At 66.6% G+C, this 55081-nt stretch carries 59 protein-coding genes and 1 riboswitch (2 of these 60 running past the window's edge); of the genes, 35 read left to right on the forward strand and 24 right to left on the reverse strand.

What is annotated here, in order from left to right:
- From ACFC0O_RS29605 to ACFC0O_RS29615, 3 genes are all read left to right on the forward strand, one after another.
- Window positions 1–1766: the 3' portion of an error-prone DNA polymerase gene (locus tag ACFC0O_RS29605; protein ID WP_375963362.1), read on the forward strand. Its footprint begins 1681 nt before the window's first position; only the last 1766 of its 3447 coding nucleotides appear in the window; the start codon falls outside the window, past its left edge; its stop codon occupies window positions 1764–1766.
- 78 nt (window positions 1767–1844) lie between these two features.
- Window positions 1845–2237, forward strand: coding sequence for a RidA family protein (locus tag ACFC0O_RS29610; protein ID WP_375963365.1), 393 nt, complete (start codon window positions 1845–1847; stop codon window positions 2235–2237).
- Window positions 2238–2246: 9 nt separating this feature from the next.
- On the forward strand, window positions 2247–2477 hold the full coding sequence (locus ACFC0O_RS29615; RefSeq protein WP_375963368.1) for a DUF167 domain-containing protein: 231 nt from the start codon (window positions 2247–2249) through the stop codon (window positions 2475–2477).
- Between the two features lie 6 nt (window positions 2478–2483).
- Here ACFC0O_RS29615 and ACFC0O_RS29620 read toward each other — a convergent pair whose 3' ends face one another.
- Both ACFC0O_RS29620 and ACFC0O_RS29625 read right to left on the reverse strand, forming a co-directional pair.
- Window positions 2484–3095, reverse strand: a complete 612-nt coding sequence (locus ACFC0O_RS29620; RefSeq protein WP_375963937.1) for a Uma2 family endonuclease — start codon at window positions 3093–3095, stop codon at window positions 2484–2486.
- 133 nt (window positions 3096–3228) lie between these two features.
- Window positions 3229–3693, reverse strand: coding sequence for a tRNA (cytidine(34)-2'-O)-methyltransferase (locus tag ACFC0O_RS29625; RefSeq protein WP_375963371.1), 465 nt, complete (start codon window positions 3691–3693; stop codon window positions 3229–3231).
- Between the two features lie 108 nt (window positions 3694–3801).
- On the opposite strand from ACFC0O_RS29625, the gene ACFC0O_RS29630 reads away from it, so the two are divergent.
- Together ACFC0O_RS29630 and ACFC0O_RS29635 are read left to right on the forward strand one after the other, a co-directional pair.
- Window positions 3802–4653: a hypothetical protein gene (locus ACFC0O_RS29630; protein ID WP_375963374.1), complete on the forward strand. Its 852-nt coding sequence runs from the start codon at window positions 3802–3804 to the stop codon at window positions 4651–4653.
- Window positions 4654–4749: 96 nt separating this feature from the next.
- Complete coding sequence (locus ACFC0O_RS29635; protein ID WP_364646513.1) at window positions 4750–4995, forward strand: DUF3017 domain-containing protein; 246 nt, start codon at window positions 4750–4752, stop codon at window positions 4993–4995.
- A 75-nt stretch (window positions 4996–5070) separates the two neighbouring features.
- On the opposite strand, the gene ACFC0O_RS29640 is transcribed toward ACFC0O_RS29635, so the two are convergent.
- From ACFC0O_RS29640 to ACFC0O_RS29655, 4 genes are all read right to left on the reverse strand, one after another.
- The gene (locus ACFC0O_RS29640; RefSeq protein WP_364646027.1) at window positions 5071–5232 is read right to left on the reverse strand and encodes a hypothetical protein; all 162 of its coding nucleotides are present in this window, start codon (window positions 5230–5232) and stop codon (window positions 5071–5073) included.
- Window positions 5233–5421: 189 nt separating this feature from the next.
- The gene (locus ACFC0O_RS29645) at window positions 5422–6576 is read right to left on the reverse strand and encodes a homoserine O-acetyltransferase (protein WP_375963376.1); all 1155 of its coding nucleotides are present in this window, start codon (window positions 6574–6576) and stop codon (window positions 5422–5424) included.
- The gene (locus ACFC0O_RS29650; protein ID WP_375963379.1) at window positions 6573–7922 is read right to left on the reverse strand and encodes a bifunctional o-acetylhomoserine/o-acetylserine sulfhydrylase; all 1350 of its coding nucleotides are present in this window, start codon (window positions 7920–7922) and stop codon (window positions 6573–6575) included. Before ACFC0O_RS29650 ends, ACFC0O_RS29645 begins: the two co-directional genes overlap by 4 nt.
- 95 nt (window positions 7923–8017) lie before the next feature.
- Window positions 8018–8128: riboswitch (SAM riboswitch) on the reverse strand.
- A gap of 12 nt (window positions 8129–8140) precedes the next feature.
- Window positions 8141–8860, reverse strand: coding sequence for a helix-turn-helix domain-containing protein (locus tag ACFC0O_RS29655; RefSeq protein ID WP_364646036.1), 720 nt, complete (start codon window positions 8858–8860; stop codon window positions 8141–8143).
- 137 nt (window positions 8861–8997) lie between these two features.
- On the opposite strand from ACFC0O_RS29655, the gene ACFC0O_RS29660 reads away from it, so the two are divergent.
- From ACFC0O_RS29660 to ACFC0O_RS29730, 15 genes are all read left to right on the forward strand, one after another.
- Window positions 8998–10491 carry an MFS transporter gene (locus tag ACFC0O_RS29660; RefSeq protein WP_364646039.1) on the forward strand — a complete coding sequence of 498 codons (1494 nt, stop codon included), beginning with the start codon at window positions 8998–9000 and terminating at the stop codon, window positions 10489–10491.
- 307 nt (window positions 10492–10798) lie between these two features.
- On the forward strand, window positions 10799–12016 hold the full coding sequence (locus ACFC0O_RS29665; RefSeq protein ID WP_375963383.1) for an NADP-dependent isocitrate dehydrogenase: 1218 nt from the start codon (window positions 10799–10801) through the stop codon (window positions 12014–12016).
- Window positions 12017–12381: 365 nt separating this feature from the next.
- Window positions 12382–13755 (forward strand): FAD-binding oxidoreductase, encoded by a 1374-nt coding sequence (locus tag ACFC0O_RS29670; RefSeq protein ID WP_375963386.1) that lies wholly within the window; start codon window positions 12382–12384, stop codon window positions 13753–13755.
- Between the two features lie 86 nt (window positions 13756–13841).
- Window positions 13842–15095: an MFS transporter gene (locus ACFC0O_RS29675; RefSeq protein WP_375963941.1), complete on the forward strand. Its 1254-nt coding sequence runs from the start codon at window positions 13842–13844 to the stop codon at window positions 15093–15095.
- 36 nt (window positions 15096–15131) lie between these two features.
- Window positions 15132–15776 (forward strand): TetR/AcrR family transcriptional regulator, encoded by a 645-nt coding sequence (locus ACFC0O_RS29680; protein ID WP_364646048.1) that lies wholly within the window; start codon window positions 15132–15134, stop codon window positions 15774–15776.
- 178 nt (window positions 15777–15954) lie between these two features.
- The gene (locus tag ACFC0O_RS29685; protein ID WP_375963389.1) at window positions 15955–17160 is read left to right on the forward strand and encodes a lipid-transfer protein; all 1206 of its coding nucleotides are present in this window, start codon (window positions 15955–15957) and stop codon (window positions 17158–17160) included.
- 54 nt (window positions 17161–17214) lie between these two features.
- On the forward strand, window positions 17215–17652 hold the full coding sequence (locus tag ACFC0O_RS29690; protein ID WP_364646054.1) for an SRPBCC family protein: 438 nt from the start codon (window positions 17215–17217) through the stop codon (window positions 17650–17652).
- Window position 17653: 1 nt separating this feature from the next.
- The gene (locus ACFC0O_RS29695) at window positions 17654–18517 is read left to right on the forward strand and encodes a MaoC/PaaZ C-terminal domain-containing protein (RefSeq protein WP_375963393.1); all 864 of its coding nucleotides are present in this window, start codon (window positions 17654–17656) and stop codon (window positions 18515–18517) included.
- Between the two features lie 41 nt (window positions 18518–18558).
- Window positions 18559–19437: an SDR family oxidoreductase gene (locus tag ACFC0O_RS29700; RefSeq protein WP_375963396.1), complete on the forward strand. Its 879-nt coding sequence runs from the start codon at window positions 18559–18561 to the stop codon at window positions 19435–19437.
- 19 nt (window positions 19438–19456) lie between these two features.
- On the forward strand, window positions 19457–20722 hold the full coding sequence (locus ACFC0O_RS29705; RefSeq protein ID WP_375963399.1) for an acyl-CoA dehydrogenase family protein: 1266 nt from the start codon (window positions 19457–19459) through the stop codon (window positions 20720–20722).
- Entirely contained in the window at window positions 20719–21597 is an 879-nt protein-coding gene (locus ACFC0O_RS29710; protein ID WP_375963401.1) for an alpha/beta fold hydrolase, read from the forward strand. Before ACFC0O_RS29705 ends, ACFC0O_RS29710 begins: the two co-directional genes overlap by 4 nt.
- Before the next feature lie 31 nt (window positions 21598–21628).
- Entirely contained in the window at window positions 21629–22465 is an 837-nt protein-coding gene (locus ACFC0O_RS29715) for an SDR family oxidoreductase (RefSeq protein ID WP_375963404.1), read from the forward strand.
- Window positions 22466–22580: 115 nt separating this feature from the next.
- Window positions 22581–24362 (forward strand): AMP-dependent synthetase/ligase, encoded by a 1782-nt coding sequence (locus ACFC0O_RS29720; RefSeq protein WP_375963407.1) that lies wholly within the window; start codon window positions 22581–22583, stop codon window positions 24360–24362.
- Between the two features lie 59 nt (window positions 24363–24421).
- Window positions 24422–25270, forward strand: coding sequence for a PTS sugar transporter subunit IIA (locus ACFC0O_RS29725; RefSeq protein ID WP_375963410.1), 849 nt, complete (start codon window positions 24422–24424; stop codon window positions 25268–25270).
- 15 nt (window positions 25271–25285) lie between these two features.
- Window positions 25286–26833, forward strand: coding sequence for a PTS ascorbate transporter subunit IIC (locus tag ACFC0O_RS29730; RefSeq protein ID WP_375963413.1), 1548 nt, complete (start codon window positions 25286–25288; stop codon window positions 26831–26833).
- A 4-nt stretch (window positions 26834–26837) separates the two neighbouring features.
- Here ACFC0O_RS29730 and ACFC0O_RS29735 read toward each other — a convergent pair whose 3' ends face one another.
- Window positions 26838–27656 (reverse strand): SAM-dependent methyltransferase, encoded by an 819-nt coding sequence (locus ACFC0O_RS29735; protein WP_375963415.1) that lies wholly within the window; start codon window positions 27654–27656, stop codon window positions 26838–26840.
- Between the two features lie 82 nt (window positions 27657–27738).
- Window positions 27739–28599, reverse strand: a complete 861-nt coding sequence (locus ACFC0O_RS29740) for an alpha/beta fold hydrolase (RefSeq protein WP_375963417.1) — start codon at window positions 28597–28599, stop codon at window positions 27739–27741.
- A 63-nt stretch (window positions 28600–28662) separates the two neighbouring features.
- On the opposite strand from ACFC0O_RS29740, the gene ACFC0O_RS29745 reads away from it, so the two are divergent.
- The 3 genes from ACFC0O_RS29745 to ACFC0O_RS29755 are packed head-to-tail and all read left to right on the forward strand — an operon-like array spanning window position 28663 to window position 30475.
- Window positions 28663–29469 (forward strand): exodeoxyribonuclease III, encoded by an 807-nt coding sequence (locus ACFC0O_RS29745; protein WP_375963419.1) that lies wholly within the window; start codon window positions 28663–28665, stop codon window positions 29467–29469.
- On the forward strand, window positions 29466–29969 hold the full coding sequence (locus ACFC0O_RS29750) for a ribonuclease domain-containing protein (protein WP_375963421.1): 504 nt from the start codon (window positions 29466–29468) through the stop codon (window positions 29967–29969). Before ACFC0O_RS29745 ends, ACFC0O_RS29750 begins: the two co-directional genes overlap by 4 nt.
- A complete protein-coding gene (locus tag ACFC0O_RS29755) occupies window positions 29969–30475 on the forward strand; it encodes a barstar family protein (RefSeq protein WP_375963423.1) in 507 nt (168 codons plus the stop codon). The genes ACFC0O_RS29750 and ACFC0O_RS29755 overlap by 1 nt, the downstream gene beginning before the upstream one ends.
- Window positions 30476–30487: 12 nt before the next feature.
- On the opposite strand, the gene ACFC0O_RS29760 is transcribed toward ACFC0O_RS29755, so the two are convergent.
- Entirely contained in the window at window positions 30488–31129 is a 642-nt protein-coding gene (locus tag ACFC0O_RS29760) for a TetR/AcrR family transcriptional regulator (RefSeq protein WP_375963425.1), read from the reverse strand.
- Window positions 31130–31243: 114 nt separating this feature from the next.
- Between ACFC0O_RS29760 and ACFC0O_RS29765 the strand changes: the two genes are divergently transcribed.
- The 3 genes from ACFC0O_RS29765 (at window position 31244) to yhjD (ending at window position 34538) form a co-directional block, all read left to right on the forward strand.
- On the forward strand, window positions 31244–32176 hold the full coding sequence (locus ACFC0O_RS29765; RefSeq protein ID WP_375963428.1) for an oxygenase MpaB family protein: 933 nt from the start codon (window positions 31244–31246) through the stop codon (window positions 32174–32176).
- A gap of 102 nt (window positions 32177–32278) precedes the next feature.
- Entirely contained in the window at window positions 32279–33307 is a 1029-nt protein-coding gene (trpS, locus tag ACFC0O_RS29770; protein ID WP_375963431.1) for a tryptophan--tRNA ligase, read from the forward strand.
- 211 nt (window positions 33308–33518) lie between these two features.
- Window positions 33519–34538 carry an inner membrane protein YhjD gene (yhjD, locus tag ACFC0O_RS29775; protein ID WP_375963944.1) on the forward strand — a complete coding sequence of 340 codons (1020 nt, stop codon included), beginning with the start codon at window positions 33519–33521 and terminating at the stop codon, window positions 34536–34538.
- A 2-nt stretch (window positions 34539–34540) separates the two neighbouring features.
- Here yhjD and ACFC0O_RS29780 read toward each other — a convergent pair whose 3' ends face one another.
- On the reverse strand, window positions 34541–35881 hold the full coding sequence (locus ACFC0O_RS29780; protein WP_375963433.1) for a D-alanyl-D-alanine carboxypeptidase family protein: 1341 nt from the start codon (window positions 35879–35881) through the stop codon (window positions 34541–34543).
- Between the two features lie 98 nt (window positions 35882–35979).
- On the opposite strand from ACFC0O_RS29780, the gene ACFC0O_RS29785 reads away from it, so the two are divergent.
- Both ACFC0O_RS29785 and ACFC0O_RS29790 read left to right on the forward strand, forming a co-directional pair.
- Entirely contained in the window at window positions 35980–37494 is a 1515-nt protein-coding gene (locus tag ACFC0O_RS29785; RefSeq protein WP_375963436.1) for an MFS transporter, read from the forward strand.
- Window positions 37484–38101, forward strand: a complete 618-nt coding sequence (locus ACFC0O_RS29790; protein ID WP_375963439.1) for a TetR family transcriptional regulator — start codon at window positions 37484–37486, stop codon at window positions 38099–38101. The genes ACFC0O_RS29785 and ACFC0O_RS29790 overlap by 11 nt, the downstream gene beginning before the upstream one ends.
- Here ACFC0O_RS29790 and ACFC0O_RS29795 read toward each other — a convergent pair.
- Window positions 38098–38985 carry a phenylalanine 4-monooxygenase gene (locus tag ACFC0O_RS29795; RefSeq protein WP_375963442.1) on the reverse strand — a complete coding sequence of 296 codons (888 nt, stop codon included), beginning with the start codon at window positions 38983–38985 and terminating at the stop codon, window positions 38098–38100. The genes ACFC0O_RS29790 and ACFC0O_RS29795 overlap by 4 nt on opposite strands.
- A 204-nt stretch (window positions 38986–39189) precedes the next feature.
- Window positions 39190–39645, reverse strand: coding sequence for a hypothetical protein (locus ACFC0O_RS29800; RefSeq protein WP_375963445.1), 456 nt, complete (start codon window positions 39643–39645; stop codon window positions 39190–39192).
- Window positions 39646–39770: 125 nt separating this feature from the next.
- On the opposite strand from ACFC0O_RS29800, the gene ACFC0O_RS29805 reads away from it, so the two are divergent.
- Together ACFC0O_RS29805 and ACFC0O_RS29810 are read left to right on the forward strand one after the other, a co-directional pair.
- Window positions 39771–40373, forward strand: coding sequence for a PadR family transcriptional regulator (locus ACFC0O_RS29805; protein ID WP_375963447.1), 603 nt, complete (start codon window positions 39771–39773; stop codon window positions 40371–40373).
- A gap of 112 nt (window positions 40374–40485) precedes the next feature.
- A complete protein-coding gene (locus tag ACFC0O_RS29810) occupies window positions 40486–40716 on the forward strand; it encodes a hypothetical protein (RefSeq protein ID WP_375963449.1) in 231 nt (76 codons plus the stop codon).
- Window positions 40717–40783: 67 nt separating this feature from the next.
- On the opposite strand, the gene ACFC0O_RS29815 is transcribed toward ACFC0O_RS29810, so the two are convergent.
- The 4 genes from ACFC0O_RS29815 to sdhC are packed head-to-tail and all read right to left on the reverse strand — an operon-like array spanning window position 40784 to window position 44159.
- The gene (locus tag ACFC0O_RS29815) at window positions 40784–41551 is read right to left on the reverse strand and encodes a succinate dehydrogenase iron-sulfur subunit (RefSeq protein ID WP_375963451.1); all 768 of its coding nucleotides are present in this window, start codon (window positions 41549–41551) and stop codon (window positions 40784–40786) included.
- A complete protein-coding gene (gene sdhA, locus ACFC0O_RS29820) occupies window positions 41551–43308 on the reverse strand; it encodes a succinate dehydrogenase flavoprotein subunit (RefSeq protein WP_375963454.1) in 1758 nt (585 codons plus the stop codon). The genes ACFC0O_RS29815 and sdhA overlap by 1 nt, the downstream gene beginning before the upstream one ends.
- 16 nt (window positions 43309–43324) lie before the next feature.
- A complete protein-coding gene (locus ACFC0O_RS29825) occupies window positions 43325–43756 on the reverse strand; it encodes a succinate dehydrogenase hydrophobic membrane anchor subunit (protein ID WP_375963456.1) in 432 nt (143 codons plus the stop codon).
- A gap of 10 nt (window positions 43757–43766) precedes the next feature.
- A complete protein-coding gene (gene sdhC / locus ACFC0O_RS29830) occupies window positions 43767–44159 on the reverse strand; it encodes a succinate dehydrogenase, cytochrome b556 subunit (protein WP_375963459.1) in 393 nt (130 codons plus the stop codon).
- Window positions 44160–44459: 300 nt separating this feature from the next.
- Between sdhC and ACFC0O_RS29835 the strand changes: the two genes are divergently transcribed.
- From ACFC0O_RS29835 to ACFC0O_RS29850, 4 genes are all read left to right on the forward strand, one after another.
- Window positions 44460–44861 (forward strand): cytidine deaminase, encoded by a 402-nt coding sequence (locus tag ACFC0O_RS29835; RefSeq protein ID WP_364646522.1) that lies wholly within the window; start codon window positions 44460–44462, stop codon window positions 44859–44861.
- Between the two features lie 37 nt (window positions 44862–44898).
- Window positions 44899–46191 (forward strand): thymidine phosphorylase, encoded by a 1293-nt coding sequence (locus ACFC0O_RS29840; protein WP_375963461.1) that lies wholly within the window; start codon window positions 44899–44901, stop codon window positions 46189–46191.
- A 64-nt stretch (window positions 46192–46255) separates the two neighbouring features.
- The gene (locus tag ACFC0O_RS29845; RefSeq protein ID WP_375963463.1) at window positions 46256–46519 is read left to right on the forward strand and encodes an excalibur calcium-binding domain-containing protein; all 264 of its coding nucleotides are present in this window, start codon (window positions 46256–46258) and stop codon (window positions 46517–46519) included.
- Between the two features lie 176 nt (window positions 46520–46695).
- Complete coding sequence (locus ACFC0O_RS29850; RefSeq protein ID WP_375963465.1) at window positions 46696–47787, forward strand: adenosine deaminase; 1092 nt, start codon at window positions 46696–46698, stop codon at window positions 47785–47787.
- Window positions 47788–47846: 59 nt separating this feature from the next.
- Here the strand turns inward: ACFC0O_RS29850 and ACFC0O_RS29855 are convergent, their stop codons facing one another.
- From ACFC0O_RS29855 to ACFC0O_RS29875, 5 genes are read right to left on the reverse strand one after another with little or no spacing between them, the layout of a single operon-like run.
- Complete coding sequence (locus tag ACFC0O_RS29855) at window positions 47847–49091, reverse strand: primosomal protein (protein ID WP_364646141.1); 1245 nt, start codon at window positions 49089–49091, stop codon at window positions 47847–47849.
- 14 nt (window positions 49092–49105) lie between these two features.
- Window positions 49106–49447, reverse strand: coding sequence for a YbaB/EbfC family DNA-binding protein (locus tag ACFC0O_RS29860; protein ID WP_375963467.1), 342 nt, complete (start codon window positions 49445–49447; stop codon window positions 49106–49108).
- Window positions 49444–49779 carry a hypothetical protein gene (locus tag ACFC0O_RS29865; RefSeq protein WP_364646147.1) on the reverse strand — a complete coding sequence of 112 codons (336 nt, stop codon included), beginning with the start codon at window positions 49777–49779 and terminating at the stop codon, window positions 49444–49446. The genes ACFC0O_RS29860 and ACFC0O_RS29865 overlap by 4 nt, the downstream gene beginning before the upstream one ends.
- Window positions 49776–50945 (reverse strand): NlpC/P60 family protein, encoded by a 1170-nt coding sequence (locus tag ACFC0O_RS29870; protein ID WP_375963471.1) that lies wholly within the window; start codon window positions 50943–50945, stop codon window positions 49776–49778. The genes ACFC0O_RS29865 and ACFC0O_RS29870 overlap by 4 nt, the downstream gene beginning before the upstream one ends.
- A 52-nt stretch (window positions 50946–50997) precedes the next feature.
- On the reverse strand, window positions 50998–51321 hold the full coding sequence (locus ACFC0O_RS29875; protein ID WP_375963473.1) for a type VII secretion target: 324 nt from the start codon (window positions 51319–51321) through the stop codon (window positions 50998–51000).
- Between the two features lie 138 nt (window positions 51322–51459).
- On the opposite strand from ACFC0O_RS29875, the gene upp reads away from it, so the two are divergent.
- Entirely contained in the window at window positions 51460–52083 is a 624-nt protein-coding gene (gene upp, locus ACFC0O_RS29880; protein WP_375963476.1) for a uracil phosphoribosyltransferase, read from the forward strand.
- Between the two features lie 43 nt (window positions 52084–52126).
- Here upp and ACFC0O_RS29885 read toward each other — a convergent pair whose 3' ends face one another.
- The 3 genes from ACFC0O_RS29885 to ACFC0O_RS29895 all read right to left on the reverse strand — a co-directional run.
- A complete protein-coding gene (locus ACFC0O_RS29885; RefSeq protein WP_364646158.1) occupies window positions 52127–52480 on the reverse strand; it encodes a hypothetical protein in 354 nt (117 codons plus the stop codon).
- A gap of 339 nt (window positions 52481–52819) precedes the next feature.
- A complete protein-coding gene (locus ACFC0O_RS29890; protein WP_375963478.1) occupies window positions 52820–54505 on the reverse strand; it encodes a phospho-sugar mutase in 1686 nt (561 codons plus the stop codon).
- An 84-nt stretch (window positions 54506–54589) separates the two neighbouring features.
- Window positions 54590–55081, reverse strand: partial view of a purine-nucleoside phosphorylase gene (locus ACFC0O_RS29895; protein ID WP_375963481.1) — the 3' portion only. It continues 288 nt past the right edge of the window; only the last 492 of its 780 coding nucleotides appear in the window; the start codon falls outside the window, past its right edge; its stop codon occupies window positions 54590–54592.

A 55081-nucleotide genomic window follows, 5' to 3' on the forward strand; every position in this document is an offset into this window, starting at 1 on the left:
GACAGCAGGACGCCTGGAGTAAACAGGTGAGCCGCTGGACCGGTGTCGCCAAGGAGGAGCACACCGACATACCGCCGGACGTGCTCGGGCTGGCCGGTGAATTGGAGGGTCTGCCAAGGCATTTGGGTATTCACTCGGGTGGCATGGTGATCTGCGATCGCCCCATCGCCGATGTCTGCCCGACCGAATGGGCGCGCATGCCCGGGCGCAGCGTGCTGCAATGGGATAAAGACGATTGCGCCGCAGCGGGTTTGGTGAAATTCGATCTGCTCGGGCTCGGCATGCTCTCGGCACTGCACTACATGATCGACCTGGTGCGCGAGCACAAGGGTGAGAGCGTGGAACTGCATCGCCTGGATCTGACCGAGGCCGCAGTGTACGACATGCTGTGCCGCGCCGACTCGGTCGGCGTCTTCCAGGTGGAATCCCGCGCGCAGATGGCGACGCTGCCGCGCTTGAAACCGCGCAACTTCTACGACCTGGTGGTGGAAGTGGCGCTGATCCGGCCCGGGCCCATTCAGGGCGGTTCGGTGCACCCGTACATCCGCCGCCGCAACGGCCGCGAAGCGGTCGTCTATGACCATCCGGCACTGGAGAATTCGCTCGAACGCACGCTCGGTATCCCGCTGTTCCAGGAACAGCTCATGCAGATGGCCGTGGACATCGCCGGCTTCACCGCCGCCGAGGCCGATCAGCTGCGTCGCGCCATGGGCTCCAAACGCTCACCGGAGAAGATGGAACGCCTGCGCGAACGCTTCTACACCGGTATGCGCGAGTTGCACGGCATCACCGGGGAGAAGGCCGACCGGATCTACGAGAAGGTGTACGCCTTCGCGAATTTCGGTTTCCCGGAAAGTCATTCGCAGAGTTTCGCCTCGCTGGTCTTCTACTCCTCCTGGTTCAAACTGCATCATCCGGCGGCGTTCTGCGCGGGGCTGCTGCGCGCCCAGCCGATGGGGTTCTACTCACCGCAATCGCTGGTGGCCGATGCGCGGCGGCACGGGGTGGTGGTGCACGGACCGGATATCAACCACAGTCTGGCCGAGGCGACCCTGGAGGAACGGGGTATGCGGATTCGGCTCGGGCTGGCGTCGGTGCGTGGTATCGGCACGGAATTGGCGGAACAGATCGTGGCGGCCCGCGAGACCGGTCCGTACACGTCGTTCCTGGATCTCACCGGGCGGGTGGAACTGACTGTGCCGCAGGCGGAATCGCTGGCTACGGCGGGCGCGCTGGACAGTCTCGGTGGCACCCGGCGTGAGGCGCTCTGGGCGGCGGGGGCCGCGGCGGGTGAGCGCCCCGACCGCCTGCCGGGTATGGGCGCGGCCGTCGATGCTCCCGCCCTGCCCGGTATGAGCGCCCTGGAGCTGGCCGCCGCCGACGTCTGGGCCACCGGGGTCTCCCCGGGCAGCTATCCGACCGAATTCCTGCGCTCCCAGCTCGATGCGCTCGGGGTCGTCCCGGCCGATCAACTGCTCGGAATCCGCGACGGCACAAGGGTTCTGGTGGGCGGCGCGGTCACCCACCGCCAACGCCCCGCCACCGCCGCGGGCGTCACCTTCATCAACCTGGAAGACGAGACCGGCATGGTCAACGTCGTCTGCTCGGTCGGCCTATGGGCCCGCTACCGCCGCCTGGCCCAATCCGCCCCCGCCCTGCTGATCCGCGGCCGCGTCCAGAACGCCGAGGGCGCGGTCACCGTCGTGGCGGATCACCTCCAGCGCATGAACCTCCGCATCGAAGGCCGCTCCCGCGACTTCCGCTGACGGCGAACGCTGTCACACCCGGGATGATCACCTCGTCTTACCCGTGTTGCCGCATAGCACCGACCCGAGGAGACAACCGTGACCATCGAACTCATCAACCCCGCCGACCTGCACGATCCGACCGGTTTCGGCTACAGCCATATCGCCCGCGTCAGCGGCGAACTGGTCTTCATCGCGGGCCAATACGATTCCGACGAACACGGCCACACCACCTCCGAGGATTTCGCCACCCAGGTGGATCGCGCCTTCGAGAACCTCGGCAAAGCCCTGCGCACCGTAGGTCTCGACTACGCCGACGTAGCCCAACTCCGCACCCACATCGTCGACCACAACCTGGATAAACTGGCCATCCTGGGCAAAAAGATCACCGACCTCTGGGGCGACCGCCCACCCGCCCAAACCCTCACCGGCGTAGCCGCCCTCGCCCTGCCCGGCATGCTCTTCGAGGTCGACGCCATAGCCGTCCAGTAAGGAGCGCTAATGCCCACGGTGGTCCGGGCGACAATCAAACCCAACAGCAAAAAGGGACCCCTCGTGGAAACCCTCGACGACGGCACCCTCCAGCTCTACGTCCGCCCCCCCGCCGTCGAGGGCAAAGCAAACAAAGCCGCCATAGCCCTCCTAGCCACCCACTACGGCGTCCCCAAATCCGCCGTAACCCTCACCGCCGGAACAACTTCCCGCTTCAAACGCTTCGAAATAGCCGACTGACCAGCCTCAGAATTCGAGCTCGTCCCACGTGATGCGAATGGGGAACGGGAAGTCGAATGCGATGCCTTCGGTGTCTGCGGGGGTCCATTCTCCCGCGATCACGTAGTTGCCCGCCTGGAGCGGGTGCACCCCATCCGGCAATGGGCCGGAGTCGGTGTCGAGACCGAAGATGCGCACCATGGCGATGGCGCTGGTCTCTGCGGCCAGTTTGACCTCCCAGTACCACGGGATTCCGGCGGCGGCGTAGCGGCCGCGCTTGGCATCCATATCGGATTGCGTGTTGGAGGGGGACAGCACCTCACCGACCACGATCGCATCGGTGGCGCGGACGTCCTGGTACGGACCGTCGAGGCAGCGGTGGACCAGGAAATCGGGGGTGAGGAAGTCGGATTTGCCGACCGGGCGCAAGAAGACATTGGTCTCCGTCGTCACACGCCAACACTGGTCGGGCTGCTCTGTGGTGCTCGTGCGTGCGTGCCTGCGCAACGCGTTCCACAGCAGATTGGTGAAGGTCTGATGTTCCGATGGCCCCCTACGAAGCCACACGACTCGCCCGTCCCATAATTCGATCTGTTCCGCGATCTCTTCCGGAAGTCGTTCGAGCTCCTCCCACGTCATGTATTCGGGGAGGTCGGGTTGCGTATACGGAAGTGCCACGTCGTCAGGATATTTCGGCATACCCGCGGCCTCCCGGGCTTTTCGCAGCTAGGACGGTTTCATCCCCATTGTCGCGTGTCCCGGCGGTATGGCACTACACCGCGCCCGGGAAACCCTGTTGGCGCCAGGCTTCGTAGACCGCGACGGCGGCGGCGTTGGAGAGGTTCATGGAGCGGCGGCCGGGGAGCATCGGGATGCGGAGTTGCTCGGTGACCTTGGGGTCGGTGAGCACTTCTTCCGGGAGGCCGGTGGGTTCGGGGCCGAAGAGGAGTACATCGCCGTCGCGGTAGGCGATATCGGTATTGCGGGTGGTGGCGGCCGCCGTGAAGGCGAAGACGCGTTCGGGTCTGATGGAATCCCATGCGGCGGTGAGGTTTTGATGCACGGTCACCGAGGCGAGGTCGTGATAGTCCAACCCCGCCCGGCGTAGCTTGGGCTCCGATAGGTCGAAGCCGAGGGGTTCGATCAGGTGCAGTTCGCACCCCGTCCCCGCGGCCAGCCGAATGGCATTGCCGGTATTGGGCGGGATACGAGGCTCGAAGAACACCAAATGAAACACGCCCACCAGCATCCCAGAGCCCGACAACCGCACTGTTCGCAGCCTGCCACCGGCGCGGCGCGGGAAAACGGCTCGCCTGGTTCGCGTGGTCGCGGACATGATGTGGGCGTGTCGAACATCTTCACGGACTTCGTTCGCGTCTACGCGCATCCGGGTCACCGTATTCAGCACTCCGAGGCGGAGTGGATTGCCGCGATGCTGATCGACTTCGCCCGGGGTGATCACCGTGATGTCGGTTCGTACTGGGTCCCGGTGTGGTTCCGGGTGGCGGAGGATCGAAGCTACGCCGATATTCAGTACGGGTCCGGCAAGAGCCTCGGGATGGAGGACTTTCTCCAGGTGCTCAATACCGAGCGGTATCGCGCGGTATGGCAGCGGCAGAACAACGAGGGCGGCTCCCAGGATGTCATCTCGCGGAACCACCCCGAAGGTGAAAGTAGCCTCTGCCGTTACGGTTTCGACGAAGTCAGGGTGCGCTCGGCGGCTGCGCGGCCGCCGTGTGCACCGGACCAGGACTGGCATCGGAATGCGGATGACATCTGGCGGCTGGCCGTGCCCGGCAGCTATCGGACGGGCAATGAGCGCGCGGATATGAAGATCGGTCCACTCGCCGGGCTGACCAGACCGCCTTCACCGCAAACGGAATCGAGTCTCACCACACCGACCACACCCTGCTATTTCGGCGATCGATTGGCTGCCATCGATCCGCCGTGGCTGGAGCCGCTGGCCGATGAGCCTCCGGATTCGACACTGGTCGAATTCCGTTGGCGGGGAAGGATTGTGCATCGTGCCCGGATGGAGGACACCGAATGGGGCCGGGATTGGGAGCATCGCAGTGCCGATGACTGGGACAACTGCCTCGATGCGGAATTCCTGCGTTTCAACGGTGCGGAGGACACCCTGGTGCCGCCGGAAGTCCGGGCGCGGGATCGCCGGGATCGGGAGGCTGCCACCTGGTAACGCGGGGGTCGTTAGACTCGCCCCGTGAGTCCAGCCCATGCCGCTCCCTCAGGTCCCAGCAGCCGATTCGGTCAGGCCGTGCGTGATCATCTGCCGATGGTGGTGATCGGGGCGGTGCTGGTGGTGGCGGTGGTGTTTCTGGCGTGGGATCGGTGGCGTAGGGGGACGTTCTTCTTCGGGGGGGCGGCGTTGCTGGCGGCGGGGTTTCGGTTGATGCTGCCTACCGAGCGGGTGGGGGTGTTGGCGGTGCGGAGTAAGCCGTTCGATGTGGCGTGGCTGACGGTGATGGGGAGTGTGATCATCGTGCTGGCGGCGACGATCAACAGTCTCGGGGTCACCTAGGCCGCGACGAAAGATTCCCCGGCAGCGGCGAACGCTCCGGGGAATTGCGGTGTACGGGGGAACGTCGTAGGAGCGTCAGGCGGGGGTGAGGCGGCGGCCGAGTTCGCGGCGCAGGATTTCCTGGTCCGGTAAACGGTGTAATACGCGCAGCACGGCGGGACGTAACTCGTGCTGTTCCTCGTCGGAGAGCAACGCGACCAGATCGCGCAGATCCATGTCATCGAAGGCTGCTGTCATGTTGCATACCTTACGACGACGCACCGATTCAGTCACGAAATCGGCGTGTCGGTTACCGAGGTGTCATCGGTGCGAAACCGACAGTGCGTCAAGATAATTCAGACGAAACAGGTATGACTCATGGGAGAACCCGCGGTCATTGCACCGCGGGAATTCCGTAAAGACCCGTCAGCCCCGTGCGTCACACCGTCAGCCGCGCGCCGCGCGCGCCAGCTCCATGGTCTCCGCCATGAGCTTGCTGACCGCCTCGGTTTCGGTCAGGAAGCCGTCGTGCCCATCGCGCGAATGCACGATCTCCAGGCCCTTACAGCCCGGCAGCAGATCCGCCAGCTCCTGCTGATTGCGCAGCGGGTACAGCCGATCCGAATCCACGCCGCCGACCACGACCGGCACCGGCGTACTCTGCAACGCCGCCTCGACGCCGCCGCGCCCGCGGCCAACGTCGTACCGGTTCAGCGCCTCGGTGAGATAGACGTAGGTGGCCGGATCGAAGCGCGAGATGAGCTTGTCCGACTGGTACTCCAGATAACTCTGCACCGCGTAACGCCCACCCTCCCAAGGGTTTTCATCACCCTGGGCATGGTTCTCGAAACGGTGGTCGAGTTCGGCCTCGGCCCGGTAGGTCAGATGCGCCATGCGCCGGGCCAGACCCATACCGGTCATCGGGGCGCGCCCGGTGCCGTAGTAGTTACCGCCCTGCCAGTCCGGATCGGACTTGATGATGGCGATCTGCGTGGTCTGCTGCCCCAGCTGATCCGCGGTGGCGCGGGCGCTGGCCGCGAGCACCAGCGCCGCCCCGACCCGTTCCGGATAGCCGATCATCCACTCCAGCACCCGCATACCGCCCATGGATCCGCCGACCACGGCGGCCAATCGGTCGATGCCGAGCAGATCGAAGAACTGCGCCTCCGCGGTCACCTGATCGCGAATGGTGTACTCGGGAAACCTTCCGCCCCAAGCCTTTCCGTCCGGAGCCAGCGAGGACGGGCCGGTGCTGCCCTTACAGCCGCCGAGCACGTTGATGGCGATGACACACCATTCCCGGGTGTCGACGGCCTTACCGGGACCGATGGTCCCGTCCCACCAACCGGCGGAGTCGTGATGCACATCCGCCGGGCCGACCACATGCGAGTCACCGGTGAGCGCGTGCTCGACGAGCACCACGTTATCGGCGGTCGGGGATAGTTCGCCCCAGCGTTGCACGGCCAGCGTCACATCGGGAATGACGGCCCCGGTCTCCAGCGCGACATCCCCGATGGAGAAGCTGGCGAGCGTCCCGTCCGGCGGCGGTAGTAGCGCCGCCGCGGTCGGGACGGTGGTCTTCGAATCCGTATCGGCGGTCAACTCGCGGCCGCCGTCAGTCCGTTGCGCAGATCCGCCAGAATGTCGTCGATTCCCTCGATGCCCACGGCCAACCGCACCAGACCTGGGGTGACGCCGGAAGCGAGCTGCTCCTCGGGCGTCAGCTGGGAGTGGGTGGTTGAGGCGGGGTGGATCACGAGCGAACGCACATCCCCGATGTTAGCGACATGGCTGTGCAGCACCAGAGCGTCCACGAACTTCTTGCCCGCATCGATTCCGCCGGCCAGCTCGAACGACACGATCGCGCCGACGCCCTTGGGTGCCAGTTGTTTGCCACGCTCGAACCAGGGTGAGTCGGAAAGCCCCGCGTAGTACACCTTCTCGACGCCCGGCTGCTGCGTCAGGAACTCCGCGACCGCCTGCGCGTTGGACACGTGCCGCTCCACCCGCAGGCTCAGCGTCTCGATGCCCTGGGCGATCAGGAACGCGTTGAACGGCGCCACGGCCGCACCCAGATCGCGCAGCAGCTGTACGCGCGCCTTGAGCGCGTACGCCGGTGCGCCCAGATCCGCGAAGACCACACCGTGGTAGCTGGGATCGGCGGTGGTGAAGCCTGGGAAACGCGAGTTGCCGTCGGCGTCGGTGACGGTCCAGTCGAAGGTGCCGCCGTCCACGATCACGCCCGCGACGGCTGAACCGTGCCCGCCCAGGTACTTGGTCGCCGAATGCACCACGATGTCCGCGCCGTGCGCGAGCGGCTGGATCAGGTACGGCGTGGCGACCGTGTTGTCCACGATCAGCGGCACACCGGCGGCGTGCGCGACGCCCGCGATGCCCGGGATATCCAGGATCGAGCTGCTCGGATTCGCGACGGTCTCGCCGTAGAACGCCTTGGTATTGGGCCGCACGGCCGCTTCCCACTGCGCCAGATCATCCGGATCGTCCACGAAACTGACCTCGATGCCCAGCTTGGGCAGCGAGTAGTGGAAGAGGTTGTAGGTGCCGCCGTACAGGTGCGGGCTGGACACGATGTGATCGCCCGCCTGCGCGAGGTTCAGGATCGCGTAGGTCTCCGCGGCCTGCCCGGAGGCCAGCAGCAGGGCCGCCACACCGCCCTCCAGCGCCGCGATGCGCTGCTCCACCACGTCCTGGGTGGGGTTCATGATGCGGGTGTAGATATTGCCCGGTTCGGCGAGCCCGAACAGCGCGGCGGCGTGATCGGTATCGCGGAACGCGTACGAGGTGGTCTGGTAGATCGGCAGGGCGCGCGCGCCGGTGGCGGCGTCGGGGGCTTGGCCGGAATGGACCTGCCTGGTCTCGAAGGACCAGTTGCTGGGATCCGTATCGCCGTTCGCGGGGGAGGCGGAGGGCGCGGTCGAGTCACTCATGTCGTGCTCCAGGTGGAAAGGTCGCCGGAATCGGCGGAGGCGGACGTTATCGGAAGGCGAATTGGCTTCGACAACAACACATCTCGGGTCCTCCTACAGTGCGCTTGCGCTCGGCCTTCGAGCGCCTGGTCTTCACCCGGAGCACCCCGCCGCTGCTGGAGGGTTGCCGATCAGCGAGCCGGGGCTTGGCGCTGATGCTCTTGACCTTGGCGCAGATTCTAACGGGGCGGCGCAATAGCCTCGGCGACGGGGAGGGCGCAGCTGCGAATGAACTCGTTGTAGGCGGCCATCACATTGGTGATGAGGTCGCGGGCCGACGCGGGGGTGGAGCAGTCCGGGAAATTCGAGTCCGCGTCGAACTCGCATTCCATGCCCACGCGCACGATGCCGTGCCAGGTGGTCGAAATGAGCCGCACCGGCATGGAATTGGGGTCCAGGCGCAGGCGTTCGGCCAGCACCGTGGTCATGGACAGGGTTTTGGTGTCGGCGGCGGCCAGGCTCTCGGCGCGGACGGTGGCATTGCTCAGTGAGATGCGCTGCATCTGCTGGAACCAGCGGAAGGGCGCGGGATTGTCGCCCTCGATGACCTGCTCGACGGTGGCCCGGAAGGCGTTGAGCAGGGCTTGCAGTTCATTGCCGGTGATCGGCTGCGCGCGCAGTTGCTCGGCCAGGGCCTTGCCCATGTCCTCGACCGGGGCGATGACGATCGCCTCTTTGCTGTCGAAGTAGCGGTTGATGGTGCGCGGTGAGACATCGGCCTCATCGGCGATCTGTTCCACGGTGGTCGCGTCGAATCCCTGCGTATCGCAGAGCCGCAGTGCCACATCGATGATCCGCGTCCGGGTCTGCTGCTTCTTGCGCTCGCGCAGGCCCGGGCGATGCCGCTCCAGGGTGTGCTGCTGCTGCGGGGAATCAGCGATCGTCGACGACTCGGCCATGCCCTCATTGTATAGCCGTCCGGTGTGATTGTGACGTTAACGGTCAACTGTCTGATTGCGACACTTTTCTCTTGACGCCAAATGTCGGGCGGTGCCACGATGGAGCGAGCTGTTCGAACCACTCCCGAGGAGACGGCATGACCACTGGGACCGCGATCGACGCGCCCAACGAAACATCAAGTCAGGCAGGCGCTTCCAAGCGCTGGCTGGCGCTGGGCGTGATCGCCATGGCCCAGCTGATGGTGGTGCTGGACGCGACCATCGTCACCATCTCCCTGCCCTTCGCCCAGCAGGACCTGGGCATCAGCGATGGCAACCGGCAGTGGGTGCTCACCGCGTACACCCTGATCTTCGGCGGCCTGCTGCTGCTCGGCGGCCGGCTCGCGGATTACCTCGGCCGCCGCCGCATCTTCCTGATCGGCCTGATCGGCTTCGCCGCGGCTTCCGCGCTGGCCGGTCTGGCGCAGAACACCGCGGAGCTGTTCGCGGGACGCGGTTTGCAGGGCGCGTTCGGCGCGCTGCTGGCCCCGGCGGCGCTGTCGCTGGTGTCGGTGACCTTCACCGAAGCCAAGGAGCGTGCGCGCGCGTTCGGCGTGTTCGCGGGCGTGTCGGCGGGTGGCGCGGCCATCGGCCTGATCGTCGGCGGTGCGCTCACCGAATACGCCAGCTGGCGCTGGTGCCTGCTGGTGAACACCCCCATCGCGCTGCTGGCGTTCGCCGGCGCCATCGCGTTCGTCATCAAGGACGTCCCGGCCCCGCGCACCGGCGGGTACGACCTGCCCGGCGCGATCACCGCGACGCTCGGCCTGGTCTCGGTGGTCTACGGTTTCAGCCGCGCGGCCGATGACGGCTGGGGCGCGGCCAGCACCCTGTCGCTGCTGGGTGTGGGCGTGGCGCTGCTGATCGCATTCGTCGCCATCGAGCGGCGTACCGCGAATCCGCTGCTGCCGCTTCGTATTCCGGGTGAGATCAATCGCGGCGGATCGTTCCTGGTCGCGCTCATCACCCCGATCGCCATGTTCGCCATGTTCCTGAACCTGAGCTTCTACCTGCAGATCACCCTCGGGTACTCCGCGCTCAAGGCGGGTGCGGCGTTCCTGCCCTTCCCGCTCGGCATCGTCATCTCGGCCGGTATCGCCAGCGCCGTGCTGCCGAAGCTCGGACCGCGGCCGGTGATGCTGGTCGGTGCGCTGTTCGGCACCGCCGGACTGCTGTACCTCGCGCAGCTCGAGCTCGGCGACAGCTATGCCACGCATGTGCTGCCCGCGATCCTGTTGATCGCGCTCGGTATGGGTGGATTGTTCGTGGCCATGCAGACCACCGCCCTGCATCAGGTCGATGACAAGGATTCCGGTGTGGCCTCGGCGCTGCTGAACGCGGCGCAGCAGGTCGGCGGTTCCATCGGCACCGCGCTGTTGATGACGCTGTCGGTGCAGGCGACCGAACGGTATGCCCGCAATCACCCGACCATCGACAATGTGGTGGCGCGCGCCTCGATCCACGGTTACGACATCGCGTTCTACGCGGGCGCGGGCTTCTTCCTGCTGACCATTCCGATCATCGCGTTCATGATTCGGGATAAGCCGGAGAATCTGCTCGAAGGTTCCGAGCACGTGCACGTCGGAGTCTGATCCGCACGAATTCGCACCCCCGTCGAGCTATGCGCGGCGGGGGTGTTTCGTGCCCTGGATCACGCCATTGCTACCTGTGAGTAACTCGGATGGGGTCCCGCACAGCGGGGGCTGCCCGCGCGGTGAGGTCGGCACCAGCAGTACGCTCGTCTTGTTTGGCGCGCACCGCGCGGACCTGGTACCAGAGGTCCCGAGGAAAACGCCGGGCATATACGTTGTTTGTTGAACAGCCGGGGTTCCCGCTCACAAGCGTGCTCACCTGGCCGTGCAATGGGAGCACCACCTTCCTAGGAGGACACGAAGTCCAATGTCCAAGATTAAGGTTGAAGGGACCGTCGTCGAACTCGATGGCGACGAGATGACCCGGATCATCTGGCAGTTCATCAAGGACAAGCTGATCAACCCGTACCTCGATGTGAACCTCGAGTACTACGACCTCGGCATCGAATACCGCGACAAGACCGATGATCAGGTCACCGTCGACGCGGCGAACGCCATCAAGAAGCACGGCGTCGGCGTCAAGTGCGCGACCATCACTCCGGACGAGGCCCGGGTGAAGGAATTCGATCTCAAGAAGATGTGGCGGTCGCCGAACGGCACCATCCGCAATATCTTGGGCGGCACCATTTTCCGCGCGCCGATCATCATCTCGAATGTGCCGCGTCTGGTTCCGGGTTGGACCAAGCCGATCATCATCGGCCGTCATGCCTTCGGTGATCAGTACCGCGCCACCGATTTCAAGGTGCATCAGGCGGGCACGGTCACCCTGACCTTCACGCCGGAGGACGGCTCCGAGCCGATCCAGCACGAGGTCGTGCGCATGCCGGAAGACGGCGGCGTGATCATGGGCATGTACAACTTCCAGGAGTCCATCCGCGATTTCGCGCGTGCCTCGCTGAATTACGGCCTGCAGCAGAACTACCCGGTGTACCTCTCCACGAAGAACACCATTCTCAAGGCCTACGACGGCATGTTCAAGGACACCTTCGAAGAGGTGTACCAGACCGAATTCAAGAAGGAATTCGACGCCGCCGGCCTGACCTATGAGCACCGCCTCATCGATGACATGGTCGCCTCCGCGCTCAAGTGGGAGGGCGGCTACGTCTGGGCCTGCAAGAATTACGACGGCGACGTCCAGTCCGACACCGTCGCACAGGGTTTCGGCTCGCTCGGCCTGATGACCTCGGTGCTGCTCACCCCGGACGGCCGCACCTGTGAGGCCGAGGCCGCGCACGGCACGGTCACCCGGCACTACCGCCAGTACCAGCAGGGCAAGCCCACCTCCACCAACCCGATCGCCTCGATCTTCGCGTGGACCCGTGGCCTGGCGCATCGCGGCAAGCTGGACAACACCCCCGAGGTGATCGGCTTCGCGCAGACCCTCGAAGAGGTGGTCATCAAGACCGTCGAAGACGGCCAGATGACCAAGGACCTCGCCCTGCTCGTGGGCGGCGACCAGGGTTACCTCACCACCGAGGAATTCCTCGGCGTGCTCGACGCCAACCTGGCGCGCGCACTGCGTTGATCAACTCTCGGGCTCTCAGGGGTTCCCCCTGAAACCCCAGGAGCACAGGGCCGCAAGCTGGTTTCCCTCCGAAACCGCCGGGCCCGAGGGGCGTCTCGACGTCCCGGACGCGCTCATGCGTCCGAATCGCGCTGATGCAACGTGAACAGCGCCGCAGCGGCGAACCGATGGCGGCCGGGACCGATCGTCCCGGCCGAGCCCATCCCTTCGCCCCCTACGCATTCCGGGCACCTGTCCCGCCATTCGGCGGCGCGGGTGCCCGAACTGTTTTCCGGGACTTTCTCCCGACCACTCCTTTTGGGGTCATGAAACTCTCATGAATGGCGGGGGAGGATGGGCCGGTTGGCGGGCGAGTAGGAGTTGTGGTGGGTATCGGGAGCGATTTGCGGCGGGTGGTGCGCGGGCGGGTGCTCGTGGCGGGGGACGAGGGGTTCGAGGGGGCTCGGACGCCGTGGAATGTGGCTGTGGAGCAGCGGGTTTCGGCGGTGGTCGAGGTCGCGGACGCCGCGGATGTGGCGGCCGTGGTGGAGTACGCGGCCAAGGTCGGGGTGGCGGTCACTGTGCAGGGGACGGGGCACGGGGCCTCGGCGGCGGCGGATGGGACGGTGCTGGTGCAGACCGGCGGACTCGCCGATATCGCGGTCGATGCCGGGGCGCGGACGGCTCGGGTGGGGGCCGGGGTGCGGTGGGGTGCGCTGTCGGAGCGGACCGCGCCGTACGGGCTGGCGGGTGCGGTGGGAAGCTCGCCGGTGGTGGGGGTTACCGGGTACACGCTCGGGGGCGGGCTCGGATGGTTCGCGCGCAGTAGGGGATTCGCGGCGAACGCGGTGCGGGCGGCGGAGGTGGTGCTGGCGGACGGCACCCGGATGCGGGTGACCGCCGAATCGGATCCGGAGCTGTTCTGGGCGCTGCGCGGTGGCGGTGGGGACTTCGCGGTGGTGACGGGACTGGAGTTCGAGCTCTTCGAGACCGGGCCGCTGTACGGCGGCCGCATGCTGTGGGATGCCGAGCGGGCAGCGGAGGTGTTCGCGGCATTTCGCGAAGCGACGGCGGAAGCCGATGAGCGACTGAGCATCTGGGTGACGCTGGTGCGCTTCCCGCCCTTCCCCCAGGTACCCGAACCGCTGCGGGGCCGGATCATGATCGCGGTGGATGTGGTTGGTGCGGAAGGGATTACCGGACCGCTACACCGATTCGAGGCGATTCCCGGTGTGGTGCTGGACAATCGGCGACCCCTGGAGGTGACCGAGCTGGGCGGTATCTGCATGGAGCCGACCGCGCCGAGTCCGGCCCGGGTGCGCGCCGAACTGCTCACCGATTTCTCCCCGCATGTCACCGATGTGCTGCTCGGCACGGCCATGGCGGGTGCGGCGGACGCGCCCGGCCCGGAACGCTCGATCGCGCCGCTCGCACTCGTGCAGGTCCGCCAGCTGGGCGGTGCGCTGTATCGCCCGCGTGCCGATGCGGGTGCCGCAGGTGGGATTCGCGAACCGTACCTGCTTTCCATGCTCGGCCCGGCTCCGACGCCCGACCATGCGGCCGCGGTCGCCGAACGACAGCGGTCGATCACCGCGGCGCTGCATTCGCACGTCTCGGGTCGTAAGCCGCTGACATATCTGGACGCGGGTGATTCGGCGGCGCAGGCCTTTTCCCCGGACACCCTGACCCGCCTCCGGTCGATCAAGCGCCGCTACAACGAGCAGGGCACCGTGCGGAGCAGCTTCCCCTTCGCGATCTGACCTCCGATATTCCGCCTCGGGGGTGGGTGAGGGGAGTCACCGTGAAATGGGGATGGGGTATGCCCCGCCCGGTGTTGCGCAATTTCATGGCGAATTCTGTACCCGGCGTGGACGCGACCGTCGAGGCCCCTGAACTGGTGGACTCGGTGGTCGCCGAACGGCGCTGGCCGGTGGCGGCAATACTGGCGCTGGCGCTGGGCGGATTCGGTATCGGCACCACCGAATTCGTGACCATGGGTTTGCTCCCCAATATCGCGGACGATATGAGCGTCTCGGAACCCACTGCGGGACATATTGTTTCGGCGTACGCGCTGGGCGTGGTGGTGGGCGCGCCGGTGATCGCGGCCATGGCGGCGCGGGTCGGCCGCAAGAAGTTGCTGATCGCGCTGATGGTGGCGTTCAGCGTGGGTAACGCGGCGAGCGTGATCGCGCCGACCTTCGCGACGCTGACCGCGGCGCGCTTCGTCTCCGGTCTGCCGCACGGTGCGTATTTCGGTGTCGCCTCGCTGGCGGCGGCCTCGCTGGCTCCGGTGGGTCAGCGGGCCAAGGCGGTTGCCGCGGTTATGCTGGGATTGAGCGCCGCCAATGTCGTCGGCGTTCCCGCAGCCACCTGGCTGGGCCAGCATCTGGGCTGGCGGGACGCCTTCGTGGTGGTGACGATTATCGGATTGGCCACCATCGCGGCCATTTTCAAGTTCGTGCCGGAGTTGCACGGAATTCGCCTCACCGATCCCCGCACCGAGCTCGGCGCGCTACGCCGCTCGCAGGTACTGCTGACCCTGGTGGTCGGCGCGGTCGGCTTCGGCGGCATGTTCGCCGTCTACACCTACATCACCACCACCCTCACCGATGTCGCCGGAATGCAGGTCGGGTTCGTTCCGATCGTCCTGGCGCTGTTCGGCCTCGGCATGGTGGCGGGCAATATCCTCGGCGGCATCCTCGCCGACCGCGGCGTGGACCGCTCGATCTTCATCGCCCTGCTGTCCATGGTCGTCATCCTCGCGGCCTTCGTCGCCGCCGCGCACAATCCGTTCACCGCCGCCATCGGAGCCTTCTTCATCGGCGCATCGGGCGCGGCCCTGGGCCCAGGCTTGCAGACTCGCCTGATGGACGTCGCCCACGATGCCCAAACCCTCGCCGCCGCACTGAATCACGCGGCCCTGAATATCGCCAATGCCGCGGGCGCGTGGCTCGGTGGCCTGGTCATCGCCGCGGGTCTCGGCTATACCGCGCCCGCCGTGGTGGGCTCGGGGCTCGCGGTGCTGGGCACGCTGCTGTTCACCGCGACGGTCGCGATCGCGCGCCGGTCCGGATCCGGGGCCGCCGCAATCGGGCAGTGAACATACACGAATGTATGTAAGTGTAATATCCGTCGTATGACCAGGTCCGATGTCTCGAAGCCGCCGCGCCGCACGCAGGAGCAGCGGAGCACCGAGACGCGGGTGCGGTTGCTGGACGCCACCATCGAATGCCTCGTCGAATTCGGTTATGCCGGAACCACGACGCCGCGGGTGGCCGAGCGGGCGGGCGTGACCCGGGGTGCGCAGGTGCATCATTTCGGGTCGAAGACCGATCTGGTGGTGGCGGCCATCAGCCATCTGGCGCAGCGCCGGACCGAGGCCGCCATGCAGGAGATCGGCCGGGTGCGGGCGGGCGGGGATCCGCTGGGTACGGCGCTCGAGTTCATGTGGGAGCTGCATCAGGGCCCGCTGTTCATCGCCGCCATCGAATTGTGGGTGGCCAGCCGCACCGATCCGGTGCTGGCGGTGGAGATGGAGAAGGTCGAGCCGTACGTCAACAACGCGGTGCTGCTGGCGGTGGCGCAGCTGGTGCCGAATGAGATGCACCGCAAGAGCGTTCGCGATTTCGCGTACACGGCCATGGACACCCTGCGCGGGATCCTGGTCACGAACTTCATCTCCCCGGATCCGGCTCGTGCGCATCGGCGCTGGCTGCGCGCGTCGGCGCAGCTGCACCTGGTAGCCAAGTCCGTCATGCCGGACCTGTATATCGCCGACTGATCCGTCCGGATTCAGCGGCTTTTCACCATCTCACCTGTATGTTCCGCGCCATGCGCGTGAACTGGTGATCTTGTGCGCACATCTGTCTATTCGCCATGCCCTCTTGCCTACTTACATACAGCTTTGTATGTTTGTTTCTAACCGGCCCGATGGCGGGCGGCCTGATGTGAGGAGTTCGATGGCGAACAAGGTCTACGTCGTCGGCGTCGGCATGACGAAGTTCGAGAAGCCGGGGCGACGCAAGAACGAGGACGGCAGCAGCTGGGATTACCCGGATATGGCTCGCGAGTCCGGCACCAAGGCGCTGGCGGACGCGGGCATCGACTACCGGGAGATCGAGCAGGCGTACGTCGGATACGTGTACGGCGAATCCACCTCGGGCCAGCGCGCGGTCTACGAACTCGGCATGACCGGCATCCCGGTGGTGAACGTCAACAACAACTGCTCCACCGGTTCCACCGCGCTCTACCTTGCCGCACAGGCGATTCGGGGCGGGCTCGCGGAGTGCACGCTGGCGCTGGGCTTCGAGAAGATGCAGCCGGGTTCGCTGGGCTCCAGCTATGACGACCGTGAACAGCCCATGGCCAAGCATGTGATGGCGCTCGCGGAGATCTCCGAGGTGCTGTTCCCGGTGGCCCCGTGGATGTTCGGCGCGGCCGGCCGCGAGCATATGGAGAAGTACGGCACCACGCTCGAGCACTTCGCCAAGATCGGCTACAAGAACCACAAGCATTCGGTGAACAACCCGTACGCGCAGTTCCAGGAGGAGTACTCGCTCGAGGACATCCTGAACTCGCGGATGATCTACAACCCGCTCACCAAACTGCAGTGCTCACCCACCTCGGACGGTTCCGGCGCGGCCATTCTGGCCAGCGAGGAATTCGTGGAGCGGCACGATCTGGCGGCGCAGGCGGTGGAGATCGTCGGGCAGACCATGACCACCGATTTCCAGTCCACCTTCGACGGCAGCGCCAAGAACCTCATCGGCTACGACATGAATGTGCAAGCGGCCGAGAAGGTTTACGCGCAGGCGGGCCTGGGCCCGGAGGACTTCCAGGTCATCGAGCTGCACGACTGCTTCTCCGCCAATGAGCTGCTGCTGTACGAGGCCCTGGGCCTGGCCAAGGAAGGCGAGGCCGGTCAGCTCATCGACGCGGGCCAGACCACCTACGGCGGCAAGTGGGTGGTGAACCCGTCCGGCGGGCTCATCTCCAAGGGACATCCTTTGGGCGCAACGGGTTTGGCGCAGTGCAGTGAACTCACCTGGCAGCTGCGCGGCACCGCCGACAAGCGGCAGGTGGACAACGTCACCGCCGCGCTCCAGCACAACATCGGCCTGGGCGGCGCGGCGGTCATCACCGCCTATCAGCGCGCCGACCGCTGAATCACGCAGTACCCGAACAGCTTTCATCACAAGACTCGACGAGGAGCACCTCTCATGGGACATATCGAAGCCAGCAAGGACCTGACCGCCTCCCCGGACGCCCTGTGGGCCGTCGTCTCCGATCCGCAGACCTGGGACAAGTGGTTCTCCATTCACGAGCGCTGGCTGGAGGAGCCCCCGGCCGTGCTGGCCCCCGGCTCCAAACTGGTCGCCAAGATCCTCATGCTGGGCATGGCGAACAAGATCGAATGGGTGGTGGAGAGCGTCGACACCCCGAATCGCCTGGTGCTCAGCGGAACCGGCATGGCCGGCGTGAAGGTGCAGTTCGCCTTCGACATCACCCCCGAGGGCACCGGCAGCAAGTTCTCCGTCTCCGGTGACTTCGAGGGCGCGCTCATCAAGGGCGCACTCGGCAAGGCGGTCGAGAAGGACGGCCTGAACCAGCTCGACAAGACGCTGACCGCGCTCGACGCGCTGGCGACGGCGGCCTGAGATGTCGGGCAGCGCAGTCGAATTCAATGCATCCGGGCTCAATGTCTGGAGCGATGAGGAACCCTTCGAGGTCACCGGCGAGCGCATCGCCGAATACGCGGCCGCCACCAACGATCCCATCGAAGCGCACCTCAAAGGCGCTGTCGCACCGCCGATCTTCGGCATCGTCCCGGTCTTCGAGGCCATGATGATGCCGGTGCTCGAGGTGGTGCCGATGGATATCTTCGGCCGGGTCGTGCACGGCGAGCAGGATTTCCACTTCCACCGGCCGATCCGCCCCGGCGATCAGCTGGTATCGCGGGCCAAGGCCATCGGCTACGAGGGGAAGGACAATGGCTCGACCATCACCATCCTCATCGAATGCCGGGCGCAGGACGGTGAACTCGTCAATGAGCAGTATCTGACGGCGTTCTTCCGCAATGTGAACGCGGGCCCCAAGGTCGGCGACGGCGCGCCCTCGCACCGTTTCGACGCGGCGCTGGCCGCACAGCCCGCGCTGTTCACCGTGCCCGCGCACGTGGATCTGGATCAGACGTACCGGTATTCGCCCGCCTCGGGCGATCCGGTGCCGCTGCACCTGGACGAGCAGGTCGCCAAGGACGCGGGCCTGCCCGGCATCATCGCGCACGGCCTGTGCACCATGGCCATGTCCTCCTGGGCGGTGCTCACCGAAACGGCGGGCTCCGATGTCGGCCGCCTGCGCCGCTTCGCGGTGCGCTTCTCCAAGATGGTCTTCCCCGGTGACGACCTGGAGACCCGGATCTGGCGCAAGAGCGCCGAGAACGGGGAAACCACCTACGCCTTCGAAACCGGCCGCGGTGCAGACCTGGTATTGACCGACGGCCTCGCCGTCATCGCCGACTGAGTTCGGGCACAAGACTTTTCGAATCCGTAAGGGAGCAGGACATGGGAGCACTGGAAGGACGGGTCGCCGTCATCACCGGCGCGGGCCGCGGTATCGGCCGCGAGCACGCGCTGCTCTTCGCGCGGGAGGGCGCGGCCGTCGTGGTGAACGACCTGGGCGGCAGCAATTCCGGTGAAGGCGCGGATGCCGGGCCCGCGCAGGAGGTGGTGAACGAGATCGTCGCCGCAGGGGGGCGCGCGATCGCGAACACCAGTAATGTTGCGGACTGGGCGGGTGCGAAAGAGCTTGTCGAGCAAGCTATCTCGGAATTCGGGCGGCTCGACGTGGTGGTCAACAACGCGGGCATCCTGCGCGACGCCTTCATCGCGGGTATGGATGAGTCGCAGTGGGATTCGGTGGTCGCGGTGCATCTGAAGGGGCATGCGGCGGTACTGCATCACGCCGCCGCGTACTGGAAGGATCAGTCCAAGGCGGGCAATCAGCCCAATGCCGCGGTCATCAATACCGCCTCGGCCTCGGGCACCACGGTGCCCAATGCCGGACAGGCCAATTACGGTGCGGCCAAGGCCGGTATCGCCGCGCTCACCCTGGTGGCCGCCGATGAGCTGGCCCGCTACGGCGTGCGCGTGAATGCCATTGCGCCCATTGCCCGTACACGGCTCACCCTGGCCACCCCGGGTATGGGCGCGATGATGGCCGCCGAGGCCGAAGCCGTGGAGGAGGGCGATTTCGACGCCTTCAGCCCCGCCAATATCTCCCCGCTGGTGGCGTACCTGGCCACCGAGAAGTGCCCGATCAACGGCAAGGTGTTCGCCGTACAGGGCGGTGCGATCTCTGAACTCGCGGGCTGGCACGACGTGAAGACCATCGAAACCGAAGGGCCGTGGCTGGTCGACGATATCGCCGCCCGCCTGCCCTGAGACCAATTGGAGAACAACGATGTTCGAATGGTCCGAGACCGATGAACTGATCCGCTCGGCGGTACGCGGTTTCATCGACAAGGAGATCCGCCCGCAGCTGGACGGTCTGGACAGCGGCGAGGTGTCGCCGTACCCGATCATCCGGAAACTGTTCAGCGAGTTCGGAATCGACGTGCTGGGTGCGGAGTCGATCGAGAAACTGCTGGCCAAGCAGCGTAAGCGGGAGGAAGCGCTCGCAGCCGGAGAACCGCTGCCGGAGAAGAAGGAACGCAAGTCCGGCGACGGCGGCCCGTTCTCCGGGCAGGAATCGATGATGGCGGTGCTGATCGCCGAACTCTCCGGCGTCTGCATGGGTTTGGTCACCGCCATGGGTGTCAGCATCGGTCTCGGCGCGACCACCATCATGTCGCGCGGCACGCTGGCTCAGAAGGAACGCTGGCTCGGCGATATCGTGACCATGAAAAAGGTTGCGGCATGGGCGATCACGGAACCGGATTCGGGCTCGGACGCCTTCGGCGGTATGAAGACCTACGTCCGCCGCGACGGTGAGGACTACATCCTCAACGGCCAGAAGACCTTCATCACCAATGGCCCGTTCGCCGATGTGGTGGTCGTCTACGCCAAGCTCGACGAGGGCGACGGCGCGGACAAACGCGATCGCAAGGTGCTGACCTTCGTACTCGACAAGGGTATGGAGGGTTTCGCGCAAGGCAAGCCGTTCAAGAAGATGGGCCTGCACGCCTCGCCGACCGGTGAGCTCTTCTTCGACAATGTGCGGCTGTCCAAGGATCGCCTGCTCGGCGAGACCGAGGAGCACAAGGGCGGTGACGGACGCGAAAGCGCCCGAACGAGTTTCACCGCCGAGCGCGTCGGCGTCGCCTTCATGGCGCTGGGCATCGTGAACGAATGTCACCGGCTCTCTTTGGATTACGCGAAGAACCGCAAGCTGTGGGGCCAGGAGATCGGGCGCTTCCAGCTGGTGCAGTTGAAGCTGGCGAAGATGGAGATCGCCCGCATCAATATCCAGAACATGGTGTTCAGCGTGCTGGAACGCGGTCGCGCGGGTAAGCAGCCCTCGCTCGCGGAGGCCTCGGCCATGAAGCTGTACTGCTCGGAGACCGCCACCGAGGTCGCCATGGAGGCGGTGCAGCTCTTCGGCGGCAACGGCTACATGTCCGAGTACCACGTGGAGCAGCTGGCGCGCGACGCCAAGTCGCTCATGATCTACGCGGGCAGCAATGAAATCCAGGTCACCCATGTGGCGAAGGGATTGCTCGGGCGATGACCGGCTCCGATCACAGCGTGGTGATCGAGGCCGCGCGGGAGTACGCCGGGGTGCGGACGCGGGAACTGTCGGTCGCGGGGACGGGACCGACAGTTGTTCTCCTGCACGGATATTGCGATAGCGCCGACACCTGGCGCGGTGTGCTGACCCGGCTGGCCGCGGCCGGGCGGCGCGCCCTCGCCGTGGATCTGCCCGGCTTCGGCCTGGCCGATGCGCGGCGGCCCGGGGCGCTGACGCCGCAGTTCGACGCTTTCGTGGACGCGCTCGTCGCGGCGCACGGACCCGTAGTGCTGGTGGGTAATTCGCTGGGAGCCGCCACCGCGCTGCATGCGGCGGCGCGCGATCGGGAGGGGCGCGTGCGCGGGCTCGTCACCCTGGACGAACCGCTGCTGGCGCGCCATCTCCCCGCGCGGGTGGTGCGGCTCGGTGAGTTCCGGCGGCTGTTCGACCTCGCCGGTCGGCTGCCGGTGCCGGATCGCCTGGTGCACTGGACGGTTCGACACGGGGTGCAGCGCTTCGTCTACGGCCCGGGATATCGTGCCGATCCCGCATTCGTCGCCACCGCGCTGCGGTCGGTGCCGAATATGGCGGCGGCGGCCGAACGCGGGCGGGACGCCGTCCGATACGCCCGCGAACACCCGGGCGGGCACGGTGCTCGCACCGTTTCCTGTCCGGTGGCGGTGGTGCACGGCGCGAAGGATCGCATCATCCCGGTGCGCGCGAGCCGCGAACTGCACGCCCTGCTGCCGGGCAGTGAGCTCACGGTGCTGCCGAAAGCCGGGCACTGCCCACAGCTGGACGAGCCGGACAACGTGACCGCACTCGTGCTCGGCATTCTTGCCCGCGCGGACGGGCATCGGGAGCACGCTGGATGACATATCCCCGCTCCGGCATCGAGGAGACGAAATGACGCTGGCAACAGTGATTTCCGGAAAAGTAGTGGTCATCACCGGCGGCGCGCGCGGTATCGGTTTCGCGACCGCCCGCCGCTTGCGCGACCTCGGCGCGCAGGTCGCCATCGGCGATGTCGACGAGGCCAAGGTCAAGGAGTCCGGCGCGGATCTCGGGCTGGAGGTGTACGGGAAACTCGACGTCACCGATCCGGACGGATTCTCCGCCTTCCTCGATGAGGTGGAGCGGCGGCTGGGGCCGGTCGACGTGCTGGTCAACAATGCCGGGATCATGCCGGCGGGGGCCTTCGATCAGGAGCCGGAGCGGGTCACCCGGCGCATTCTGGATATCAATGTCTACGGGGTGGCGGTCGGCAGCAAACTGGCCGCGCAGCGAATGTTGCCGCGCGGCAGGGGAACCGTCATCAATATCGCCTCGCTGGCGGGGGAGGCGACCACGCCCGGGCTGGCCACCTACTGCGCGAGCAAGGCGGCGGTGCTGGCGCTCACCGATACGCTGCGGCTCGAATATCACGAGTCCGGGGTGAATTTCTGTTCGGTGCTGCCGACCTTCACCAATACCGAACTCATCGCGGGGACACAGGGGGCCAAGGGCCTCAAGAACGCCGAACCGGGGGATATCGCCGAGGCGGTCGCCAAACTCATCGCACAGCCGCGGCGGCGGGTGGCGGTCACCCGGCTCGCCGGACTGCTGGTGGCCTCGCAGCACTACATGCCGCGCCGGGCCAGTGAGGCGCTGGGCCGGGCATTCGGCTTGGAGCACGTCTTCCTCGACGAGGTGGATCAGGACGCGCGCCGCGCCTATGAACAGCGCGCCCGCGGACTCGACTGAATCACGCTCGGCGGAAACGGTTCATCACCGGGCGCACCGGATCAATGAGCACCGCGCCATCGGCGCGAACAATCGAATCAGCACGGCCATGCCCTGAGATCAGCACGGCCAGGTCATGAATGGAGCACCGTTGACCGAGCAGCCCAACAGTCTGTGCGCGGCATTTCAAGCCACCGCCGCACGACATCCGGATCAGGTGGCGCTGCGCGGTCCCGGCGGGACGCCGAGCTACACCTGGGCCGAATACGCCGACCGGGTACGCAAGCTGGCGACCGGACTGACCGCCCTCGGCGTGCGGGCCGGGGACACGGTGGCGATCATGCTCACCAATGTGCCGGAATTCCATCTGGCCGATACGGCCGTGCTGCACACCGGTGCGACGCCGTTCTCCATCTACAACACCTTTACGGCGGAACAGGTTTCGCATCTGTTCGGCAATGCGGGCAACAGGGTGGTGGTGACCGAGACCCAGTTCGTGGACAAGCTGCGGGCCGCGAATATCGACGGGCAGGTGCAGCATTTCATCTGTGTCGACGGGCCGGTCGAGGGCGGATACACGCTCGACGAGGTGGCGGGGCTGACCGCGCCCGACTTCGATTTCGACGCGGCTTGGCGTGCGGTACAGGCGGATTCGCTGCTGACGCTGGTCTATACCTCCGGCACCACCGGTCCGCCCAAGGGCGTCGAGCTGACGCACGCCAATATGCTGGCCGAATTCTCGGCCGTGGACGGGGTTTTCGAGGTGCGGCCGCAGGATCGGGTGATCTCGTATCTGCCCGACGCGCACCTGGCCAATCGAGCTTTCGGGCATTACAACAACCTCATCGAGGGGGTGCAGGTCACCGCGGTGGCCGATCCGAAACAGCTGGTCGCCGCGCTCGCGGAGGTGCGGCCGACGCTGTTCCTGGCGGTGCCCGCCATTTGGTACAAGCTCAAGGCCGGTATCGAAAATATTGTGGCGCAAGAGAGTTCGGTCAAGCGCGCATTGGTCGGCTGGGCTATCGGCGTGGGAACCGAAGTGGCGCGGCGCAATTCGGATCGGCGGCCGATCCCGATCGCACTGAGCTGGCAGCACGCGGCGGCGGAGCGGCTCGTGCTGAGCACGCTGCGCGCGAAGATGGGCTTGGATCAGGTGCGCGCCGCCATCACCGGGGCCTCGCCCATCGCGCCCGATGCCATGGCTTTCATTCTGGGACTGGGCATTCCGGTGTACGAGGGCTGGGGGATGACCGAGACCTCGGCCGCCGCCACCCTGAACCGGCCCGGCGGCATTCGAATCGGCACCGTCGGGACGGCGCTGCCCGGTACCGAGGTCACCGTCGCCGAGGACGGGGAACTGCTGGTGCGCGGACCGCTCATCATGCGCGGGTACCGGCATGATCCGGAGCAGACCGCCGCGGCCATCGACGCCGACGGCTGGATGCACACCGGCGATATCGGGACCATCGACGCGGACGGCTATATCCGCATCGTCGATCGCAAGAAGGAACTCATCATCAACGCGGCGGGCAAGAATATGTCGCCGTCGAATATCGAAGGGGCGGTGAAGGTCAGCTGTGCGCTGGTGGGTGCGGCCATCGCCATCGGCGACAATCGCAAGTTCGTGACCGCGCTGTTCACCCTCGATCCGGATGCCTGTGCCGCCTATGCCGCACAGCACGGGCTGCCCGACGCGTCGCCCGCGGTGCTCGCCGCCGATCCGGGTGTGCTCGCGGTCGTCGAAGCGGGAGTCCGCGCCGCCAATGAGCGGCTCGCGCGGGTCGAGCAGATCAAGAAGTACACGGTGCTGCCGGTGACCTGGGAGCCGGGCGGTGATGAGCTGACCCCGAAGATGTCGCTCAAGCGCAAGCCGATCGCCGCGAAGTACGCCGCCGAGATCGAGGCGCTGTACGAGTGATTCCGGCCGTACGGTGTGCCAAAAGATAACTGACGGTCGGTTCGTGCGACTATCGCGGCATGACATCGCTGTCGGATCTGCTCCCCGAAGACGCGATCGAACTGGATGTGCCCGCAGAGGACTGGCGTTCGGCCATTGCCGCCGCCGGTAGCCTGCTGACCGCCACGGGCGTGGCCACGGCCGACTACACCGACGAGATGATCCGCAATGTCGAGGACAACGGGCCGTACATCGTCATCGCGCCCGGGTTCGCGTTCGCGCACGCCCGGCCCTCACCGGCGGTGCAGCGCACCGGAATGTCGTGGGTGCGATTGCGCGAGCCGGTCGCGTTCGGGAGCCCGAACGATCCGGTGGATCTGGTGGTCGCGCTGGCGGCCACCGACTCCGGGGTGCATACCGATGCCATGGCCGCGCTGGCCCGGTTGCTGCTGGAAGCGGGTGCGGATGAACGCTTGCGGGCGGTCGCGACACCGCGCGAACTGCGGGCGCTGATCGCGGGGGAGGATGCGGCGGAAGGGACCATGCCGTCCGTCGTGGCCACCCCCGTCGCGGAGCCGGAGCCCGAGCCGGATACTGAAACCGGTACGGCGGCAACGGCTTCCGGAGCGTCGCGCGGCAGCGGCCCGGTCACCATCCTCACCGTGTGCGGGAACGGCGTCGGCACCAGCCTGTTCCTCAAGAGCACCCTCGAAAAGGTGCTGACCCGCTGGAACTGGTCGCCGTACGTGAATGTCGAAGCCACCGACACCATTTCGGCCAAGGGCAAGGCGAGCGAGGCGGTCGCCATCCTCACCTCGGGGGAGATCGCGAAAACACTGGGGGATGTCGGTATTCCGGTGGAGGTCGTGGAGAACTTCACCAGCACAGCCGAAGTCGACCGCAGGCTGCGCGAACTCTTCGACGTGTAGGAAGGCGAGCCCGCAGTGAACGTCGTACTGGCCATTGCCAAGTTCATCGTCAACGAAATCCTCAGCCAGCCCGCGTATCTCATCGGCATCATCACCGCGGTCGGGCTGATCGCGCTGCGCAAATCGACCGGGCAGGTGGTCGGCGGGGCCATCAAGGCGACGCTGGGATTCCTGCTCATCGGAGCGGGCGCGGGACTGGTGGTGCTATCGCTGAAACCGCTCGGCATCATGATCCAGGGGGCGCTGGGCGCGCACGGGGTCATCCCCACCAATGAGGCGATCGTGGCCATCGCGCAGGCCGAATACGGTGCGCAGGTTACCTGGTTGATGATTCTCGGCTTCGCCATCAGCCTCGCGCTGGCGCGGTTCACACCGCTGCACTATGTCTTCCTCACCGGGCATCACATGCTGTTCATGGCGACCATGCTGACCATGGTGCTCGCGGTGGCGGGGTTCTCCACACCGGTGGTCGTGGTCATCGGCGGCGTTCTGCTCGGCATTGTGATGGTCTCGCTGCCCGCACTGTCGCAGGCGTATACGCGGCGGGTGACCGGCGGTGACGATGTGGCGATCGGGCATTTCGGCACCGCCGGATATATCGCGGCGGGCGCGACCGGGCAGCTGGTCGGCAAGCGCAGTCGCAGCACCGAGGAGATGAATCTACCGGAAGGACTGCGCTTCCTGCGGGATTCGATGGTCGCGACCGCGCTGTCCATGGTGATCCTGTATCTGACGCTGGCGATCGTCTACCTGGTGCGGGTGGGCGAGGACACCGCGTTCCAGGCGTTCGAGACCGGGGCGACCGATGTCGGCAACTACCTCATGAAAGCGGTGAGCCAGGGTCTGCAATTCGGAATCGCCGTCGCCGTCATCCTTTTCGGCGTGCGCACCATTCTGGGTGAGCTGGTTCCGGCGTTCCAGGGCATTGCCGCGCGCGTGGTGCCGGGTGCGATTCCCGCGCTGGACGCGCCGATCGTGTTCCCGTACGCGCAGAACGCGGTGCTGCTCGGCTTCATCAGCAGTTTCGTCGGCGGTCTCGTCATGCTGGGCGTGCTGACCTGGATTCTCAATCCCGCGTTCGGGCTGGCGCTGGTGCTGCCCGGGCTGGTGCCGCACTTCTTCACCGGCGGTGCGGCCGGGGTGTACGGCAATGCCACCGGTGGCCGTCGCGGCGCGGTGCTGGGCGCTTTCGTGAACGGCCTGCTCATCACCATTCTGCCCGCGCTGCTGTTGAAAGTGCTGGGGCCCTTCGGCGATGAGAACACCACCTTCGGTGACGCCGACTTCGGCTGGTTCGGCACGGCCATCGGCACCGCCGCCAAACTGGGCGGCTGGGGCGCGATCGCGCTGTCGCTGATCATCGGCGTGGTGATTCTGCTGGCCGCCATGCTGGTGCAGGTGAAAGTCGTTGCCACGGGCTGGGATCCGGGTGCGCGGCGCGATGCCATCCTCGGAATCATCCCGCCCGCGGCACATTACGAGGTGCCGCCGGAGGTGGGTGTGCGGCGGTACGCGAAGATACCGCCGCCGCAGGGCGCACCCGTGCCGCCCCCGCCGGAATAACCGGCTACCGCTTGCGCGCCATACCGCAGGCTATGAGTTGCTCCCAGACCGTCAATTCCATTGGGCCGGAACCGATTCGCGGCACATCGGCGGTGTCGGTACCGGTCTTCCAGCGGGCGCACGGCACCAGGCCGGGGTCGAGCACCTCGAGCTCGCCGAACAGGTCCTCGATCTCCTCCTCGGTGCGCCAGCGGCCGCGCCCGAAGGTCGCCTGCAGCATTTCTTCGGCCGCCTGCGTCTCCGGATTGTGGCCGGAACGGAAATGCGAGATGTAGAACAGGCTGTCCGGCACCGCCTGCTCGGCCCAGAACCGCACCACCTCGGCGGGTTTCTCCTCATCCTGCAGGTGATGCAGTGTGGCGCTGAAGATCACGCCGATCGGCCGGTCGAAATCGATGAGCCGCTTGACCTCCCGATGCTGCCGGATATCCGCCGGATCATGCAGATCGGCCTGGATGACCTGGGTGCTGGCATCGGTGGCCAGCAGCGCCCGGCCGTGCGTGAGCACGATCGGATCGTTGTCCACGTAGACCACCCGGGCATCGGGGACCAGCCGTTTGGCCACCTGATGCACATTGTCGGCGGTCGGCAGGCCGCTGCCCATATCCAGGAACTGGGTGATCCCCAGCCTGGTCATCTCGTGCACGGCGCGAATCAGCGCCTTCCGGTTGGAGAACGCGATCGCGACCGAGCCCGGCAGATCGTTCTTGAAATAGTCGCCGACCGCTCGATCGGCGGCATAGTTGTCCTGGCCGCCGAGCAGGTAGTCGTAGACCCGCGCGATACTCGGCTTGGACTGGTCCACCGGTATGTCATCAGCCATCTGAACACTCCCCTTTCAGGGCCCCCTTTACCCCGACAATCGTAGTCGAGTGTCCGAGTGTTCCGTTCCGGCCGAATCGATTTCAGACCGCGCGCAGGCGGGTGCGGCTGGCGTAGACGTGCTCGGCGATGAGGGTGGCGATGCGATCCGGGGCCTCCAGCATGGGCACGTGGCCCACATCGTGCATGACGATGCGATCCGCCGACTCGGGTAGCTCACGCAGGAAGCGTTTGGCGTACGCGCGGTACGGGATGATCCGGTCGTTCTCGCACATGAGCAGGCGGACAGGGGTTTTCAGCGTGGACAGATCCTCCAGATCCGGTGCGCGCAGCGCGCCCGCGATCATCGGCAGCATGGCCCGGCAGTGCAGTGCCGAGGTGATGGCCGCCTCGATGGCGCGGCGCGGGGCCGCGGCGGTGTTCTTGCTCAACACCATCGCCACCGCCTGCCGCACCGGCGCGCTGAACGCGATCGCGTCCGGCAGATGTTTGCCGATCTCCACCACCGGCACCAGCGACAGGAACTTCAAACCCACCCGAACCTGCAGCGCGGACGGGGTTTGCCAGCCGCCCGCCGGGGCGATAGCGGTGAGGGTGCGGGCCCGGCCGCGGCGCGCCAATTCGAAACCCACCCAGCCGCCGAGCGAATTGCCCGCGATATGGCAGGTGCGCCAGCCCAATTCATCCAGCTGGTCCTCCACCCGATCGGCAAGGGCACTGACATCGAGGTACCAGCCCTCGAGATCCGGTCCGCCCCAATGCCCGGTGAAGGCCGGAGCGAACACCTCGCAATGACTGGCCATCCGGTTCGCCACCTGCTCCCAGCAGTGCGGCGACATCATGAATCCGTGCAACAGCAGCAGCGGGTCCCCCGAGCCCGTATGAATGGCGCGCATGGGAGCGAGCGGGGCGGTGGGCTTGGCGGTGCCTGACGTCATCGTCATCACCCCTTCCTGGACCTCGATGTCCACGGAGAAGGTTCGGTATCGGCATTGTACGTTTGGGGGGTGCCCAAAATCCTCAGCTCGGTAAACGTCAATGGAGTGCGCGCCGCTGCCCCCAAGGGACTGCTCGCCTGGCTAGCGGTCACCGAGGCCGACATCATCTGCCTCCAGGAGACCCGAGCCACCGATGAGCAAACCCGTAGCGTGCTGGCTCCCGCGCTGGATGCGGGCTGGTTCCTGTCCAATGCCGAACCCGGCGTGAAAGGCCGTGCGGGGGTAGCCATCCTCTCCCGCCGCGCCCCCGATGCCATCCGCATCGGCGTCGGCGCGTTCGAGGGCGAAACCTGGACTCCGGTAAGCGAATTCGCCGCGCTCGGCCGCTACATCGAAGCCGACTTCGACGAGTTGACGGTGGCGTCGGTCTACGTCCACACCGGTGAAGCCGACACCCCCATGCAAGACGAGAAGTACCGCTTCCTCGACGCCATCGGCGCTCGCATGACCACCATCGACCGCGATTTCGTCATCAGCGGCGACTGGAATATCGGCCACACCGAACTCGACATCAAGAACTGGAAGGGCAATATCAAGAACTCCGGCTTCCTCCCCGAGGAACGAGCCTGGGTCTCCTCCATGCTCGCCGCCGGCTACCGAGACGTAGTCCGGGATTTGAACCCCGGCGTCCCCGGCCCCTACAGCTGGCACTCCTACCGAGGCCGCGCCTTCGACAACGACGCAGGCTGGCGTATCGACTACCAGTTGGCCCGAGGCGATATCGCCGCGCGCGCCAAGCAGGCGGTGGTGGAGAAGGCCGCCACCTACGCCGAGCGCTGGTCCGACCACGCTCCCGTGACGGTCCAATACCGGTGAATATCTCGTCCAAGACGCGTGCGTGGCTGGTGCTCGGCGGGGCGCTGGTGATGGTGCTGGTGGCCGTCCTGGTGTCGCGCGGTGGCGGTCATGACACCGATACCGGGAGCAAGACCTCGGTTACCGCGAGTGCGGCCGCAAAGACGACCACCGCGCCCAAACCCGGGCCGCGCACCACTGTGCCTGGGGCGGCGGAGGTTACGGGCACCCGTGCGCCCGGTGTGCCGGATCGCGCGTATGCCACGTTGGTGGAGATCGATGCGGGGCGGTGGCCGGGGTCGGCCAATGCGCCGGGGACGCACGGCGGGGATACCTGGATGAATCGGGGCGGGGATCTGCCCGCCAAGGATTCCGGGGGGAAGAAGATCACGTATCAGGAATGGGATGTGAACCCCAAGAAGGCGGGGCAGGGGCGCGATGCCGAGCGGATCGTCACCGGGAGTGATGGTTCGGCCTATTACACCGGGGACCACTACAACACTTTCACGAGGATGCGCTGATGACCGAGGCGATATCGCTTTCGCAGTTCCTCTCCACCGCACCGGTTTCCGGTGTGAGCGCGGGTGTGGCGACTCCGGTGCTCGGGGTGCTGCCGGTCAGCGCGGCCGAGTTCTCCGGTGTGCGAAGCCAATTGCCGGACAGCTATATCGCGCGCGAGCTGCGGGCTCGCAAGATGCGGACTGTCGCTGAGGTTTTCGATGAGTTCGCGGCCGCGTTCCAGTTCCCCTACTACTTCGGGCAGAACAAGGACGCGTTCGATGAATGCCTGCGTGACCTCGATGAATTCGTCGGCCCGGCACAGGGATACGTCGTGGTCGTCCGCAATGCGGCGCTGCTGCTCACCGATCAGCCCGCCGAACGGGACTGGTTCGCCGAGGCCATGACCGATGCCGCCGCCACCTGGTCGGCCAAGGGTGTGGCGCTGCGGGTGGTGCTTCAGGACGCCGTTCCCGGGGGTATCGACGCGGTGCCGCTGACCTGGTCGGAGAACGCCACTCGCGGTTGAGGTCTCCCGGAGCTACTCGGCGCGGAGCCGGGCGGCCAGATCCTCGCCGAGTAGGACGAACACGTCCGTGGTGTGCTCGATCAGTTCGGCTCGGGTGAGCGGGAGATCACCGTGCAGCCAGGACGTCAGCGTCTGGATCAGGCCGCCCACCAGATATGTTGCGCGGAAGGTGATTACGGGGTCGGGGTCGGCTTCGGTCAGGCCGTAGAAGTCGATCCCCTCCGCCGCTACCAGGTTGGCGAACACCTTGGTGGTGTGGATGGTGCGGGTGCGGAGTTCGGGGGTGGCGGAGCTGACTATCAAGGCCACGTGGGCTTTTCGAGGGTCCTCGGTGAGGAGTTCGATCCCGGCGGTGATGGCGGCGTGGGCCTTGGCGCGGGGCGCGGCGGGGGCCGTTTGCACCGCCGTGATCAGCACCGTCGCCAGCTCTTCGGCGATGGTGTCGAACAGCGCGGACAGGACCGCTTCGCGGCTGTCGAAATTCTCGTAGTAGTAGCGCTCGTTCAGGCCCGCGGCGGAGCAGAGCGCGGAGACGGTGAGCTTGTCCAGGCCCTGGGTGCCGAGGATGTCGAGGGCGGCGTCGAGCAGGGCGGTGCGGCGCTGGGTGCGGCGTTCCGCCGCCGAGATGCCGCCGTAGGTCCGTTGCCCGGTCACGGGTTGATTCTGGCATGGACGCAATTCTGGTAGTAGGTCTTGCCAGAATTGTGATTCTGGGGGACTCTATTTCCAGATGGCGTGGCCTGCGCCACAGCGCACCAGGAGGCAACGATGCCTGCACAGACCGGGTACTTCTCCGATGACTCGATGATCAGGCGGGTCATGCGCAAGCGCGCGGTGGGTCTCACCTACGGGCAGCGCGCACTGGTCATCGGTGCGGTGCACCCGCTGCTCTACGTCGGCACCGCGGAGAACACCCAGCATCGGACCACGCCGTACACGCGACTCGCCTTGACCGGCAAGCTCTTCGAAGCCGTCTCCCTCGGCACCCGCGAGGAAGCCGATCGGGCCCGCGCCTTCACCCGCAAGCGGCACAGCACCGTCAGCGGCGCACTGCCCGAGGACGCGGGGGAGCGCAATCCGGCGGGCACCCGGTACTCCGCGCACGATCCACAGCTCATGTTCATGACCATGGCCTTCACCTTCGACTCCGCCGAGGTCATGCACGATCTGCTGGTCCGCAAACTCACCCCGAATGAGCGCGAGGGGCTGTACCAGGACTATTGCCGCTGGGGCGAACTCTTCGGCATGCCCCGCGAAGCCGCGCCCGCGACCTACGCCGACTTCCGCCGCGTCTACGACGGCTACCTGGCCTCGGACGAGGTCTTCCTCACCGACGAAGCCAAACTGGTCGGCTCCTACCTGATGGGCCAGCGCATCGCCTACCCCATGCCGATGCCGGTGCAGCAGGCCCTCGGCGGCTTCAACCTGCTCGTCCAGGGCAGCCTCCCGCCGCGCATCCGCGATATGTACGAGCTGAATTGGGGCATTCGCGAGGAAGTCGCCTGCCGCACCCTCGCCCAGGCCCTCCGCACCGCGCACTACTCACCACCCCTGGCCCCCAAACTGCTGCGCGCCCAGCTCACCGGCCCCAGCTACCCGCTCTACCGCCTCGCGACACGCCGGGAACAACGCCTGGTCGCCTCGGGCCGCCCGAGCATGCCGGGCGTGGATCCGCTGTCGCTGGCAGCCCGAGCGGGCTGAGCGCCCGCCTGTCGCGGCCGGGTCCGACGGGCCGAGAACGCCCCGGACCGGCCTGTTGGCACCGCGCGGAATTTGGCTCGACCGGCGTGCGAAGATCTGAATATGTCGAGTCCTGCACCTTCCGCCGAACGCAAGCAGCGGGTCCTGTCCGGGATCCAGCCGACCAGCGATTCCTTCCATTTGGGGAACTACCTTGGCGCGCTGCAGTATTGGGTGCCGTTGCAGGACGAATTCGACGCCTTCTACTTCATTCCGGACCTGCACGCCATCACGGTGAATCCGCCGGACCCCAAGGTGCTGCGCCATCGCACCAAGGTCGCGGCCGCTCAGCTGCTGGCCCTGGGCGTCGACCCCAAGCGGGCGACCCTGTTCGTGCAGAGCCAGGTGCCCGAGCACGCCGAACTGACCTGGGTGCTGAGCTGCATCACCGGTTTCGGTGAGGCCAGCCGGATGACCCAGTTCAAGGACAAGTCGGTCAAACAGGGTTCGGAGAACGCGACCGTCGGCCTGTTCACCTATCCGATCCTGATGGCCGCCGACATCCTGCTCTACCGCCCGCACCTGGTGCCGGTCGGCGAGGATCAGCGCCAGCATATGGAGCTGACCCGAAATCTGGCGCAGCGCTTCAACACTCGCTACAAGAAGACCTTCGTGGTGCCCGAGGGGCATATCGTCACCGGCACCGCCAAGATCTACGACCTGCAGGATCCCACCTCCAAGATGAGCAAATCGGCCCAGACCGATGCGGGCCTGCTCAATCTGCTGGACGATCCCAAGGTCTCGGCCAAGAAGATCCGCTCCGCGGTCACCGATACCGAACGCGAGATCCGCTACGACCCGGAGACCAAGCCGGGCGTCAGCAATCTGCTGGTCATCCTGAGCTCGCTCAGCGGCACCCCGATCGTCACGCTGGAGGAGAACTATCAGGGCAAGGGGTACGGCGATCTCAAATCCGATACCGCCGACGCCCTGGTCGAATTCGTCACCCCGCTGCGCGCGAAGGTCGACGAGTACATGTCCGATCAGACCGAACTGGACCGCATCCTCATCGAGGGCTCACAGCGCGCCCGTGAGGTCGCGAGCCAGACCCTGGCCCAGGTGTACGAGCGGGTCGGCTTCCTGCCGCGCTGAGCGATAGCTGTGGCGAAGGTCGCGATTCGGCCGACGCGCACCGCATTTGCCCCGCTCACCCGCCGGGAGATGGAAGAGTAGAGGCCTGACCAGGGCGAACATGTTTACCTCCGCGCGAAAGAGGTAGTTCGCCGGTAGAACTCACGCGCGGGTGCCTGACCGACGGCCAGTGGCCTTCCGGTCCGGCACCGTGCGCCGGGGCATTGCGGAGGTGGCGGTGTTCGGCAAGATACAGGCCAGAATCGAGCGCGAGATCCAGCGCAGGCATTGGCTGGATCATCTGGTGCGCGCCGGTGGCCGCTATCAGCGCCAGCGCGGCGACTACTACGCCGCGGGCATCACGTATTTCACCGTGCTGTCGCTGTTTCCGCTGCTCATGGTCGGATTCGCGGTCGCGGGTTTCGTACTGTCCCGAAATCCGGAGTGGCTGAAGGAAATTCAGGACAAGATCGTCGAGAACATTCCGGGCGCGGCGGGCGACCAGATCAATGACCTGATCACCCAGGCGGTGCGCTCGCGCGCCGGGGTCGGCGTGATCGGCCTGGCCACCGGTGCCTACGCCGGGCTCGGCTGGATCGCGAACCTCCGGGCGGCGCTCACCGAACAGTGGGACCAGCCCAGCAAGGATCGCAATTGGGCGGTCACCAAGCTCTCGGATCTGCTCGCGCTCATCGGACTGTTCCTGGCCATCGGCATATCCCTGGGCCTGTCGATACTGGCGTCGAGCGGATTGATCAGCAAACTGCTGGAGCGCTGGCATATCAGCGAATCGGCCTGGATCACGGTGCTGCTGACCCTGCTGTCGCTACTGCTGGCCGTCCTCGCGAACTGGGCCGTATTCGTCTGGGTCATCGCGCGCATGCCCCGGCATCCGGTGACCTTCCGCAGTGCCGCCCGGGCCGCACTGATCGCGGCGGTCGTATTCGAGGCGTTCAAACAGCTCGCCTCGATCATCCTGCGCTCGGTGGTGAACGGCCCGGCCGGTGTGGCCTTCGGACCCATTATCGGCCTGATGGTGTTCAGCTACTTCACCGCGCGCATCATCCTGTTCGCCACCGCCTGGGCGGCCACCGCGACGGAAAACGAAGTCCCGGCGGATATTCCGGCGCCCGCCCCGGCCGTCATCGAACCCCGGATCTCGGGTCCGGGACTCACGGCCGGAACGGGCGCGGCGCTGTTCGGCGCGGGAGCGCTTGCCGGAGCGGCGATTTCAGCCCTGCGCAGGCGCTGAGGTCAGCGCCGGGGGCGGTTCATCCGGCGCGCACCGGCCAGTAAAACCAGCACCAGGATGACGCCGCCGACAATGAGCGTATTGCGCAGCCCGCGATGGTCGGACGCGGTGTCATCGGCGGGCTCGGTGGACGCGATCACCGGCGGACTCGCCACCACCACGGTCGAATCCGTGGATTTGGCAGAGGCATTCGGCAACTGACCCACATTCGCGCCGGACGGCAGCGCGAACGCGTAATCCAGCAGTTTCGCCGCCTGCTCCCACGGCCGGAACGGCAGCACATCCGCCTTCAACAGCGTCACCGCGAGCCGATGCCCATTGCGCTGCGCGCCCGCCACGAAGGTCTGCCGGGCGTCATCGGTGTATCCGGTCTTACCGCCGAGCGCACCGTCGTATTCGAACAGCAGGTGATTGTCGTTGCCGATCGGATAGCCCGGATGATCCTTGTCATCGGTGTTCTTCGGATCGGCCGGATAGCCGGGGAAGTCCACCTGTTCGGTGTGAATCAACTCCGCGAACAGCGGCAGTGTCATGGCATCGCGGAACAGCAGCGACAGATCGTAGGCCGAGGTGCTCATACCCGGACCGTCCAGCCCGGACGGCGTGGCCGCGCGAGTGTCCTTGGCCTGCAATCGATCCGCCATACTGTTCATCTTCGCGACGGTCGCCTCGTCGCCACCCAGCTGGGCCGAGATGGCATGCGCCGCATCATTACCCGATGCCATGATGAGCGCCTGGAACAGCTGCCGATTGGTGTATCGCCCACCCGGCCCGATGCCCACCCGGGTGCCGTCGGCGTTGGCGTCCTCCTGGGTGCCGATCACCACCTTGTTCAAATCCAGTACGCGCAGCGCCACATCCGCCAGCAGCACCTTGATGGTGGAGGCGGGCCGGTAGCGCCCGTGCGGATCCTTGGCCACCAGCACCTTGCCGGTATCGAGGTCCGACACCACGAACGCGGTCGCGGAAATGCCCTCCGGCAGCCCGGGCGCGCCCGAGGGCAGCACCACACCGCAGCCGCCGAGCCGGTCCCCGCCGATGGGCGGATTCGGAATCGGCAGCGGTTTGGGCGCGCTCTCACCGGGTGCGGGCACCTCGGAGGTGTCGATGGGCGGCGGCGGAGTGGTCTTGTTCGGGCAATTGTCGGTATTCGGCGTGGTGAACGGGGTCGGCGAGGTGGTCGGCGGTTGTGCCGTGGCCAGGGGTAGGGGCGCGTAGGTCACGCCCGTCATCGCGGTCAGTCCGGCCGCCAATGCGGCTGCGGCCATGAGGGATACGCGTCGCCGGGGTGTTCCGGCGGAACTGGGGTCTCGGCGCGAATGCCTGCGGATGATCATCGCCATCGAGCTTAGAGGCGAGCATGACACGACAAGTTTTGACAGACACTAGCAAATGAGAGACGCTCTCATTATCTAGTTGGCATCAACTGATTGGAACTGTCATGAAAGAGCCAGGAGTGCGCCGCTGGCTGGCCCTGGGCGCCCTAGCGGTCGCCATGCTGACCATCGGCCTCGACGTCACCGTGTTGACCGTCGCGCTGCCCACCCTGTCCGTCGACCTGCACGCCGACACCGGCGCGCTGCAGTGGTTCAGCAGCGCGTACACCCTCGCCCTCGCCGCCGTCATGCTCCCCGCGGGCGCGCTCGGCGACCGCTACGGCCGCAAGAAGCTACTGCTCGCCGCCCTGCTGCTGTTCGGCGCGGCCTCCATCGCCTGCGCCTTCGCGGCATCCTCCGGACAACTCATCGCCGCCCGCGTGGTGCTCGGCGTGGCCGCGGCGGCCATGATGCCGCTGTCCATGGCGGTCCTGCCCGGGCTGTTCCCCGATCCGGCGGAACGGCAACGCGCACTGACCATCTGGATCACCTCCACCGCCATCGGGCTCCCGCTCGGCCCCATCCTCGGCGGCTGGCTGCTGCAGCACTTCTGGTGGGGATCGGTCTTCCTGATCAATGTGCCGCTGGTCATCGTCGGCGCCACCGCCGTGGCCCTGCTGGTTCCGGAATCCAAGAGCGGCAGCGTCTTCCGCATCGATCTGCCCGGCATCGCACTGTCCGTGGCCGGAATGCTCGGGCTCACCTACGGTTTCATCCGACTCGGGCAGGAAGGGTGGAGCAATGGTCCGGGCTGGGCGGCAGTGGCCGCCGGAACCCTGCTGCTCGGCGCGTTCGTACTGTGGCAGCGCCGCACCGAACATCCGCTGATCGACCTCGGACTCTTCGCCGCACCCGGATTCCGCTGGGGCACCGTCTATATGGTCATCGTCAACTTCGCCATGTTCGGCCTGTTCTTCACCATGCCGCAGTACTTCCAGTCCGTGCTCGGCACCGACAGCCTCGGCAGCGGCGTGCGACTGCTCCCGCTCATCGGCGGCCTGCTGGTCGGCAGCCGGACCGTGGACAAACTGCTGCCCAGGATCGGCCTGCGGATGGTGCTCTCGCTCGGATTCGCCTTCCTCACAGTGGGACTCGGCGTCGCCGCCCTCATCACCATCGACAGCGGATACGGGCTCGCGGCGGGCGCGCTGGCCCTGGTCGGCCTCGGTATGGGCTTCATCATGCCCGCCTCCATGGGCCTGGCCATGGGCGATCTCAGCGCCGAACGCGCGGGGTCCGGCTCCGCGCTGTTGCAGGCGCTGCGCCAGGCCGCCGGCACCATCGGCGTCGCCATCCTCGGCACGGTGCTCGCCACGCAGTACCGATCCAGCCTGGGCGAATTGAATCGCGATCCGATCTCCGACGGCGTCAACGCCGGTGTGGGCGTGGCTCGCAAACTGGGCGATCCGGCCGTGCTCACCCACGTCCAGACCGCGTTCGTCGACGGTATGAGCGTCATGCTGTGGGTGTGCGCCGGGATCACCCTGGCGGCCACCGCACTCGCCCTGCTGCTCACCCGGTCCCAGCCGGTCGCACCGGAGCCCGAGAACGATGCGGCACAATCGGTTCATGCCGGCTGAGTCCACCCACGCACTGATCTCCGAGGAACCCGCGAGTCGGCCCCGGCCGACCCTGCGGGAACGGAAGAAGGAACGCACTCGGCGCACCATCCGCTCCGAGGCGTTCCGGCTTTTCCGGGAACAGGGCTACACCGAGACCACCATCGAGCAGATCGCCGAAGCCGCCGACGTCTCGCCGAGCACCTTCTTCCGGTACTTCCCGTCCAAAGAGCAATTGGTGCTCGCCGACGACCTGGACCCGGTGATGATCGAGGCCATCGACCGGCAGCCCAAGGACAAACCGATCCTGGCCGCCATCCGCGACGCCACCATCGAAGCGTTCGGTGCGATGGACCCGGAGATCTTCGAATTCGAGAAGAACCGGGTGGCGCTGGTGTACTCGGTACCGGAGTTACGCGGTGCGGTGGCACGGGAATTCGAGCGCAATATCACCCTCATGTCCGGCATCGTGGCGCGGCGGTTGGGGCGACCCGATACCGATTTCGAGGTGCGGGCGCTGGTCGGCGCGCTCACCGGGGCCATGTTCGCGCTGGTCGGGGACGAACCGTTCAGTCAGGAACAGATCATCCGGGTGATCACCTTCCTGGAATCCGGAATGCGCATCTAGACCGGTTGCCGGGTCAGCGCCGCCACCGCCTCGTCATCGACGGTGGCGAAGAAACCGCCCACCACATCCTCGATCTCGGTGATCGATCGCGCGCAGTACAGGATCGGCTGATAGTGCGTGATGTCGTAGACGGCGGTGCCCATCTCCTGGATGCTCAACGGTCGCAGCCGCGCACCGCGGAACTCCTCGATCTCACCGAATGAGGACAGCAGACCCGCTCCGTAACAACGGACTTCGTTGTCCTCCCGGACGACGCCGAACTCCAGCGAGAACCAGAACACATCCGCCAGAAACTTGAGTGCGCGCTCGGTTTCCAGTCGCTGCACCGCCGCGCCCACCGTTTCGTACAGCGCCGCGAAGCGCGGACTCGCCAATTGATTGGCATGGCCCAGGATTTCGTGCACCGCATCCGGTTCCGGGGTGTACAGCGGCGCGGAATGATGCCGAATGTACTGGGTGGAGTGGAAGATTCGATCCGCGAAGGAACCGAAGAATTCCCGCAGCGGCACCAGACCCGCGGCGGGCGCGTAGCGGAATCCGGTGCGCGGGAACAGTTTCGCGGACACCTCGTCCAGCTGCGGAATGTGATCGGTGGGCAGATTCAGCCGATCGGCCGCCTCCACCACCTCGGTGCAGGCGTACTTCGCGCGCTTGAACGCCAATTCGGCGGAGACGATCCGCCACACCCGCTGTTCTTCCTCGGTGTACTCGACCTGCGGCACCGGCTCGCCCGCCCGGTAATTCAACGCCATCGCGGCGATCGCATTGCGGCGCGCGCGGTACTCGGGATCGTGCACGCCGGGATGCTCATCGCTCAGATGCACCAGCACATTGCCGTCATCGACCTGCGTGACCGGCGAGTACAGCTGACCCTCGGTGAACATATCCTGATGCAATCACCACCGTGTGATTCAGACAACAAATGCCCGCTCAGCTGAGCAAATTGCCAAGCTGAACGGGCCGCGTGGGTGAGTCGACGGCGGCCTTGCCGCCGGCCGGTGTGCAGCACGCCCAATGGCCCGAATCGCACCCGGCACGGCGAAGGCCGCCCGCATTGCAGTGCGGGCGGCCTTCGATCGGGTTATCGCTCAGCGGGGCGCGTTGGCCGGGTCGACCAGGGTTGGGGTGCGGCCCTCGCGATTGGCCTTGCGGGCATCCTCGATGAACTCGCGGCTGAACAGCGCCGACAGCACGGCGATACCGCCGCGATGCACGCGGAACTCGCCGCTCTTGACCGCACCGGTCAGCCGGATGACGCGGCCGGAAGCGGTTGCGGGACGGGTGAAGTCCTTGACCCGGCCGCGACCGGTCCACTCCAGTTCGGACTGGTCGATGACCGCGTCGTCCGGAACCAGCAGCTTGACCATGGCGTGGTCCAGATCGGCGTGCACCACGATCTCGTCCTCGCCCTCGATGAGCGGCGAACGCAGATCGATGACGACGCTGCCGTAGCGGGCCTTGACCTCGAAATGCTTCTCGGCGGTCCAGTCGCCGAGGCGCTTGGTGGTGCCGTGATCGGTGTGGATGCGGGTGGTGGTGTTCATTGCGCTGCCTTTCGGGGCGGTGGAGCGGGTCGGGTTCGCCTGCTCCTCAATAGTTGCACAGACACTAGTTGCTTGGCAACTAGTAGTTGAAAATCTAGTTGTCCGGAACCCAGTAGGATGCGGGTATGACAGCATCGCCGCAGTTCAAACGCTCGCCCCTGGCGCTGGCGCTGCTCGGCATCCTGCATATGGAGCCGATGCACCCCTACGCCATCCAGCGCCGCATCAAGGAGTGGGGCAAGGACAAGGTCGTGAACGTGGGGCAGCGGGCCGGGCTGTACAAGACCATCGCGCGATTGCAGGACGCCGGACTGGTGGCGGTGCGCGAGACCGGGCGCGATCAGCAGTATCCCGAGCGCACCGTCTACGAGATCACCGATGCGGGCCGCGCGGCGTTCATGACCTGGCTGACCGAGATGGTCGCGCAGCCGCGCAATGAATTCCCGGAATTCCCCGCGGCACTGTCGTTCCTGATGCTCATGGGGCCGGAACAGGCTCAGGTCGAACTGTCGAACCGGGCCGCCGCGATCCGCACCCGGATCGCCGAAATCGATTCCGACGCAGCGCAATCCGCGCAGTTCGGGCTACCCCGCATCGTCACCCTGGAAGACGAATATCAGCGCGCCGTCGCGGACGCCGAACTCCGTTGGCTGGAAGGCGTTATCGCGGATCTGGCGGCGGGCACGCTCACCTGGTCGTGGGAATCGCTGGCGGCGTTCCAGACGTAACAGCCGGGGCCACATCGTTTTTAAGAATTTACCCCGATGGCCGTTAAGGTCCGCCGGTGATGATCTTTTCAACGAACTCCCAAGGGGGAGTGGGAATGAAAGGTTATCCACCATGACGATCTCGGTGCGTCGCGCAGGTCTGTTCATCGTCGGTGCGGCTGCGGTCGCCATGCTCTCGCCCATCGGCGCGGGTTCCGCCATGGCCGAAGGCATTCCGCTGGATCAGCCCGCCCAGGTCGCGCAGACCGATGACACCCAGTCGGTCGCCCCCACCGCCACCGCCGACGAAATCCGCCTGCTGCACTGCCGCCCCTCCGGCTCGGGCTACGCCCGCTGCCACTGAGCGACTTTCGGGGGATACGAAGAACGCCCGCATCGAATGATGCGGGCGTTCTTCATGTTTCGGCTTATTACCGGGCGAAGAGCAGGGCGCGCTTGACTTCCTGGATCGCCTTGGTGACCTCGATGCCACGGGGGCACGCGTCGGTGCAGTTGAAGGTGGTGCGGCAGCGCCACACACCCTCGACATCGTTCAGGATGTCCAGACGCTCGCGAGCGCCCTCGTCCCGGCTGTCGAAGATGAAGCGGTGCGCGTTCACGATCGCGGCCGGACCGAAGTAGCTGCCGTCGCTCCAGTACACGGGGCACGAGGTGGTGCAGCAGGCACACAGGATGCACTTGGTGGTGTCATCGAAGCGAGCCCGGTCGTGCTGGGACTGGATGCGCTCGTAGGTGGGCTCGTTACCCGAGGTGATCAGGTACGGCTTCACCGCCTTGAACGCGTCGAAGAACGGCTCCATGTTCACCACGAGATCCTTCTCCACGGGCAGGCCGCGGATGGGTTCGACGGTGACGGTGATGTCCTTGCCGTTCTTGGGCAGCATGTCCTTCATGAGGATCTTGCACGCCAGGCGGTTGACGCCGTTGATGCGCATGGCATCGGAGCCACACACGCCGTGCGCGCAGGAGCGCCGGAAGGTGAGCGTGCCGTCCAGGTAGGACTTGATGTAGATCAGCACGTTCAGGAACCGGTCGGTGGGGAGCACCGGCACCTTGAACTCGTCCCAGCGCTGGCCCTGACCGTCCTCCGGGTTGAACCGCGCGATCTTGACATTGATCAGCACGGAGCCTTCCGGCACCGGAGCGGCCTTCTGCGGCGTTTCAGCGACAGCAGTCATCAGTACTTACGCTCCATCGGCTCGTAACGGGTCTGCACCACCGGCTTGTAGTCCAGCCGGATGTCCGAGATCAGCTCCGGGCCGGTCTTGTAGGCCATGGTGTGGCGCATGTAGTTGGTGTCGTCGCGGTCCGGGTAGTCGTCGCGGGCGTGGCCGCCGCGCGATTCCTTGCGGTTGAGCGCGCCGACGACCGTGACCTCGGCGAGCTCCAGCAGGAAGCCGAGCTCGACGGCCTCGAGCAGATCGCTGTTGTAGCGCTTGCCCTTGTCCTGCACGGTGATTCGGGTGTACCGCTCCTTGAGCGCGTGAATATCGGTCAGCGCCTGCTTGAGGGTGTCCTCGGTGCGGAACACGGCGGCGTTCATATCCATCGTGTACTGCAGTTCGGTGCGGATGTCGGCCACGCGCTCATTGCCGTGGTCGGACAGGATCAGCGCCAGCCAGTCCTGCACCATCTGCGCCGGGCTCTCCGGGAGCTCGACGAATTCGGTGCGGGCGGCGTACTCGGCGGCGGCGATGCCCGCGCGGCGGCCGAACACGTTGATGTCCAGCAGCGAGTTGGTGCCCAGGCGGTTCGAGCCGTGCACGGACACGCACGCGCACTCACCGGCGGCGTACAGGCCGGGGACCACATCGGTGTTGTTGCGCAGCACCTCACCGCGAATGCGGGTCGGGATGCCGCCCATGACGTAGTGGCAGGTCGGCATGACGGGAACCAGTTCGGTCACCGGGTCCACGCCCAGGTAGGTGCGCGCGAATTCGGTGATGTCGGGGAGCTTCTCCTCGAGCACGTCCTCGCCGAGGTGGGTCACGTCGATGTAGACGTAATCCTTGTTCGGCCCGGCGCCGCGGCCTTCCAGCACCTCGAGCACCATCGAGCGCGCGACGATGTCACGCGGTGCGAGGTCCTTGATGGTGGGGGCGTAGCGCTCCATGAACCGCTCACCCGACGCGTTGCGCAGGATGCCGCCCTCGCCGCGGACCGCCTCGGAGATGAGGATGCCCAGACCCGCGAGACCTGTCGGATGGAACTGGTGGAACTCCATGTCCTCCAGCGGAAGTCCCTTGCGGAACACGATCGCCATACCGTCACCGGTGAGGGTGTGGGCATTGGAGGTGGTCTTGTACATGCGGCCCGAACCACCGGTGGCGAAGATGATCGACTTCGCGTGGAAGACGTGGATCTCGCCGGTGGCCAGCTCGTAGGCGACCACGCCGGTCGCGACGGTGCCGGACATGATCAGGTCGAGCACGTAGAACTCGTTGTAGAACTCCACGTCGTGCTTGACGCAGTTCTGGTACAGCGTCTGCAGGATCATGTGACCGGTGCGGTCGGCGGCGTAGCAGGCGCGGCGCACGGGCGCCTTGCCGTGGTCACGGGTGTGACCGCCGAAGCGGCGCTGATCGATCTTGCCCTCGGGCGTGCGGTTGAACGGCAGGCCCATCTTCTCCAGGTCGAGCACGGCGTCGATGGCCTCCTTGGCCATGATCTCCGCGGCGTCCTGGTCGACCAGGTAGTCACCACCCTTGACGGTGTCGAAGGTGTGCCACTCCCAGTTGTCCTCTTCCACGTTCGCGAGGGCGGCGCACATGCCGCCCTGCGCCGCGCCGGTGTGGCTGCGGGTCGGGTAGAGCTTGGTCAGGACAGCGGTCCGGACGCGGGGCCCGGACTCGATCGCCGCGCGCATGCCAGCGCCACCGGCACCGACGATCACGACGTCGTAGCGGTGCTCCTGAATCGGTCGAGATTCACTCATCGGAGGCTGCCTGTTCCTAACTGATGTTGGGGTCGAAGGTGAAGATCACGTACGTGCCGGTCACCACGACGAGAATCATGGAGATGACCAGCGCGGTCTTCAGCCAGAAGCGGGTGGAATCCTTGCGCGCGTAATCGTCGATGACGGTGCGCAGGCCGTTGCCGCCGTGCAGCTGCGCGAGCCACAGCATGGTCAGATCCCAGATCTGCCAGAACGGCGAGGCCCAGCGGCCGGCGACGAACGCGAAGTTGAGCCGGTGCACGCCGCCGTCCAGCATCAGCATGATCGTCATATGGCCGATGACCAGGATGATGAGCAGCAGGCCGGAGAAGCGCATGAACAGCCACGCGTACTTCTCGAAGTTATTGCCACCGGCGCGGCGCGGGGCGCGCGGGGCGTCCAGGCTGGCGGGGCGGTCGTAGGACTTACCGAGAACAGGTGCGGTCATGGTCAGTGGCTCAATTCGTCAGCAGGTAGAAGAGCTGGCGGCCGATCCCGGCGCCCGCGACGACAATCCAGATCGCGAGCACGATCCAGAGCATCTGGCGCTGGTAGCGGGGGCCCTTCGACCAGAAGTCGACAAGGATGACCCGGACGCCGTTGAACGCGTGGAACAGCACGCAGACAACGAGGCCCATCTCCATGAGGGCGACGACGGGGTTCTTGTAGGTCTCGATCGCCTGGTCGTAGGTGTCCGGGCTGACGCGCACCAGGGCGGTATCGAGCACGTGGACGAACAGGAAGAAGAAGATGGTTACGCCGGTGATGCGGTGCAGAGCCCAGGACCACATGCCGGGGTCGCCTCGGTACAGGGTCCGCTTCGGCTTGGCCGGAGCTTCTAGCGTGGTCATAGAGTGCGGTGCCTCCAACGTCGTTGATGGACCCGGTCAGATCCGGCGCGGAGCCATTGGACTGTCGAATAACACCAGCTCACGGCCGGAATGACGTCCGGTGGCAGTGCTGCAGGCCCGCAGTCGGGAACCTGAACCGATCTGTTCTGAACTCTAATCCCAGCCATCTTCCGGAACTAATTCGGCGTGCCGCTCGTTGGCCTTGAAATTGCTGAGTTAGGTTTGCCTTTCCTGATTTTCGGGGTGTCGTCCGGGGCGTTTCAGGCGGGTTCCCGCACGGGCATGGAAGGATGGTCCGATATGTCGGATATTGACTGGAACGCCTTGCGCCGCAACGCATTCGAAGTAATGCAGAACGCCTATGCGCCCTACTCCAGATTCCCCGTCGGCGCCGCTGCTCTCACCGTTGACGGGCGCGTGGTGAGCGGCTGCAATGTGGAAAATATCTCATACGGTTTGGGCCTCTGCGCCGAATGTGTACTGGTCGGTAACTTGATTTCGTCCGGTGGCGGACGACTCGCGGCGGTCTCGGTCTGCGATTCCAGGGGCGAAATCCTGATGCCCTGCGGACGCTGCCGGCAGCTGCTGTTCGAGCACGGCGGCGGCGAAGTCGTCATCGATCATCGCGGCGCACCGGTACCGCTGAGCAACCTGCTGCCCGATGCCTTCGGCCCCGACGACTTGGAAGCCGGACAGCAATAACGCGCCGCGCGCCGATCGCCATGGAAGATTTGACGCCATGAGTGTGCACTCGGCGGTAGCGGTGATCCGGACCAAGCGCGACGGCGGCGAACTCGGCGACGCGCAAATCGATTGGGTGGTGGACGCGTTCACCCGCGGCGAGATCGCGGACGAACAGATGTCCGCGCTGGCCATGGCGATCGTGTGGCGCGGTATGAACCGCCGCGAGACCGCGCGCTGGACCGCCGCCATGATCGACTCCGGAAAACGCCTGGACTTCAGCGATCTGACGCGGCCCACCGTGGACAAGCACTCCACCGGCGGGGTGGGGGACAAGATCACGCTGCCGCTGTCGCCGCTGGTCGCGGCCTGCGGTGCGGCCGTCCCGCAGCTCTCCGGGCGTGGATTGGGCCACACCGGCGGCACTTTGGACAAGCTCGAGGCCATTCCCGGCTGGCAGGCCGATATCTCGGCCGAGCGAATGCGGGAGATCCTGGCCGATCCGGCCATCGGCGCGGTGGTCTGCGCGGCGGGCGCGGATCTCGCTCCGGCCGATAAGCGGCTCTACGCGCTGCGCGATGTCACCGGGACCGTCGAATCCATTCCGCTGATCGCCAGCTCCATCATGAGCAAGAAGATCGCCGAGGGTACCGGCGCGCTGGTACTCGATGTGAAGGTCGGGCGCGGGGCATTCCTGAAGGAGCTCGATCAGGCGCGCGAATTGGCCACCGCCATGGTCGAACTCGGCACCGACGCGGGCGTGCGCACGGTGGCATTGCTCACCGCCATGGACACCCCGCTCGGGCGGACCGCCGGAAACGCCCTGGAAGTGGCCGAATCCCTCGAGGTGCTGGCCGGTGGCGGTCCCGCCGACGTGGTCGAACTCACGCTCGTGCTGGCCCGGGAAATGCTGGCGCAGGCCGGAATCGACGGCATCGATCCGGCCGACGCGCTCGCGGACGGTCGCGCCATGGATCACTGGCGCGCCATGATCGCGGCCCAGGGCGGCGATCCGGACGCACCCCTGCCCACCGCGAAGCACACCGAAATCCTGCGAGCCCCGGTGTCCGGCACCCTGATTCGGCTCGACGCCCTCGACGTCGGCATCGCCGCCTGGCAACTCGGCGCGGGCCGGGCGCGCCAGGGTGACGCGGTCCAGCCCGGCGCGGGCATCGAAATGCACGCCAAAGAGGGTGATTCCGTCACCGCGGGCGCACCCCTGCTCACCCTGCACACCGATACCCCGGAGGCGATCCCCGTCGCCCTGGAGACCCTGCGCGACTCCTACGACATCGGCGAGACCGACGAACCCTTCGGCCCCCTCGTGCTGGGCCGCATCACCGCGTCGTGAGATCGGTAGTGGGCGCTTGACCTGGAACGCGGCGGGTGCCGGAAGATCGGCCTAGCCTGGGATCGTGAAGCATAGAAGCGATTTCCGATTACGCGTTTCGATGGCTTGTCTGGGTGCGATCGCCTGCACCGCGGTGCTGCCCGCGGTCGCCTCCGCCGAACCTCGGATCAACAACACCCCGCCGCCCTCCTCGCAGGCCGCGCCGTACCCGTACTACGTCAACTGCGAACAGGTGCGGGCACAGGGCAAGGCCCCGCTGCTGGCCGGACAACCCGGGTATACGCGTCAGCTCGATCCGGACGGGAACGGCGTCGCCTGCGGGTACTGATCCGCCCCGCCGCTCGCCGTCGCGCAATCACGCGGGGCGGCGCGGACATTCGCGCGTGGCTCCCGGGTGAAGATCGCCACCGCACCTAGCAACGGGTGGGCAACGACACGCCTACGAGAGGGTGCACACAGGCGAACTACCATGCCGCAGAACGGGAATGCGGCTACCGTTTCTACATGACTGGACCGACGCCCCTCACCCTCGCTTCCATCCGCCAGGCGCCGAAGGCGGTCCTGCACGATCACCTCGACGGCGGGCTGCGTCCCGCGACCGTGCTCGAGCTCGCCCGCGACTGCGGATACGACCAGCTACCGGCTGGTGACGCCGAAACGCTCGGCAATTGGTTCCGCGACGCCGCCGACAGCGGCTCGCTGGAACGCTATCTGGAAACCTTCGCGCACACCGTCGCCGTCATGCAGACGCCCGAGGGTCTGCGCCGCGTCGCCCGCGAATGCGCCGTGGACCTCGCCGCGGACGGGGTCGTGTACGCCGAATCGCGATTCGCGCCCGAACAGCACCTGGAGAACGGGCTCACCCTCGACGAGGTGGTGCAGTACACCATCGAGGGCTTCCGCGAAGGCGAGGCTTTGGCCGCGGCCGCCGGAACACCGATTCGGGTGGTCTGTCTGCTCACCGCCATGCGCCATGCCGCGCGCTCCCGCGAGATCGCCGAACTGACCGTGCGCTGGCGCGATCGCGGCGTCGGCGGCTTCGATATCGCGGGCGCGGAAGCCGGGTACCCTCCCACCCGGCACCTGGACGCGTTCGAATACATGCGAGCCAATAGCGCGCACTTCACCATTCACGCGGGTGAGGCGTTCGGGTTGCCGAGTATCCATGAGGCGCTTGCCTTTTGCGGTTGCGATCGGCTCGGGCACGGCGTGCGAATCACCGATGACATCACCGATTCACCCGAAGGCCCGAAACTCGGGCTGGTCGCGAATTACGTGCGGGACATGCGAATTCCGCTCGAACTGTGCCCGTCGTCGAATGTGCAGACCGGCGCGGTGCCCTCGCTCGACAAGCATCCGTTCGATCTGCTTGCGCGCCTGCGCTTCCGGGTCACCGTCAACACCGACAACCGGTTGATGAGCGACACCAGCATGAGCGAGGAGATGCACAAGCTGGTGCAGACCTTCGGCTACGGCTGGAGCGATCTGGAGCGGTTCACCATCAACGCCATGAAGTCCGCGTTCATCCCGTTCCCCGAGCGGCTGCGCATCATCGACGAGGTCATCAAGCCGGGCTACGCCGTACTGCTGGGCTGAAAAAGCGGACAGGCCCTTCCGAATCCGGAAGGGCCTGTCCGCAACTGTGTTTCGGTGCGCTACGCCTTGCTGAGGCGGTTCTCGAAGGCTTCCTCGAGCGCGCGCCAGGCATCGGCCTCGGCCTTGAACGGCGGGTTCGGGGCCATCCGGCTCGGGTCCGGGTTCAGCAGATAGGACACGTACCAGCCGAGCGGCGAGGACACCGCGAGCGCGGTCTCGACATTGTTCTCATCGGCGTAATCGGCTGCGTCGGTGAACAATTCGACCGCGAGATCGAGCTGATCGGTATCCACCGCCTGCGGGCCCTCGGCCAGATCGTCGGCCAGGCCGGGCAGTACGTAGACGTTCTCCTCGTCGACCTCGACCTCGAGGCCGCCGTCCACCGCCGCGGTCTGGATATCGCCGTAGGTGCTCACCCGCACCAGATCGTGCTCATGATCGTCGGCGAGATAGCGGGCCAGCGCGCGCTCGGAACCGAACACCGTGATGGACCCGTCCTTGCCGAGGAAGATCGGCTCATCGTCCACATAGCAGCGCAGCGTGAACCAGGTGCCCTCGGAGGTGACGATCTTGACCGGGTCGATGCCGACCTCATGCCAGAACGAGAGCTCCTCGTCCTCGTCCTCATCCTCTTCGTCCAGATCGACCGGCTCGATATCCTCATCGGTATCGGCGGCGTCCTCGGCGTCGACGATGTTCTCTTCCGCCGCAAGCAGTTCCGCCTCCGCGACGGCCACCGCGTCCGCGTCCACGTCCGGGATCTCCACCACCGAGTCGATGGCGTCCAGCACCGCGTCCCAGTCCTTGTTGATGGCCGAGCCGATGGAATCCCACAGCTCCTCGCCTTCCTTACCGGCGAAGGTGCCCACGCCGGTGGCGAGCGCGCCCAGCACCGGATGCGAACCGAAGAACTTGTTGACCACGTCGAGTTCGCAGACGTCACCGATATTGCGGACCATCTCGAGGGTCTCCTCGAGCTCGGACAGGATCTCCGGATCCGGATCGTCGGCGGCCAGTTCGGGCACGCCGACCAGATCGAAGACGTACTGCTCCTCCGGCTCCAATTCGGCGGCCGACAGACCGGCGATGATCTTCCACGCGGGATGGTCGACGAGATCGTTCTCGGCATTGGTCCGGATGAACGCGGCCAGCTCCGCTACGGAGTCGAAACCGTAGAGATCCTCCTCGTGGCCGAGGAATGCCTGCCACTCATCGTCGCCGTCTCGCCAGCGCGGTGCCCACAGGGTGACGAGATCGCCTTTGGTCAGGCCGAGCGCGATCGGGACGATGTCTCCAGAAGCCATGACCGGAAGCCTATCTAGTGGTCGCTCTTGGCACTATCCGGGTCGCCCCCAACATTTCCCGGGGCGAGAGACCGGTTCAGTCCGGCGAGGATTTCGGCGCGTTGCTCGGTCGCGAGCGCGGCGGCCCGGCGGCTCGCCCACAGCACCAATCGGGACACCTCGGCGGGTGGCCGGGAGGTCACCGATTCGGCCAGCCAGAGGCCCGTCAGCGCGCCGTCACCGTCCACTTCGGCGGTGACCGAACGGTCCTCGCTGGTGAATGCGGCGCGGACGCCGTGCAATCCGGCGAGTGCGGATTCGAGCGCTTCGAGCTGGTTGGTGACGCCGTTGACCAGCGCGTCCATCTCGGCGCTCATGAGTTCCGCAGCCAGTTCGCGGGGCCGGTATCGGCATCGTCGAGCCGGTCCAGCGCGTCGACGGCGGCCTGCCGGGTGGGCAGGCCGAGCCGGTCCAATGTCTCGGCCGGGAGTCCGGCCTCGGCGAGCAGTTCGCGGCGGCGGGATTTGGCGGCGATGGCCGAGCGCTTGGTCAGGCGCAGGATCTCGTCCGCCAGAGCCTGTGCGCCGTAACGGTATTCACTCCGCTCGAAGCGGATCTCCACCGGCAGGCCCTGATCGGTGGCGTGCACGGTGACGGTGCCCGCCCGATTGGCGCTGGCCGCCACGGTGACCTTCGGAATCTCGCTCATGCGGTGGGCCTGTAGAAGCCGAGGAAATTCATTCCGCTGTTCTCCGTTCGAATCGGACCCGTCTGCACCGGATCACCCGCCTCCACCAATTGACCGTTGCCGATCACCATCGCCACATGTCCGTCCCATACCGCCAGATCGCCGGGCATCAAGTCCCCTGGACCGATCTGGGTGTGGCCGTAACCCTGTTCCTGCGCCAGACGCGGCAGCGGAACCCCGGCTTGCGCGTACGCCCACTGCGTCAAACCACTGCAATCCAGACCCGAACCGGGCGTGGTGCCGCCCCATACGTAGGGCGTCCCGACCGCGCTCAGCGCATTGCGCACCGCATCGGCGGCCTGCTGGTTCGGGGCCTCCACGGTACTGCCGTCGGGGAGGGTGAGCTTCACCCCGGTCCCGGTGGGCCGGATATCGGGGGTGGGGTGCCGGGTGCGATTCGAGCTGGTCGGCGGTGAATCACCCACGGACGCGGCGGTTGTGGACAGACCGCTGAGCATCGACGCCCCGGACTCGACTGTCTTCCCGCCCGAGGACAGCACCGCCGACCCGATCTGCCCGCCGCCGACCGCCGACTCCGTGCTCGCGGGCACGACCGTCGCGGCGGGAGAAACCTGCGGCGCATCGGTCTTCTCGGGCGCGATCACCGCCGGGGCCGGAGTCTTTGGCGGCGTGACCAATTCGCGCATGGCGGCGTCATCGGCCTCGAGTTCGGCCCGCACCCGCTCCACCACGCGAAGCGCCTGCCCGACATGATCGATGGCCGCGCCGACGAGCAGGGCCGGCGCCGCGGGACTGAATCCGGCCGCCGATACCGCGTCGACCTTCGCGAGGAACGACCGCAGAATCTCCGCGACCTCGCGCCGACCCGACGCCACCTCCGTCTCTGCCCGATCCAGTACGGTCGCCATCTGCTCGCCGCGATCGGAGACGGTCGCGACACCCGTCTGCACCTGGAGCGCCTTGTCCATCGCCGCGTCACCGCCGCGGCCGTTCCAGCTCGGGTACATCGTGTTGATCGCGGTGCGCCCCGTCGCATGGGTCTCGTCCGCGGTCCCCGAGGCGTCGCGCAGTGCCGCGCCCGCGGAAGTTGCTTCACCGGATCCGAAACCGGCCAGCAACTCCACGATCGGCTGCGCCAGACCCGATACGTCCGGCCCGGGGCTCATGACCTCGGCCCTGTTCGGACCGTGCAGGCTGCCCGCCCGGAGGCATCGGCGATCATGCGTCCACCTCTCGGCTGTTCGCGCGCAGCGCTGTCGCGTAGGCGGTGTCGGTCGTCGAGTACGCGGACTCCGCGCCGATGGTCGCCGCGCCGAGGCTCGCCAGGACGGTGGTGAGATCCGCCAGGGCGGTCAGGTGCGTGGCGTGCGCGGCGCGATACGTGGTGAGGAAATCCGCCCCGATGGGACCGAGTGCGGGGGCGAGTAGGAGGGGGTCGGCGGCGGTGGCGCGCAGGGTCGCGCCGGCGAGGGTCGCGGCCATGGCGGCGGCCGTCGTCGCGTACTCGGTGAGACCTGCTGGATCGATCGTGATCCGGTGCATGGATGCCCCCATCGTGCCGGTCGCTGGCTGATTACGTCCTGCATGAGATTGGACGGGGCAGGGGCGAATTCGGTTCCGCCGAGGACCGAAATCGGGCGGCCGTATCCTCGAATCGCCGCACTGACCTATCGTTTTCCTATGCGCACTGACATCGTGGACCACCCGCTCGCTGCCGCATTGCTGACCACCATGCGCGATGCGCGCACCACCAACCCCACCTTCCGAGCGGCACTGCGCGACCTGACGGGTCTGCTGGTCTACGAGGCCATGCGCGACGCCCCCGTCACCCGCTTCCCCATCGCGACCCCGGTCGCCGCCGCCGAGGGCACCTGCCTGGCCGCCCCGCCCCTGCTCGTCCCGGTTCTGCGCGCCGGGCTGGGCATGGTCGAAACCGCCGAGAACCTCATCCCCGACGCCCGCATCGGTTTCGTCGGCGTCGCCCGCGACGAGGAGACCCACCAGCCCACCCCGTACATGGAATCGCTGCCCGAGGACTTATCCACCACACCGGTCATCGTGCTCGATCCCATGCTCGCCACTGGCGGCTCCATGGTCTTCACCCTGGACCTGCTCGCCACCCGCAATGCCCGCGACATCACCGTCATCTGCGTCGTCGCCGCTCCCGAAGGCATTGCCGCCCTGGAGAAGTCGGGTCACCCGATCCGTCTGGTCACCGCGTCGATCGACCGCGGTCTCAACTCCGACGCCTATATCGTCCCCGGCCTGGGCGATGCGGGGGACCGCCAATTCGGCCCCCGCTGAACGCGATTCGGCCGCACCGAATCGAGCGTCCCGCCCGTCGAACTCAGAATCCGAGCGATCCGGTTCCGGGTCCGGTGGGCTGACGCGAACCGCCCTCGATCTGCCAGGTCCCGCAGTGCGAGGTGGCGAATGTGGTGTCGGTGGCCGGAACACGCACCGTCACAGTGCCGTTCCCGCCATCACCGCGTTCGATGATGACCCCGTCCACCCCGAGCCGCGCCCACTGGCAGTCCGGCGCGGCATTGTGCGTCGTGTAGTACCCCGCCGAAATATCGGTGTTCACCGCGTACGGCCCATCCTGTTCGATGACGGACGCCGCGGCCGAGGCCACCCCCGAACTGCCGATCGCCGCCACCGCCGCGATCCCGAATCCGGTGAGCCACAGGGAATTACGCATGCGCAAACAATCCTTTCGTAAGGCTAACAATCACACCCCACGCTAGCGCCGAACCCGCGACCTGAAAACCCCCGAACCCCACCGGCTCTGGAAATCACCGGTGCGCGAACAGCTCCAGATGTCCACAGCCGGTACAGCGAAACGCGTGGATCGCGAACCTTTCCCGCCCTTTTCGTTTCGCATTCCCGAGCGTGCCCAACGTCAATTCACCTTCGGTCCACCGCGTGTAGCCGACAGTGGCGTTCTCGTCGATGAACCCCGGTTCCAGATCCGCACTGCCGCAGTGCGTGCAGTGCGGATCTCGGCTCAGGCGAGGTGCTTTTTCGGGGAGACTTGCGCTCACAGCTTCTCGCAGAAGGCGCGGATCTCGGAGAGTTGCTGTGCGGCGGCGGCTTTGGCGGTGGGGAGGTCCTCCGGTGTGGGGACCGGGTGGACCACTTCGGCGTAGCACTTGAGTTTCGGTTCGGTGCCGGAGGGGCGGATCACCACGCGGAGCGAATCACCCTCGAAAACGAGTGCGTCGGTGCGCATTCGGCCGCGGAGCTGGGACATGTCGACGCAGGTCACCTTTTCGCCCGCGATTTCGGCGGGGGGTGTTTCGCGCAGGCGTTCCACCACCTTGGCGGCTTCGGCGGCGTCGGCGAGACGCAGTGAGATCTGGTCGCCCGCGTGGACGCCGAATTCGATCGCGAGGTCGTCGAGGGCGTCATCGACGGTGCGGCCCTGGGCTTTCAGCTGGGCGACCAGGTCCGCGGCCAGGACCGCCGCCGAGATGCCGTCCTTGTCCCGGACGGTCGACGGGTCGACGCAGTGGCCGATGGCTTCCTCGTAGGCGTAGACCAGGCCGTCGCCCGCGCGCGCCAGCCATTTGAAGCCGGTGAGGGTTTCGGCATAGCGGGCTCCCCGCGCCGGGGCCAGCTTGCTCAGCAGGCGCGAGGATACGATCGTGGTGGCCACCAGGGAATCCGGTGCGGCGGTGCGCAATACGAAATCGCCGAGCAGGACGCCGGTCTCATCGCCGCGCAGCATGCGCCAGCCGTTCGCACCGCGCACGCCCACCGCACAGCGATCGGCGTCCGGGTCCAGCGCGATGGCGATATCCACGTCGAGTCGTTCGGCCAAGTCCAGCAACCGATCCGAGGCCCCCGGCTCCTCCGGGTTCGGGAACGACACGGTGGGGAAGTCGGGGTCGGGCGCGAATTGCTCTGCTACGACGAACACCTCACCGAACCCGGCCGCGCGCAGCGCCGCTGTCGCGAGCTCACCACCGACCCCGTGCATGGCGGTCAGCGCGATGCGAATATCCGCGCGCGGCACCGGGACTCGCTCGGAAGCCGCAGCAACACCCGCGCTCCTATCCGTCGCGCCAGTCGTATCGTTCGCGCCGGTCGTATCCGTCGCGCCGGTCGTATCGGCCGCGTCATCGACGGCCGGGATGGGGTGAGGCGATTCGCGCGGACCGCCTATCGACTCCGGCAAATCGGCAACGCGGGCGAGGTAGCGGCGGACGATCTCCTCGCCCATATCGGTGATCGTGGCGGCGGCGGGGAGGCCGAGGATCGAGGGGTTCGGGGCGGTGGCTGCGGCGTCCTTGCGGGGGATGGCGCCCGTGACCGCGTCTATGCGGGCTTCGATTTCGGCGTCGGCGGGCGGGACGAGCTGGGAGCCGCCGTCGAGGTAGAGCTTGTAGCCGTTATCGGTGGCCGGGTTGTGCGAGGCGGTGATCTGTACGCCCGCGACGGCTTTCAGGGCGCGCACGGCGTAGGCGACCACGGGGGTGGGGAGTGGGCGGGGGAGTTCGAGCACCGTGAATCCGGCGGCCGCGAAGACTTCGGCCGTGACGAGCGCGAATTCGGCGGAGCCGTGCCGGGCGTCGCGGCCGACGATCACCAATCCGCCACCGAGGCAGCGGTTTCGGAGCCAGTCGGCGATGCCCGCGGTGGCCCGCGCCACGGTGTCGGCGTTCATGCCGTCGGGTCCGTCTTGCAGTGGGCCGCGTAGTCCAGCGGTACCGAATCGCAGCATGTGCGCCTCCCGATATCGTTCCGGCGCTCGGCCCGGCGGATATCACCGGGCCATTCGCTCGCTTACAGGCGTCCGGTTACCCGGTTACAGGCGTTCCAGTACCCCGCGCAGCAGTTTGCCCAGTCGCGGCGCGGCGGCATGGCCTTCGGCGAGCACCTCGGCGTGCGAGAGGTGCGCTCCGGTGACGCCCGCGGCCAGATTGGTGACCAGGGAGATGCCCAGCACCTTGGCCCCGCCCTCGCGGGCGGCGATGGCCTCCAGCACGGTGGACATGCCGACCAGATCCGCGCCGATGGTGCGCAGCCAGCGAATCTCGGCCGGGGTCTCGTACTGCGGACCGGTCAAGCCCGCGTACACGCCCTCGGTCAGGCTGGGGTCGACTTCCCTTGCGAGGGCGCGCAATTCGGGATCCCAGGCATCGACGAGATCGACGAATTTGGCCCCGGCGATGGGGGTGCGCAGGGTGAGGTTGAGGTGATCGCTGATCAGCACCGGTTCCCCGACGTGCAGATCGTCGCGGATGCCACCGGCGGCATTGGTGAGCAGCACGGTCTCCGCGCCCGCCGCCAGCGCGGT

It is taken from the genome of Nocardia sp. NPDC056100, assembly GCF_042266325.1.
Taxonomy (GTDB): Bacteria; Actinomycetota; Actinomycetes; order Mycobacteriales; family Mycobacteriaceae; genus Nocardia.

What these genes read in the sequence shown, in the direction of transcription:
- ACFC0O_RS29615 (WP_375963368.1), top strand. Translation starts at nt 2,247, where the DNA reads ATGCCCACGGTGGTCCGGGCGACAATCAAACCCAACAGCAAAAAGGGA.
- ACFC0O_RS29620 (WP_375963937.1), bottom strand. Translation starts at nt 3,095, where the DNA reads ATGACGTGGGAGGAGCTCGAACGACTTCCGGAAGAGATCGCGGAACAG.
- ACFC0O_RS29635 (WP_364646513.1), top strand. Translation starts at nt 4,750, where the DNA reads ATGGTGGTGATCGGGGCGGTGCTGGTGGTGGCGGTGGTGTTTCTGGCG.
- ACFC0O_RS29640 (WP_364646027.1), bottom strand. Translation starts at nt 5,232, where the DNA reads ATGACAGCAGCCTTCGATGACATGGATCTGCGCGATCTGGTCGCGTTG.
- ACFC0O_RS29650 (WP_375963379.1), bottom strand. Translation starts at nt 7,922, where the DNA reads ATGAGTGACTCGACCGCGCCCTCCGCCTCCCCCGCGAACGGCGATACG.
- ACFC0O_RS29655 (WP_364646036.1), bottom strand. Translation starts at nt 8,860, where the DNA reads ATGGCCGAGTCGTCGACGATCGCTGATTCCCCGCAGCAGCAGCACACC.
- ACFC0O_RS29660 (WP_364646039.1), top strand. Translation starts at nt 8,998, where the DNA reads ATGACCACTGGGACCGCGATCGACGCGCCCAACGAAACATCAAGTCAG.
- ACFC0O_RS29665 (WP_375963383.1), top strand. Translation starts at nt 10,799, where the DNA reads ATGTCCAAGATTAAGGTTGAAGGGACCGTCGTCGAACTCGATGGCGAC.
- ACFC0O_RS29675 (WP_375963941.1), top strand. Translation starts at nt 13,842, where the DNA reads ATGGCGAATTCTGTACCCGGCGTGGACGCGACCGTCGAGGCCCCTGAA.
- ACFC0O_RS29680 (WP_364646048.1), top strand. Translation starts at nt 15,132, where the DNA reads ATGACCAGGTCCGATGTCTCGAAGCCGCCGCGCCGCACGCAGGAGCAG.
- ACFC0O_RS29685 (WP_375963389.1), top strand. Translation starts at nt 15,955, where the DNA reads ATGGCGAACAAGGTCTACGTCGTCGGCGTCGGCATGACGAAGTTCGAG.
- ACFC0O_RS29690 (WP_364646054.1), top strand. Translation starts at nt 17,215, where the DNA reads ATGGGACATATCGAAGCCAGCAAGGACCTGACCGCCTCCCCGGACGCC.
- ACFC0O_RS29695 (WP_375963393.1), top strand. Translation starts at nt 17,654, where the DNA reads ATGTCGGGCAGCGCAGTCGAATTCAATGCATCCGGGCTCAATGTCTGG.
- ACFC0O_RS29700 (WP_375963396.1), top strand. Translation starts at nt 18,559, where the DNA reads ATGGGAGCACTGGAAGGACGGGTCGCCGTCATCACCGGCGCGGGCCGC.
- ACFC0O_RS29705 (WP_375963399.1), top strand. Translation starts at nt 19,457, where the DNA reads ATGTTCGAATGGTCCGAGACCGATGAACTGATCCGCTCGGCGGTACGC.
- ACFC0O_RS29710 (WP_375963401.1), top strand. Translation starts at nt 20,719, where the DNA reads ATGACCGGCTCCGATCACAGCGTGGTGATCGAGGCCGCGCGGGAGTAC.
- ACFC0O_RS29715 (WP_375963404.1), top strand. Translation starts at nt 21,629, where the DNA reads ATGACGCTGGCAACAGTGATTTCCGGAAAAGTAGTGGTCATCACCGGC.
- ACFC0O_RS29720 (WP_375963407.1), top strand. Translation starts at nt 22,581, where the DNA reads ATGAATGGAGCACCGTTGACCGAGCAGCCCAACAGTCTGTGCGCGGCA.
- ACFC0O_RS29725 (WP_375963410.1), top strand. Translation starts at nt 24,422, where the DNA reads ATGACATCGCTGTCGGATCTGCTCCCCGAAGACGCGATCGAACTGGAT.
- ACFC0O_RS29735 (WP_375963415.1), bottom strand. Translation starts at nt 27,656, where the DNA reads ATGGCTGATGACATACCGGTGGACCAGTCCAAGCCGAGTATCGCGCGG.
- ACFC0O_RS29740 (WP_375963417.1), bottom strand. Translation starts at nt 28,599, where the DNA reads ATGACGATGACGTCAGGCACCGCCAAGCCCACCGCCCCGCTCGCTCCC.
- ACFC0O_RS29755 (WP_375963423.1), top strand. Translation starts at nt 29,969, where the DNA reads ATGACCGAGGCGATATCGCTTTCGCAGTTCCTCTCCACCGCACCGGTT.
- ACFC0O_RS29765 (WP_375963428.1), top strand. Translation starts at nt 31,244, where the DNA reads ATGCCTGCACAGACCGGGTACTTCTCCGATGACTCGATGATCAGGCGG.
- trpS (WP_375963431.1), top strand. Translation starts at nt 32,279, where the DNA reads ATGTCGAGTCCTGCACCTTCCGCCGAACGCAAGCAGCGGGTCCTGTCC.
- ACFC0O_RS29780 (WP_375963433.1), bottom strand. Translation starts at nt 35,881, where the DNA reads ATGGCGATGATCATCCGCAGGCATTCGCGCCGAGACCCCAGTTCCGCC.
- ACFC0O_RS29785 (WP_375963436.1), top strand. Translation starts at nt 35,980, where the DNA reads ATGAAAGAGCCAGGAGTGCGCCGCTGGCTGGCCCTGGGCGCCCTAGCG.
- ACFC0O_RS29790 (WP_375963439.1), top strand. Translation starts at nt 37,484, where the DNA reads ATGCCGGCTGAGTCCACCCACGCACTGATCTCCGAGGAACCCGCGAGT.
- ACFC0O_RS29795 (WP_375963442.1), bottom strand. Translation starts at nt 38,985, where the DNA reads ATGTTCACCGAGGGTCAGCTGTACTCGCCGGTCACGCAGGTCGATGAC.
- ACFC0O_RS29800 (WP_375963445.1), bottom strand. Translation starts at nt 39,645, where the DNA reads ATGAACACCACCACCCGCATCCACACCGATCACGGCACCACCAAGCGC.
- ACFC0O_RS29805 (WP_375963447.1), top strand. Translation starts at nt 39,771, where the DNA reads ATGACAGCATCGCCGCAGTTCAAACGCTCGCCCCTGGCGCTGGCGCTG.
- ACFC0O_RS29810 (WP_375963449.1), top strand. Translation starts at nt 40,486, where the DNA reads ATGACGATCTCGGTGCGTCGCGCAGGTCTGTTCATCGTCGGTGCGGCT.
- ACFC0O_RS29815 (WP_375963451.1), bottom strand. Translation starts at nt 41,551, where the DNA reads ATGACTGCTGTCGCTGAAACGCCGCAGAAGGCCGCTCCGGTGCCGGAA.
- sdhA (WP_375963454.1), bottom strand. Translation starts at nt 43,308, where the DNA reads ATGAGTGAATCTCGACCGATTCAGGAGCACCGCTACGACGTCGTGATC.
- ACFC0O_RS29825 (WP_375963456.1), bottom strand. Translation starts at nt 43,756, where the DNA reads ATGACCGCACCTGTTCTCGGTAAGTCCTACGACCGCCCCGCCAGCCTG.
- sdhC (WP_375963459.1), bottom strand. Translation starts at nt 44,159, where the DNA reads ATGACCACGCTAGAAGCTCCGGCCAAGCCGAAGCGGACCCTGTACCGA.
- ACFC0O_RS29835 (WP_364646522.1), top strand. Translation starts at nt 44,460, where the DNA reads ATGTCGGATATTGACTGGAACGCCTTGCGCCGCAACGCATTCGAAGTA.
- ACFC0O_RS29840 (WP_375963461.1), top strand. Translation starts at nt 44,899, where the DNA reads ATGAGTGTGCACTCGGCGGTAGCGGTGATCCGGACCAAGCGCGACGGC.
- ACFC0O_RS29850 (WP_375963465.1), top strand. Translation starts at nt 46,696, where the DNA reads ATGACTGGACCGACGCCCCTCACCCTCGCTTCCATCCGCCAGGCGCCG.
- ACFC0O_RS29855 (WP_364646141.1), bottom strand. Translation starts at nt 49,091, where the DNA reads ATGGCTTCTGGAGACATCGTCCCGATCGCGCTCGGCCTGACCAAAGGC.
- ACFC0O_RS29860 (WP_375963467.1), bottom strand. Translation starts at nt 49,447, where the DNA reads ATGAGCGCCGAGATGGACGCGCTGGTCAACGGCGTCACCAACCAGCTC.
- ACFC0O_RS29865 (WP_364646147.1), bottom strand. Translation starts at nt 49,779, where the DNA reads ATGAGCGAGATTCCGAAGGTCACCGTGGCGGCCAGCGCCAATCGGGCG.
- ACFC0O_RS29870 (WP_375963471.1), bottom strand. Translation starts at nt 50,945, where the DNA reads ATGAGCCCCGGGCCGGACGTATCGGGTCTGGCGCAGCCGATCGTGGAG.
- ACFC0O_RS29875 (WP_375963473.1), bottom strand. Translation starts at nt 51,321, where the DNA reads ATGCACCGGATCACGATCGATCCAGCAGGTCTCACCGAGTACGCGACG.
- upp (WP_375963476.1), top strand. Translation starts at nt 51,460, where the DNA reads ATGCGCACTGACATCGTGGACCACCCGCTCGCTGCCGCATTGCTGACC.
- ACFC0O_RS29885 (WP_364646158.1), bottom strand. Translation starts at nt 52,480, where the DNA reads ATGCGTAATTCCCTGTGGCTCACCGGATTCGGGATCGCGGCGGTGGCG.
- ACFC0O_RS29890 (WP_375963478.1), bottom strand. Translation starts at nt 54,505, where the DNA reads ATGCTGCGATTCGGTACCGCTGGACTACGCGGCCCACTGCAAGACGGA.